This is a genomic window from Actinorectispora metalli (genome assembly GCF_056323685.1).
Map to the genome: position 1 here is coordinate 2,894,564 of NZ_JBREYE010000001.1, position 57,671 is coordinate 2,952,234.

Annotated in this window: 50 protein-coding genes, 2 tRNA genes and 1 pseudogene (2 of these 53 running past the window's edge); 25 read left to right on the top strand and 28 right to left on the bottom strand. The window is 69.6% G+C overall.

What is annotated here, in order from left to right:
* Positions 1–393: the 3' end of a copper resistance CopC/CopD family protein gene (locus ACU6XJ_RS13615; protein WP_476310622.1), read on the top strand. It extends 1,338 nt beyond the left edge of the window; 393 of the gene's 1,731 nt are visible here — the last part of the coding sequence; its start codon lies beyond the left edge, outside the window; it ends in the stop codon at positions 391–393.
* Between the two features lie 17 nt (positions 394–410).
* Positions 411–1,259, top strand: a complete 849-nt coding sequence (locus tag ACU6XJ_RS13620) for a helix-turn-helix domain-containing protein (protein ID WP_476310625.1) — start codon at positions 411–413, stop codon at positions 1,257–1,259.
* A 7-nt stretch (positions 1,260–1,266) separates the two neighbouring features.
* Here ACU6XJ_RS13620 and ACU6XJ_RS13625 read toward each other — a convergent pair.
* Both ACU6XJ_RS13625 and ACU6XJ_RS13630 read right to left on the bottom strand, forming a co-directional pair.
* Positions 1,267–1,339 (bottom strand) — tRNA-Arg (locus ACU6XJ_RS13625).
* A 61-nt stretch (positions 1,340–1,400) separates the two neighbouring features.
* Positions 1,401–1,474, bottom strand: a tRNA-Arg gene (locus ACU6XJ_RS13630).
* Positions 1,475–1,898: 424 nt separating this feature from the next.
* Here ACU6XJ_RS13630 and tsaB point away from each other — a divergent pair.
* From tsaB to ACU6XJ_RS13650, 4 genes are all read left to right on the top strand, one after another.
* Positions 1,899–2,612: a tRNA (adenosine(37)-N6)-threonylcarbamoyltransferase complex dimerization subunit type 1 TsaB gene (tsaB, locus tag ACU6XJ_RS13635; protein ID WP_476310628.1), complete on the top strand. Its 714-nt coding sequence runs from the start codon at positions 1,899–1,901 to the stop codon at positions 2,610–2,612.
* Positions 2,609–3,094, top strand: a complete 486-nt coding sequence (gene rimI, locus ACU6XJ_RS13640) for a ribosomal protein S18-alanine N-acetyltransferase (protein WP_476310631.1) — start codon at positions 2,609–2,611, stop codon at positions 3,092–3,094. Before tsaB ends, rimI begins: the two co-directional genes overlap by 4 nt.
* On the top strand, positions 3,091–4,155 hold the full coding sequence (gene tsaD / locus ACU6XJ_RS13645; RefSeq protein WP_476310633.1) for a tRNA (adenosine(37)-N6)-threonylcarbamoyltransferase complex transferase subunit TsaD: 1,065 nt from the start codon (positions 3,091–3,093) through the stop codon (positions 4,153–4,155). The genes rimI and tsaD overlap by 4 nt, the downstream gene beginning before the upstream one ends.
* 62 nt (positions 4,156–4,217) lie before the next feature.
* Positions 4,218–4,706 carry an SRPBCC family protein gene (locus tag ACU6XJ_RS13650; RefSeq protein ID WP_476310636.1) on the top strand — a complete coding sequence of 163 codons (489 nt, stop codon included), beginning with the start codon at positions 4,218–4,220 and terminating at the stop codon, positions 4,704–4,706.
* Between the two features lie 53 nt (positions 4,707–4,759).
* Here the strand turns inward: ACU6XJ_RS13650 and ACU6XJ_RS13655 are convergent, their stop codons facing one another.
* Both ACU6XJ_RS13655 and ACU6XJ_RS13660 read right to left on the bottom strand, forming a co-directional pair.
* The gene (locus tag ACU6XJ_RS13655) at positions 4,760–5,197 is read right to left on the bottom strand and encodes a DoxX family protein (protein WP_476310639.1); all 438 of its coding nucleotides are present in this window, start codon (positions 5,195–5,197) and stop codon (positions 4,760–4,762) included.
* Between the two features lie 104 nt (positions 5,198–5,301).
* Positions 5,302–6,873: an alkaline phosphatase D family protein gene (locus tag ACU6XJ_RS13660; RefSeq protein WP_476310642.1), complete on the bottom strand. Its 1,572-nt coding sequence runs from the start codon at positions 6,871–6,873 to the stop codon at positions 5,302–5,304.
* Positions 6,874–7,135: 262 nt separating this feature from the next.
* On the opposite strand from ACU6XJ_RS13660, the gene groES reads away from it, so the two are divergent.
* The gene (groES, locus tag ACU6XJ_RS13665) at positions 7,136–7,432 is read left to right on the top strand and encodes a co-chaperone GroES (RefSeq protein WP_476310645.1); all 297 of its coding nucleotides are present in this window, start codon (positions 7,136–7,138) and stop codon (positions 7,430–7,432) included.
* Between the two features lie 134 nt (positions 7,433–7,566).
* A complete protein-coding gene (groL, locus tag ACU6XJ_RS13670) occupies positions 7,567–9,207 on the top strand; it encodes a chaperonin GroEL (RefSeq protein WP_476310647.1) in 1,641 nt (546 codons plus the stop codon).
* 230 nt (positions 9,208–9,437) lie between these two features.
* Here groL and ACU6XJ_RS13675 read toward each other — a convergent pair.
* A pseudogene (locus tag ACU6XJ_RS13675) lies at positions 9,438–9,731 on the bottom strand (WhiB family transcriptional regulator); the annotation flags it as partial.
* A 111-nt stretch (positions 9,732–9,842) separates the two neighbouring features.
* Between ACU6XJ_RS13675 and ACU6XJ_RS13680 the strand changes: the two are divergent.
* The 4 genes from ACU6XJ_RS13680 (at position 9,843) to ACU6XJ_RS13695 (ending at position 13,609) form a co-directional block, all read left to right on the top strand.
* On the top strand, positions 9,843–10,907 hold the full coding sequence (locus ACU6XJ_RS13680) for a MerR family transcriptional regulator (RefSeq protein WP_476310650.1): 1,065 nt from the start codon (positions 9,843–9,845) through the stop codon (positions 10,905–10,907).
* Positions 10,908–11,263: 356 nt separating this feature from the next.
* Complete coding sequence (locus ACU6XJ_RS13685) at positions 11,264–11,860, top strand: response regulator transcription factor (protein WP_015805222.1); 597 nt, start codon at positions 11,264–11,266, stop codon at positions 11,858–11,860.
* 260 nt (positions 11,861–12,120) lie between these two features.
* On the top strand, positions 12,121–12,693 hold the full coding sequence (locus ACU6XJ_RS13690) for a sigma-70 family RNA polymerase sigma factor (protein ID WP_476310653.1): 573 nt from the start codon (positions 12,121–12,123) through the stop codon (positions 12,691–12,693).
* 1 nt (position 12,694) lies between these two features.
* Positions 12,695–13,609 carry an anti-sigma-D factor RsdA gene (locus tag ACU6XJ_RS13695; protein ID WP_476310656.1) on the top strand — a complete coding sequence of 305 codons (915 nt, stop codon included), beginning with the start codon at positions 12,695–12,697 and terminating at the stop codon, positions 13,607–13,609.
* A 57-nt stretch (positions 13,610–13,666) separates the two neighbouring features.
* Here the strand turns inward: ACU6XJ_RS13695 and ACU6XJ_RS13700 are convergent, their stop codons facing one another.
* On the bottom strand, positions 13,667–14,050 hold the full coding sequence (locus tag ACU6XJ_RS13700; protein ID WP_476310659.1) for a DUF5319 domain-containing protein: 384 nt from the start codon (positions 14,048–14,050) through the stop codon (positions 13,667–13,669).
* 238 nt (positions 14,051–14,288) lie between these two features.
* On the opposite strand from ACU6XJ_RS13700, the gene guaB reads away from it, so the two are divergent.
* On the top strand, positions 14,289–15,800 hold the full coding sequence (gene guaB / locus ACU6XJ_RS13705; RefSeq protein ID WP_476310662.1) for an IMP dehydrogenase: 1,512 nt from the start codon (positions 14,289–14,291) through the stop codon (positions 15,798–15,800).
* Between the two features lie 519 nt (positions 15,801–16,319).
* Positions 16,320–17,447, top strand: a complete 1,128-nt coding sequence (locus ACU6XJ_RS13710) for a GuaB3 family IMP dehydrogenase-related protein (RefSeq protein ID WP_476310665.1) — start codon at positions 16,320–16,322, stop codon at positions 17,445–17,447.
* 429 nt (positions 17,448–17,876) lie between these two features.
* Here the strand turns inward: ACU6XJ_RS13710 and ACU6XJ_RS13715 are convergent, their stop codons facing one another.
* Positions 17,877–19,367, bottom strand: coding sequence for an FAD-binding oxidoreductase (locus tag ACU6XJ_RS13715; protein WP_476310667.1), 1,491 nt, complete (start codon positions 19,365–19,367; stop codon positions 17,877–17,879).
* 174 nt (positions 19,368–19,541) lie between these two features.
* On the bottom strand, positions 19,542–19,940 hold the full coding sequence (locus ACU6XJ_RS13720) for a hypothetical protein (protein ID WP_476310670.1): 399 nt from the start codon (positions 19,938–19,940) through the stop codon (positions 19,542–19,544).
* Positions 19,941–20,357: 417 nt separating this feature from the next.
* Between ACU6XJ_RS13720 and ACU6XJ_RS13725 the strand changes: the two genes are divergently transcribed.
* The 3 genes from ACU6XJ_RS13725 to ACU6XJ_RS13735 are packed head-to-tail and all read left to right on the top strand — an operon-like array spanning position 20,358 to position 22,836.
* Entirely contained in the window at positions 20,358–20,639 is a 282-nt protein-coding gene (locus ACU6XJ_RS13725) for a hypothetical protein (protein WP_476310673.1), read from the top strand.
* Positions 20,640–20,680: 41 nt separating this feature from the next.
* Positions 20,681–21,820 (top strand): alcohol dehydrogenase catalytic domain-containing protein, encoded by a 1,140-nt coding sequence (locus tag ACU6XJ_RS13730; RefSeq protein WP_476310676.1) that lies wholly within the window; start codon positions 20,681–20,683, stop codon positions 21,818–21,820.
* Complete coding sequence (locus tag ACU6XJ_RS13735; RefSeq protein WP_476310679.1) at positions 21,817–22,836, top strand: NAD-dependent epimerase/dehydratase family protein; 1,020 nt, start codon at positions 21,817–21,819, stop codon at positions 22,834–22,836. Before ACU6XJ_RS13730 ends, ACU6XJ_RS13735 begins: the two co-directional genes overlap by 4 nt.
* A gap of 14 nt (positions 22,837–22,850) precedes the next feature.
* Here the strand turns inward: ACU6XJ_RS13735 and ACU6XJ_RS13740 are convergent, their stop codons facing one another.
* Together ACU6XJ_RS13740 and ACU6XJ_RS13745 are read right to left on the bottom strand one after the other, a co-directional pair.
* Positions 22,851–24,392, bottom strand: a complete 1,542-nt coding sequence (locus tag ACU6XJ_RS13740; protein ID WP_476310682.1) for an FAD-dependent monooxygenase — start codon at positions 24,390–24,392, stop codon at positions 22,851–22,853.
* Complete coding sequence (locus ACU6XJ_RS13745; RefSeq protein ID WP_476310684.1) at positions 24,389–25,354, bottom strand: MBL fold metallo-hydrolase; 966 nt, start codon at positions 25,352–25,354, stop codon at positions 24,389–24,391. Before ACU6XJ_RS13745 ends, ACU6XJ_RS13740 begins: the two co-directional genes overlap by 4 nt.
* A 149-nt stretch (positions 25,355–25,503) precedes the next feature.
* Here ACU6XJ_RS13745 and ACU6XJ_RS13750 point away from each other — a divergent pair, with 149 nt between their 5' ends.
* Positions 25,504–25,875: a ribbon-helix-helix domain-containing protein gene (locus ACU6XJ_RS13750; protein WP_476310687.1), complete on the top strand. Its 372-nt coding sequence runs from the start codon at positions 25,504–25,506 to the stop codon at positions 25,873–25,875.
* Positions 25,857–26,288: a type II toxin-antitoxin system VapC family toxin gene (locus ACU6XJ_RS13755; protein WP_476310690.1), complete on the top strand. Its 432-nt coding sequence runs from the start codon at positions 25,857–25,859 to the stop codon at positions 26,286–26,288. The genes ACU6XJ_RS13750 and ACU6XJ_RS13755 overlap by 19 nt, the downstream gene beginning before the upstream one ends.
* Here ACU6XJ_RS13755 and ACU6XJ_RS13760 read toward each other — a convergent pair whose 3' ends face one another.
* Positions 26,289–28,022 (bottom strand): FAD-dependent oxidoreductase, encoded by a 1,734-nt coding sequence (locus ACU6XJ_RS13760; RefSeq protein ID WP_476310691.1) that lies wholly within the window; start codon positions 28,020–28,022, stop codon positions 26,289–26,291.
* A 64-nt stretch (positions 28,023–28,086) separates the two neighbouring features.
* On the bottom strand, positions 28,087–29,547 hold the full coding sequence (locus ACU6XJ_RS13765; RefSeq protein WP_476310693.1) for an aldehyde dehydrogenase family protein: 1,461 nt from the start codon (positions 29,545–29,547) through the stop codon (positions 28,087–28,089).
* A 311-nt stretch (positions 29,548–29,858) separates the two neighbouring features.
* On the opposite strand from ACU6XJ_RS13765, the gene guaA reads away from it, so the two are divergent.
* Positions 29,859–31,424, top strand: a complete 1,566-nt coding sequence (gene guaA, locus ACU6XJ_RS13770; RefSeq protein ID WP_476310694.1) for a glutamine-hydrolyzing GMP synthase — start codon at positions 29,859–29,861, stop codon at positions 31,422–31,424.
* Positions 31,425–31,759: 335 nt separating this feature from the next.
* Here the strand turns inward: guaA and ACU6XJ_RS13775 are convergent, their stop codons facing one another.
* On the bottom strand, positions 31,760–32,374 hold the full coding sequence (locus ACU6XJ_RS13775) for a hypothetical protein (protein ID WP_476310696.1): 615 nt from the start codon (positions 32,372–32,374) through the stop codon (positions 31,760–31,762).
* Positions 32,367–33,683 carry a PspC domain-containing protein gene (locus ACU6XJ_RS13780; RefSeq protein ID WP_476314002.1) on the bottom strand — a complete coding sequence of 439 codons (1,317 nt, stop codon included), beginning with the start codon at positions 33,681–33,683 and terminating at the stop codon, positions 32,367–32,369. The genes ACU6XJ_RS13775 and ACU6XJ_RS13780 overlap by 8 nt, the downstream gene beginning before the upstream one ends.
* A gap of 139 nt (positions 33,684–33,822) precedes the next feature.
* Here ACU6XJ_RS13780 and ACU6XJ_RS13785 point away from each other — a divergent pair, with 139 nt between their 5' ends.
* The gene (locus tag ACU6XJ_RS13785) at positions 33,823–35,076 is read left to right on the top strand and encodes an ATP-binding protein (protein WP_476310699.1); all 1,254 of its coding nucleotides are present in this window, start codon (positions 33,823–33,825) and stop codon (positions 35,074–35,076) included.
* Positions 35,073–35,756: a response regulator gene (locus tag ACU6XJ_RS13790; RefSeq protein ID WP_476310701.1), complete on the top strand. Its 684-nt coding sequence runs from the start codon at positions 35,073–35,075 to the stop codon at positions 35,754–35,756. Before ACU6XJ_RS13785 ends, ACU6XJ_RS13790 begins: the two co-directional genes overlap by 4 nt.
* Here the strand turns inward: ACU6XJ_RS13790 and ACU6XJ_RS13795 are convergent.
* From ACU6XJ_RS13795 to ACU6XJ_RS13815, 5 genes are all read right to left on the bottom strand, one after another.
* Positions 35,753–36,625 (bottom strand): DMT family transporter, encoded by an 873-nt coding sequence (locus ACU6XJ_RS13795; protein WP_476314004.1) that lies wholly within the window; start codon positions 36,623–36,625, stop codon positions 35,753–35,755. The two genes, ACU6XJ_RS13790 and ACU6XJ_RS13795, sit on opposite strands and share 4 nt — an antisense overlap.
* 127 nt (positions 36,626–36,752) lie before the next feature.
* Positions 36,753–38,402 carry a serine/threonine-protein kinase gene (locus ACU6XJ_RS13800; protein ID WP_476310703.1) on the bottom strand — a complete coding sequence of 550 codons (1,650 nt, stop codon included), beginning with the start codon at positions 38,400–38,402 and terminating at the stop codon, positions 36,753–36,755.
* A gap of 166 nt (positions 38,403–38,568) precedes the next feature.
* The gene (locus tag ACU6XJ_RS13805; RefSeq protein ID WP_476310705.1) at positions 38,569–39,387 is read right to left on the bottom strand and encodes a hypothetical protein; all 819 of its coding nucleotides are present in this window, start codon (positions 39,385–39,387) and stop codon (positions 38,569–38,571) included.
* 244 nt (positions 39,388–39,631) lie between these two features.
* Positions 39,632–40,474: a hypothetical protein gene (locus ACU6XJ_RS13810; RefSeq protein ID WP_476310708.1), complete on the bottom strand. Its 843-nt coding sequence runs from the start codon at positions 40,472–40,474 to the stop codon at positions 39,632–39,634.
* 40 nt (positions 40,475–40,514) lie between these two features.
* Positions 40,515–41,249, bottom strand: coding sequence for a PIG-L deacetylase family protein (locus ACU6XJ_RS13815; RefSeq protein WP_476310711.1), 735 nt, complete (start codon positions 41,247–41,249; stop codon positions 40,515–40,517).
* Positions 41,250–41,393: 144 nt separating this feature from the next.
* On the opposite strand from ACU6XJ_RS13815, the gene ACU6XJ_RS13820 reads away from it, so the two are divergent.
* Positions 41,394–42,527 (top strand): arginase family protein, encoded by a 1,134-nt coding sequence (locus tag ACU6XJ_RS13820; protein ID WP_476310712.1) that lies wholly within the window; start codon positions 41,394–41,396, stop codon positions 42,525–42,527.
* Between the two features lie 30 nt (positions 42,528–42,557).
* Here ACU6XJ_RS13820 and ACU6XJ_RS13825 read toward each other — a convergent pair whose 3' ends face one another.
* The 3 genes from ACU6XJ_RS13825 to ACU6XJ_RS13835 form a co-directional block, all read right to left on the bottom strand.
* Positions 42,558–42,830 carry a chorismate mutase gene (locus ACU6XJ_RS13825; RefSeq protein ID WP_476310715.1) on the bottom strand — a complete coding sequence of 91 codons (273 nt, stop codon included), beginning with the start codon at positions 42,828–42,830 and terminating at the stop codon, positions 42,558–42,560.
* A 150-nt stretch (positions 42,831–42,980) separates the two neighbouring features.
* Complete coding sequence (locus tag ACU6XJ_RS13830; protein ID WP_476310717.1) at positions 42,981–43,652, bottom strand: DedA family protein; 672 nt, start codon at positions 43,650–43,652, stop codon at positions 42,981–42,983.
* 5 nt (positions 43,653–43,657) lie between these two features.
* Complete coding sequence (locus tag ACU6XJ_RS13835; protein WP_476310720.1) at positions 43,658–44,317, bottom strand: DedA family protein; 660 nt, start codon at positions 44,315–44,317, stop codon at positions 43,658–43,660.
* A gap of 252 nt (positions 44,318–44,569) precedes the next feature.
* Here ACU6XJ_RS13835 and pcrA point away from each other — a divergent pair, with 252 nt between their 5' ends.
* Positions 44,570–46,990, top strand: a complete 2,421-nt coding sequence (pcrA, locus tag ACU6XJ_RS13840; RefSeq protein ID WP_476310723.1) for a DNA helicase PcrA — start codon at positions 44,570–44,572, stop codon at positions 46,988–46,990.
* A 17-nt stretch (positions 46,991–47,007) separates the two neighbouring features.
* Here pcrA and ACU6XJ_RS13845 read toward each other — a convergent pair whose 3' ends face one another.
* The 4 genes from ACU6XJ_RS13845 to ACU6XJ_RS13860 form a co-directional block, all read right to left on the bottom strand.
* Positions 47,008–47,814, bottom strand: coding sequence for an ABC transporter substrate-binding protein (locus ACU6XJ_RS13845; RefSeq protein ID WP_476310725.1), 807 nt, complete (start codon positions 47,812–47,814; stop codon positions 47,008–47,010).
* A 141-nt stretch (positions 47,815–47,955) separates the two neighbouring features.
* On the bottom strand, positions 47,956–52,704 hold the full coding sequence (locus tag ACU6XJ_RS13850; protein WP_476310728.1) for an ATP-binding protein: 4,749 nt from the start codon (positions 52,702–52,704) through the stop codon (positions 47,956–47,958).
* The gene (locus tag ACU6XJ_RS13855; RefSeq protein ID WP_476310731.1) at positions 52,701–54,794 is read right to left on the bottom strand and encodes a CHAT domain-containing protein; all 2,094 of its coding nucleotides are present in this window, start codon (positions 54,792–54,794) and stop codon (positions 52,701–52,703) included. Before ACU6XJ_RS13855 ends, ACU6XJ_RS13850 begins: the two co-directional genes overlap by 4 nt.
* Positions 54,791–56,107 (bottom strand): hypothetical protein, encoded by a 1,317-nt coding sequence (locus ACU6XJ_RS13860; RefSeq protein ID WP_476310733.1) that lies wholly within the window; start codon positions 56,105–56,107, stop codon positions 54,791–54,793. The genes ACU6XJ_RS13855 and ACU6XJ_RS13860 overlap by 4 nt, the downstream gene beginning before the upstream one ends.
* 292 nt (positions 56,108–56,399) lie before the next feature.
* On the opposite strand from ACU6XJ_RS13860, the gene ACU6XJ_RS13865 reads away from it, so the two are divergent.
* Complete coding sequence (locus ACU6XJ_RS13865; protein WP_476310736.1) at positions 56,400–56,678, top strand: hypothetical protein; 279 nt, start codon at positions 56,400–56,402, stop codon at positions 56,676–56,678.
* Positions 56,679–56,680: 2 nt separating this feature from the next.
* On the opposite strand, the gene ACU6XJ_RS13870 is transcribed toward ACU6XJ_RS13865, so the two are convergent.
* Positions 56,681–57,445: a M23 family metallopeptidase gene (locus tag ACU6XJ_RS13870; RefSeq protein ID WP_476310739.1), complete on the bottom strand. Its 765-nt coding sequence runs from the start codon at positions 57,443–57,445 to the stop codon at positions 56,681–56,683.
* A 30-nt stretch (positions 57,446–57,475) separates the two neighbouring features.
* Positions 57,476–57,671, bottom strand: the 3' portion of a protein-coding gene (locus tag ACU6XJ_RS13875) for a M23 family metallopeptidase (protein ID WP_476310742.1). The gene runs 587 nt beyond the window's last position; only the last 196 of its 783 coding nucleotides appear in the window; the start codon falls outside the window, past its right edge; the stop codon is at positions 57,476–57,478.

Below are 57,671 nucleotides of genomic sequence, written 5' to 3' on the forward strand. Positions count from 1 at the left end.
GCCGCGCAGGCCAGGGCCGATGGCCCGCAGGCCCAGCCGGTGGCAGCGGGCCCGGCCATGATGGCGCTGCCCTTCGACACCGGCACCGGCCCCGTGGGCAAGGGCATGGTGACCATCGTGGTCGACCCCGCGCAGGTCGGCCTGAACGGCGTGCACATCCAGGTGCTCGACCCTGGCGGCAGGCCCAAGGACGTCCCGGAACTGACGCTGCGGCTACACCTGCCCGAACGCTCGGTCGGCCCGATGCAGGTGCAGGTCGCCAATGCGGGCCCCGGCCACTTCCTCACCAGCACGGCGCTGCCGCTGCCCGGCCGGTGGCGGCTCGCGGTCACCGTGCGCACCTCGGAAATCGACCAGGCCACCGTCACCACCGCGGTGGACGTCCGCCCATGACGGTATTGGAGCGTGCCGTGAGAACGATTTCGCACATCCCCAGGTATTCCGCGACCCAGCAGGTGAAGGTTCCCGTGGTGACCAGGCGCGACGCGAGGAAGCTGTCCCCCGAGGCGCTGGAGGACCTGCGCCGCCGCGCCGTGCACGCGGTCGTCTCCGGGGCCACCCAGGCCGAGGTGGCCAGAATCTTCGGTGTGTCCCGCCAGACCGTGTGCGGCTGGGTCCGCGACTACCGCACCGCGGGCCACAGCGCCCTGGCCCCACGCAAACGCGGCCGCCGCCGCGGCGAGCAGCAACTGCTCACCACCGAGATGCAGAACGAGATCATCACACCCCTGCTCACCGGCACCCCCGACCGCTTCGGCCTGCCGTACCTGCTGTGGACCAGACAAGCCGTTGCCGACCTGATCGACACCCGGCTGGGCGTCCGCCTCAGCATCACCTCGGTCGGCAACTACCTGCGCCTGTGGGGCTTCCAGCCCGCCCGTCCCCTGGAAGACGCCCTGCGCAGGCGTCCCACCGCCGTCACCCGCTGGCGCGACCGCGACTATCCGATCCTCATGCGCGCCGCCCGCGCCGACGGCGCCCAAATCCTGTGGGCAGGCAGCCGCACCATGCGCTCGGCCCTCCACCAGGACACGCCCCTGCTGTCCGCGGTGTCCAACCGGGGCTCGGTCACCTTCGCGACCTACCCCGACAGCACGGGCAGTCCGGTGCTCGTCGACTTCCTCGCCAGGCTGTCCACCCAGGCCAACCGCCGGATCGCGGTGATCACCGACTGCCGCTTACCGCGTCCCCCCGACGCCGTCAGCCAATGGCTGCACGACAACCGCCACCGTGTCGTCGTGCACTTCCTGCCGACGTAGAACCCGGTGCCCCCGACAGGAATCGAACCTGTATCCCCGGGTTCGAAGCCCGGTGTCGTCGTCCGTTGGACCACGAGGGCGTGCGCTCCGGGAACGGCGCAACCCGTTCCCGGAGCTGTACAACCATCCTTGGGCGGTACGTACTCCTGCCAGGACTCGAACCTGGGACCTCGGCATTCGTAATGCCGTGCTCTGTCCTGCTGAGCTACAGAAGCGTGGGGAAGGCGAGACGCGTCCACACCGCGATGCGGTCGGTGGAGCGCGGGCTTGGGCACACCGTGCTCCGGCGCTGCGGATTTCGGGCTCGGCACTCCCCGGTGCCGGTTCGCGCGCCGGGACGCGTCTCACCAGGTCGGGGAAAGAAAAACCGCCCTGGTCGCCGAGGCGAGCGAAGGGCGGCTTCCGAGTGCGGCCGGTACCTACCGGGTCGGAAAGCCTGGGTGTCGGTCACGCCTGTCGGGGCGGGCGTGAGCGCGGAAGCACCGTTCCATTCGCTCAGTACTGAGGTGTCGCATGCTCATCGCTCTCGCCTCCTTTCACGTGCTCGACGGGCACAACTATCCCGTGCCGGACGATCAGCGGCAACGCATTTTCTACCTGCGGAAACGCCTCCGAAGACGCCGTGTAGGTTTGATTGCCGTGCTTGTGCTTGCCGTGGACACCGCGACGCCGGCGGTCACCGCCGGGCTGGTCGAGGCCTTCAGCCCCGAGTCGGATCACCCCGTGCCGCTGGTGCCCGACCGCAGGGTGATCGACCCCCGTGCTCATGCCGAGCAGCTGATGGTGCAGGTCAACGCCGTGCTGTCCGATGCGGGCAAGACGCTGGGCGATGTGGACGCCGTGGTGTGCGGGTCCGGGCCGGGGCCGTTCACCGGGCTGCGGGTCGGCATGGTCACCGCCGCGGCGCTGTCCGACGCGTTGGAGGTGCCGGTCTACGCGGTCTCCTCGCTGCGGGCCATCGCCGCTGAGATGCGCATCAAGGAGCGGAGGGAGTGCTACTCGGGTTTCGCGGTGGTCACCGACGCCCGCCGCAAAGAGGTGTACTGGCTGATCGTCCTGCGGGACGGCATCGCCATGGGCCCCAGCGTGTGCAAGCCCGCCGCCCTGCGGCTCAAGCTCGACCAGCTGGGCATCGGCGCTGTGGTCGGACACGGCGGGCAGCTGTACGCCGAGGCGTTCGACCGGGCGGAGCCCCGACTGGAACAGCTGGATTACCCCTCGGCGTTCGGGCTGGTCACCGAAGCGCTGCCGCTGCTGGAGAAGCGGGCGCCGTCCTCGGACCTGACGCCGCTGTACCTGCGCAAGCCCGATGCGGTGGAGCCCAACGGGATCAAGCCGGTGAGCACGGGGTGATCATCGACCGGCTGCGGCCCGAGGACCTGACGCGGTGCGCGGAGCTGGAGAGCGCGTTGTTCCCCGGCGAGGACCCGTGGACCGTGCGCATGTTCGCCACCGAACTCGAGGCCGGACACCCCTACCTCGCGGCGCGTATCGACGACCGCCTGGTCGGCTATGCGGGAATCGCGTTGATCGCATCGCCGCCCCATCCCGAGGCCGAGGTGCACACCATCGGCGTGGACCCCGGGTGGCAGGGCAAGGGGATCGGAAAGGCGCTGCTGCGCGGACTGCTGTCCATCGTGGACGAGGTCGGCGCCACCACCTTCCTCGAGGTGCGCACCGACAACCAGACCGCGATCGGGCTGTACCAGGCGCACGGGTTCGAGGTGGTGGGGCTGCGCAAGCGGTACTACCAGCCATCGGGTGCCGATGCCTTCACCATGCGTAGGCTCGCCGTTCCGGCATCCACAGTGGACGACAACAGGAGGATCGGATGAGCCGCGCGCTCGGTGGCGGAATCGTGCTCGGCATCGAGACGTCCTGCGACGAGACCGGGGTCGGCGTCGTCCGGCTGCACGCCGACGGGCGGGTCGAACTGCTCGCCGACGAGGTCGCGTCCAGTGTGGACCAGCACGCCCGCTTCGGCGGGGTGGTGCCGGAGGTGGCCAGCCGCGCCCACGTCGAGGCGATGGTCCCCACCGTGCAGCGCGCCATGCTGACCGCGGGCATCTACGGGTCCGATGTGGACGCTGTCGCGGTGACCTCAGGGCCGGGGCTGACCGGCGCGCTGGTCGTCGGCGTCGCCGCGGCGAAGGCCTACGCCACGGCCTGGGACGTGCCGCTCTACGGCGTGAACCACCTCTCCGCGCACGTCGCGGTGGACACCCTGGAACACGGGCCGCTGCCCGGTCCCGCGCTCGCGCTGCTGGTCTCCGGCGGCCACTCCAGCCTGCTGGAGGTGCCCGACCTCGCTGGGCCGATCACCCAACTCGGCGCGACCATCGACGACGCGGCGGGCGAGGCCTTCGACAAGGTGGCCCGGCTGCTCGGACTGCCGTTCCCCGGCGGTCCGCACATCGACCGCGCCGCCCGCAAGGGTGACCCGGCGGCCATCGCCTTCCCGCGCGGCCTGACCGGGCCCCGCGACGCGGCCTACGACTTCTCCTTCTCCGGCCTCAAAACCGCGGTGGCCCGCTGGATCGAGCAGGCCCGCCGGGAGGGCCGCGATGTGCCGGTCTCCGATGTCGCCGCGTCCTTCCAGGAAGCCGTGGTGGACGTCCTCACCGCGAAGGCGATCCGCGCCGCCCGCGAGAAGGACATCGACCACCTGCTCATCGGCGGCGGCGTCGCGGCCAACTCGCGGCTGCGGGCGCTGGCCGAGGAGCGCTGCGCGGCTGCGGGCGTCCGACTTCGGGTGCCGCGTCCGAAGCTGTGCACCGACAACGGCGCTATGGTCGCCGCGCTCGGCGCGCACCTGCTCGCGGCCGGTGCACCGGCCTCCCCGCTGACCATCCCGGCGGACTCCTCGATGCCCGTCACCGACGTCCTGATGCTCTGATCGCGAGTTTGCGTGTCACCTTGTCGGGTAGGCCTCCAAGCGAGACGAACAGGAGGCTTGACGTGAGTGTCATCGAGGAACACATCGAAGTCGCGGTTCCCGTACGCACCGCCTACAACCAGTGGACCCAGTTCGAGTCGTTCCCGGAGTTCATGGACGGTGTCGAGCGAGTGGACCAGCGCACCCCGACCATGACCCACTGGGTCGTGGCGATCGGCGGGCAGCGCAGGGAGTTCGACGCCAAGATCGAGCACCAGGTGCCCGACCAGCGCGTGTCCTGGCGAGTGGTGGAAGGCCCCAAGCAGGACGGCACGGTGTCCTTCACCGAGGTCACCCCGGACAAGACCAGGGTGAACCTGCGCATGGAGTACGAGCCCGAGGGCTTGGTCGAGAAGACCGGCGACCTCGTGGGCGCCGTCAAGGGCAAGGTGCGCGGCGATCTGGAGCGCTTCAAGGGCTTCATCGAGCGTCGCGGTCAGGAGACCGGCGGCTGGCGCGGAGAGGTCAAGCCGGGCCAGGGCCAGGTGAAGCCGGACCACGGTCAGGTCTGACCGCAGGGATCCAGCAGATGGCGGCCGCCAGCGGGCGGCCGCCATCGCTGTGTCTAGACCGCCGCCCCCACGGCCGCGGCGAGGAACACCACCTGAATCACGCTGCGCAGGCCCAACGGGGTCACCGGACGCCCTCCCATGCTGCCCTTCCGCCGCGCCGCGTGCACGTTCGCCGGGAACATCGCCACCAGCAGCAGCGCCAGACCGATCGCCGCGTACGGCGCGGTCGCTGGCACGAGCAGCCCGAACGCCCCCACGACCTCCAGCACCCCGGTGACGGTTACCAGCAACTCCGGCCGCGGCAGCCGCGGCGGCACCATCGCCACCAGGTCGGCCCGCCGCGAACCCCAGTGCGCCGACGCGGTCAGCAAGAACATGATCGCCAGCGCCCCACGCAACGCGGGCTGCCACCCGTCGAGAACCTCGACGCCGATCAGGCCCACACCCCGCAGCACCACCCAGGAGCCGACCAGCACCAAAAATGGAAGCACACCAATCCCCATCGTGATCGGGGTGAGCACGGCACAGGTACCGCGCTCACCCCGGAACAACTGTGAAAACAGTGTTACATAACAGAGTTATGGCGACAAGGGATTCAGGCGCGGTGCAGGGTGTGGTCACCGTCCTCGACCACGAACTTCGCCCCGGTGGTCACCGGTGCGCCCGCAGTCTTGACGTGCGAGAGCACCTTGAACTCGGCGGTGAGCTTGTCCGCCTCGAAACGGGTGCTCACGTAGCCGCGGCGGTTGCTGAAGTACTTGATGTGCGGGTTGGCCTTCAACGTGGTGTCGCCGCCCGCGGTGGTGTCGCTGCCGTCGCCGCCCGAGGTGATCGAGGTGGCCACCAACTCGACGCCGACGCTCGTCGACGACGGGTCGTCGAAGTCCGACTTCAGCTCGCTCGCCCAGTGCGAGTGCACGTCGCCGGTGAGCACCACGCCGTTTCGGGTGCGGCCCAGCGTCGGCAGGATCCGGTTGCGGGAGGCCACATAGCCGTCCCAGCCGTCCATGCTGAACTTCTGCGCGGGACCCGCGTCGGAGTCGCGCTGCGAGAAGAACACCTGTTGGCCAAGCACATCCCAGCGCGCCCGCGATGAGGCGAGCCCGGACAGCAGCCAGCGCTCCTGCTCCGCACCGGTGATCGTGCGGTCCTCCCGCAGGCGCTCGTCGCAGCCGACGTGAGAACCGTCGCCGCAGGCCTGGTCGCTGCGGTACTGCCGGGTGTCCAGCATGTGGAAGGTGGCCAGACTGCCCCACCGGACGCGCCGGTACAGCTGCATGTCGATGCCATTGGGCACCGAGGTGCGGCGCAGCGGCATGTTCTCCCAGTACGCCTGGAACGCGGCGGCGCGGCGCTTGAGGAAGTTCGGCTGCGGGATCTCCGGCTTCTCCGGCACCTCGTCGGCCCAGTTGTTGTCCAGTTCGTGGTCGTCCCACACCACCGCCCACGGTGCGATGGCATGCGCGGCCTGCAAATCCGGATCGGTCTTGTACTGCGCGTGCCGCTGCCGGTAGTTCGCCAGCGTCTCGGTCTCCGGGCCCTCGTGGTCGCGCACGTTGCCGCCCGGCGCGACGTAGCTCTTGGCCTTGTACTCGTACTGGTAGTCGCCAAGGTGCAGCACCAGGTCCGGGTGCTCCTCCGCCAGCCGCCGGTAGGCGGTGAAGTAGCCGTGCTCGTACTGCGCGCAGGAGGCGAAGCACATGGTCAGCGGCCGCAGCGCGTTGACGGCCGGTGCTGTGCGGGTACGGCCGGTCGGCGACAGGTGACCTTCGGCGCGGAAGCGGTAGAAGTAGAACCGGTCGGGCTCCAGCCCGCTCAGTTCCACGTGCACGCTGTGCGCCGACTCCGGCCGCGCGGTCGCCACGCCGCGCCGGACGACGGTGCGGAACTTCTCGTCCCTGGCAAGCTCCCATTGCACGGCGATCTTGCGGTTGGGCACGCCGCCCATGCCGTCCTCGGCCAGCGGCTTCGGTGCCAGACGGGTCCACAGCACGACGCCGTCGGAGGTGGGGTCGCCGGAGGCGACACCTAGGGTGAACGGGTCCGCCAGTCGGCCTGCGGGTGCGGCCGCGGCCAGCGGCGTGGTAGTGATCACAGTGAGGCCCGCGGCGGTGCCGCCGCCGATGAGCAGGGATCGGCGAGACAGGTTTGTGGTGGGATCGGGCACGTCAACCTCCCAGTATTGGAGTGCCGGTCCCATTGCAGGCCAGGATGGTTGCCGGGCGGAAGACGCGATGTGAACGCAGACGGAAGCCGGGAGAGGCTTCCTTTCACCCACCAGTCGGACCCGGTTGAGAGGCTGGCACTCGCATGGGTAGAGTGCTAGCTGCACGGCACCGGAGGAGCCCCGGCACCCGCGACGGCGGGGAGCCACCGAGCCGTCGGTACCTGCCAACGCTTCGAAGACCCCAGAAGGTGGAGGTCACACCGTGGCGAGCGTGAACATCAAGCCGCTCGAGGACAAGATCCTCGTCCAGGCTAGCGAGGCCGAGACGACGACTGCGTCGGGCCTCGTTATCCCGGACACCGCCAAGGAGAAGCCCCAGGAGGGCAAGGTCCTGGCTGTCGGCCCGGGCCGCATCGACGACAAGGGCAACCGCGTTCCGCTGGATGTCAATGAAGGCGATGTCGTCATCTACTCCAAGTACGGCGGCACCGAAATCCGCTACAACGGCGAGGACTACTTGATCCTCTCCGCCCGCGACGTGCTGGCTGTCATCAACTGACAACAGGCACATCATGCGCATAACCGCCCCGGCAACACCGGCATGACCGCCGGTGCCGGGGCGGTTTCGCATAGCCCTAAACCCGCTGCCGGTGCTGAGGCGGCGCCTGAGAAACATATAGAGGGGCACATCACATGCCTAAGCAGATTCGCTTCGACGAGGATGCTCGCCGGGCGCTTGAGCGCGGCGTCGACCAGCTTGCCAACGCCGTCAAGGTGACGCTCGGCCCGCGTGGCCGCCACGTCGTGCTGGACAAGAAGTTCGGCGGGCCCGCCGTCACCAACGACGGTGTGACCATCGCCCGCGAGATCGACCTGCCGGACCCGTTCGAGAACCTCGGCGCGCAGCTGGCCAAGACCGTGGCCACCAAGACCAACGACGTCGCGGGCGACGGCACCACCACCGCCACCGTGCTGGCCCAGGCGATGGTCCGCGAGGGCCTGCGCAACGTCGCCGCGGGCGCCAACCCCACCTCGCTGGGCAAGGGCATCGAGGCCGCCGCGAACGCCGTCGTCGACTTGCTCAAGGCCAAGGCCACCCCGGTCAAGGGCCGCGACAACATCGCGCAGGTCGGCACCGTCGCCTCTCGGGACATCACCATCGGCGCGCTGCTCGGCGAGGCCATCGAGAAGGTCGGCGAGGACGGCGTGATCACCGTCGAGGAGTCCTCGACGCTGGCCACCGAGCTGGAGATCACCGAGGGCGTCCAGTTCGACAAGGGCTTCATCTCCCAGCACTTCGTCACCGACTCCGAGTCGCAGGAAGCCGTCCTCGAAGACGCCTTCGTGCTGCTCAACCGCGAGAAGATCGGCTCGCTGGCCGACCTGCTGCCGCTGCTGGAGAAGGTCGCCGAGACGGGCAAGCCGCTGCTGATCGTGGCCGAGGACGTCGAGGGCGAGGCGCTGTCCACGCTGGTGGTCAACGCCATCCGCAAGACGCTGCGCGTCGTCGCGGTGAAGGCGCCCTACTTCGGTGACCGCCGCAAGGCGTTCCTGGACGACCTGGCCATCGTCACCAACGCCGAGGTCATCTCGGCCGAGGTCGGCCGCAAGCTGTCCGAGTCCGGCATCGAGGTGCTGGGCAAGGCCCGCCGCATCGTGGTCACCAAGGACGAGACCACGCTGGTCGACGGCGCAGGCGACCGCTCGGCGCTGGACGGTCGCGCGGAGCAGCTTCGTCGGGAGATCGAGTCTACCGACTCCGACTGGGACCGCGAGAAGCTCCAGGAGCGGCTGGCCAAGCTGTCCGGCGGCGTCGCCGTGATCAAGGTCGGCGCGGCCACCGAGGTCGAGCTCAAGGAGCGCAAGCACCGCATCGAGGACGCCGTCGCGGCCACCCGCGCCGCCGTCGAGGAGGGCATCGTGCCCGGCGGTGGCTCCAGCCTGGTGCACGCCGCCAAGGAACTCGAGGGCGGATTGGGCAGGACGGGCGACGAGGCGACCGGCGTCGCCATCGTGGCCAAGGCCCTGACCTCCCCGCTGTTCTGGATCGCCGCCAACTCCGGACTCGAGGGCGCCGTCGTGGTGTCCAAGGTCAAGGGCCTGGAGTGGGGTCATGGATTCAACGCGGCGGACCTGACGTACGGTGACCTGGTGGACGCTGGCATCGTTGACCCGGTGAAGGTGACGAGGTCCGCGGTTTCCAATGCGGCGTCCATCGCACGTATGGTGCTCACAACCGAGAGCGCAGTGGTGGAGAAGAAGGAAGAGGAGCCCGCCGGGCATGGACATGGCCACGGCCATGGACACGGCCACCGGCAGGGCCCCGGCTTCTGACCCACCCGGCGCAACAGGCATCGCCACCTACGGGACGTGGCGGTGGTAGTTCGGGTGCACGGGGCTGGCGCGTTCGGGCGTGCCAGCCCCCTTTAAAGGCTTTAGTACGCAGAAGGCCCCGGTGGGACGCCCATCGGGGCCTTCTGCGGTCTAGAGGCCGTTCAGACCACCGAGGGATGCTTGCTCGGGGCCGGCGCGCCGCGCTGGGCAGGAACCACCGGTACTACCGGGGTGATACCAAGCTGGCGCTTGCGTGATTTGACGATGGCGTCGCGTTCGGATTCCGACATCCCACCCCAGATGCCGTAGGGCTCCTGAACGGCGAGCGCGTGCTTTCTGCAGGGTGCCAACACCGGGCAGCGCTCACAGATCGCCTTGGCGCGGGCCTCCCGCCGCGCTCTCGCCGGGCCACGCTCACCGTCGGGATGGAAGAAGAACGCGCTGTCCATCCCGCGGCACAGCCCCTTGAGCTGCCAATCCCACAGATCGGCGTTGGGGCCGGGGAGACGTCGGGTGTCCGCCATAACAACGACCTCCCGTTCAAGTAACGGTAGTTGAGCTGAGAACGACAGTAGAAGCGCGCCAAAACTTGTTCAAGAGCATTCGTGTTGCCGAAGGGGTGACGTAACCGGAATATGGGCGACGTGACCACACAGCCGGAATCCGTCGAGGACAGCGGCCGTGTCCCCGACGAAGCAGACGGTCACGACGAGCCCCGCCTCACGGTCGCGGCGGTGGCCCGGCGGCTCGGCATCGCGCCCGCCACGCTGCGCACCTGGGACCGCCGTTACGGGCTCGGACCCAGCGGTCACACCAGCGGGCGACACCGCCGCTACGGATCGGGCGACATCGCCCGCCTGGAACTGATGCAACGGGCACTGCTGCGTGGTGCCTCCCCGAGCGAGGCCGCCCGCTACGCCCTCAACGCCCCGCGACACCAGCAGGTACCCACTCAAGGGCCGGTGGCCCACGGGGTGCTGGGCGGCCAGGAGACCCGGCGAGAGCCCGTGTTGATCTCCGGCGTGCGCGAGGACGACGAGCCAACGGGCGTGGTCAGGGTCGGCGGCCGGGTGCTCAGGCTGCCCGGCGCGAGCCGCCGCGCCAGGGGCCTGGGCCGTGCGGTACTCGCCATGGACGCCGCCGCCGTCCAGCGGCTGCTGCTGGAGAGCGTCGCCGAGGACGGCATCGAGCCGACCTGGGACGCGGTGATCCGGCCGGTGATGAACGCGGTCGCGCAGCGCTGGGAGCACTCCGGCGAGGGCGTGGAGATCGAGCACCTGCTCACCCACTGCGTGGTGGCGTCCCTCGCCATGGTGTGCGCGGGCACGCCCGCCCCGCTCAACCCGCGGCCGGTGCTGCTGGCCTGTGTGCCCGAGGAGCAGCACAGCCTGCCGCTGCACGCGCTGGCCGCCGCGCTGGCCCGGCGGCGGATCGCGGCCAGGGTGCTGGGGGCCGCCCTACCGCTCGAGGCGCTGGTGTCCTCGATCCGTCGGACCACACCCTCCGCGGTGTTCCTCTGGGCCCAGTTGCCGCGCTACGCCGACGCCAGGCTGCTGGCCGCGCTGCCGAGGACGCGCCCGCGGGTGCGGGTGTTCGTCGGCGGCCCCGGATGGCGGAATGTCACATTGCCGTCACGGGTCGAACTGCTGCCCGGTCTGGACGCGGCGGTCGAACAACTTGGCCGGACGGTGTTGAGCTGATCGGGTTACCAGTTGGTAACCGAGTGCTAATCGAGAGTAATTCGCATTCTGCTCCAGCCGTGTTACGCGGATTCACCCGCAATCTGGATCGAATCGACCTGCGAGCTGGCACGCAGGGCAGCGATATGCCTCACTCGGACGTGGACGTCCCAACCGGACGAGTGACGCCGATCGGACGTGATCCACATTTTCCTCCCAGCGGGGTTACTCTCAGCGCTACTCCGTTGGCGTGAACGAACCCTCCTAGGGGCGTGGCTGAAATTCTTGACGGATTAAGCACCGGATCGTGTCAAGGTTTGGCTCTCAGCGTCCGATAGGGGAAAAGGAACGTCACTCGGCTGCAGGAAGGAGTCCCCGTGACGACGGTCTTGATCTGCGACGACCGGCGCAGTGTGCGGGAAGGTCTCACCCGTGTGATGTCGGCTGTCCCAGGGGTCAGCCGCATCGACTGTGTAGCGCACGGTGACGAGCTGCTGGCGCGGTTTTCGCGGCAGCCGGTCGACGTCGTCCTGGTTGGAACCCAGCGCGCCGTGCCGACCGGTGTCGAAGCGACCAGGCGGCTCGTATCGGCAAACCCCCAGGCAAATGTGATCGTGTTCGGCGCGCCTGACGACGCCGGCAGCATCGCGGCAGCGATCGCAGGTGGCGCCCGTGGCTACCTGCGGTGGGACGCATCCCGTCCCGAGCTTGTCGCGGCGCTCGCGCACACGCTTGCCAGCACCTCGGTACCGGCACCACGACAGCCCTCAGACCCAGGCGTGCAGCTCACTGAACGGGAGCTTCAGGTGCTGCGCGGCATGAGTCAGGGCAAGAGCAACGGCCAGATCGGCCGTGAGCTCTATCTCTCGGAGGACACGGTCAAGACGCACGCTCGGCGGTTGTTCCGCAAGCTCGGCGTCCGCGACCGCGCCCAGGCGGTGGCCCACGGCTTCCGCCGGGGGTTGGTGTCGTAAACCTTGAGTACTCATACGAGTACGCAGGGTGAACGACCCGTATATTTCACATACCCCGTTCAGCCCGGAGCGACCCGCTCCGGGCTGGGTGTGGATGTTCACCGTGTATCCGCCTGCCGCCGGTGGGCGCGTATCCGCGCCCACCGGTACGGCCGGGCGGCATGGCCCGGTACGGTTAACCCGACCGATGGGTCGGGGGTCACCCAGAGGATCGGTCAATGACGGTCCGCCTAGAAGTAACACCGGGACATGTGTCTGCGATGAGCAAGGTGGGGGACGAGCTGGACGCCATTGTGGGCGCCGCCGTCGATGGCGACCGCCAGGCGACGGAGCGCTTGCTGGCGTCGATTCGTCCCCTGGTGGTGCGGTACTGCCGTGCCCGAGTTGGCAGGCAGGAACGGTCGTACGCGTCGGCTGATGACGTCGCACAGGAGGTGTGCCTCGCCGTGTTGACGGCACTCCCCAGCTATCGGGATCAGGGGCGTCCGTTCCTGGCCTTCGTCTACGGCATCGCCTCCCACAAGGTGGCGGATGCCCACCGCTCGGCCGCGCGAAACCGCTCCGACCCCGTCGCCGAGGTCCCCGACGCACCAGAGTTGGGAGCCGGTCCGGAGCAGCGGGCCATGGGCAGCGAGCTGACCGCCAGGATGGCGCAGTTGCTGCGGATTCTCCCGGCCAAGCAACGCGAGATCGTCGTGATGCGCGTCGTCATGGGGATGTCCGCGGAGGAGACCGCCGAGGCGATCAACTCCACGCCGGGTGCCGTACGGGTCGCTCAGCACCGGGCGTTGACACGACTGAGGAAGGCTATGAGCCAGGAGGAGGTGGTCTGACATGGGTGAGCGACACACAGGTGACTTCAACGCCTCACGCCGCGAACGGCGCGCCGCGAAGACGGCGTTCGCGCACGAAGACCCCTTGCTGCTGGCGGACAACGAGTTCGACGGCACCATCGACTTGTCCGCGGTGCAGGCCGACGACGCGCTGCTCGATGTGCTCGGCGGGGCCGACCCGCTGCTCAGCGGCGCTCTTGACGACCAAGAGCTCGGCGCATTACTCGTCGCCTGGCGGCGGGATGTCGACAACGAGCCGGTGCGCGAGATCGTCGACACCGACACCGCCGTCAACGCGATCCTGAACGCCAAGGCCAAATCCCGTCGCAGGCACCACCGATTTCTCGTGCCGCTGGCGTCCGCGGCAGCGGTGCTCGCCATCGCCTTCACCGGAGTGAGCTTCGCCGCGATGGACGCCCAGCCTGGCGACCCGCTGTGGCCGGTGGCCGAGGTGCTCTACTCCGACCACACGCGTTCGGTCGAGGCGGCCGCCTCGGTGCAGTACGAGCTCAACAGCGCCAACAACCTGTGGCGGCAGGGCAAGGTCTCCGACGCCAGGGCCGCGCTGGAGCGGGCCTCCGAGCAGCTCAGCGCGGTGTCCGCAGAGGACGGCCGCTCCGAGCTCGCGGCCAAGCACGACTCGCTCAAGTCGCAGCTGGACACCACCCCGCCCGGCCCGACCAACGGCCAGCCGTCGCCGCCCGCGAGCAGCGTGTCGCAGACCACGGTCGAGCCGACCAAGCCGGAGAAGCCGTCGACCTCGCCGTCGACCTCGCCTTCGCCGCCGAGCACCACCGAGCCGACGCCGACGTCGACCACGCCGGGCAGCCCGCCTCCGGGCTCCAGCGAGGGCGGTACCTCCGGCACCACCGGGCGCGCCAACGAGTTCGTCCCGACGGATCCGTCCGCGGGCTGACCAGCCAACGTGAAAGGCCCCCGATCCAGGTGATCGGGGGCCTTCGCCGTATTCGGGCTAGCGGCTGCTCTCGATGGTCGCTACGCCGTCAGCGAAACCGCGGCAGTACTCCCAGCTCACGTAGGCGCCGGGGTCGGGCTGGTAGGCGGGCTCGTGCGGCCGGACCTGGCCGTCGGCCAGCAGCTGCTGGAGACTGGCCCGCAGCAGCTCCCAGTCGTGGTAGTGCGGCTCGTTGCAGTCGGCGCAGTCAACCACGATGCCGCGCACACCGCGCGGCTCCAGCAGCACCTGGTAGACGGCGAGATCGGACAGATCGGCCATCAGCTCGGCGCGCTCGTCCTCACTGAGCGGTTCCACCTGCTCGGTGTCGGAGTCCAAGACCTTGGCCGGATCGTTCGGATCATCGGCGAACGGGTCCGGAGGCAGCGCGTTGTGCGGCACGAAGCAGCACGGTACCCCGCCGGTACCGCGGTTGTCCGCAGGCCCCCGGCAACTCCGGCGGCGTGTTCGCCGACTCGTGATCTTCATCGGGGTGCGTGGGAGCTGGCTCACGAGCGCATTTCACGACGTGAATGGCCGTTAGCATAGGCAGGTGACGTCCGCGTCTCGTCCGACCAGAAGTCGGGTGGCGGGCGGCGGAGGAGCTCACCCGGCGCGTCAGGAAGGTTCGCCCACCACAATGTCCAGCGAATTGATCGCTCATGGTGTCCCGTCGAAGTTCGCGACGCTCGGGCTGACCTTCGACGATGTGCTGCTGCAGCCCGCCGAGTCCGACGTGATCCCCAGCGGCGTCGACACCGGCACGCGGTTTTCGCGCAACGTCCTGCTGCGGGTGCCGCTGGTCTCCTCCGCGATGGACACCGTCACCGAGGCGCGGATGGCGATCGCCATGGCCCGCCAGGGCGGCATGGGCGTGCTGCACCGCAACCTCTCCGCCGACGACCAGGCCGCGCAGGTCGAGGTGGTCAAGCGCTCCGAGGCGGGCATGGTCACCGACCCGGTCACCTGTTCGCCGGAGGACAGCCTGGCCGAGGTCGACTCGCTCTGTGCCAAGTACCGCATCTCCGGTGTGCCGGTCACCGATGCCGCGGGCACCCTGGTGGGCATCATCACCAACCGCGATATGCGCTTCGAGGTGGACCACACCAAGAGGGTCCGCGAGGTGATGACCAAGATGCCGCTGGTCGTCGCGCAGGTCGGGGTGACCGCCGATGCGGCGCTGGGCCTGTTGCGCAGGCACAAGGTGGAGAAGCTGCCGATCGTGGACGGCGCGGGCAAGCTGCGCGGGCTGATCACCGTCAAGGACTTCGTCAAGACCGAGCAGTACCCCAACGCCACCAAGGACACCGACGGCAGGCTGCTCTGCGGCGCCGCGATCGGCGTCGGCGCGGACTCCTACCAGCGCGCGATGGCGCTGGCCGAGGCGGGCGTGGACGCGATCGTGGTGGACACCGCGCACGGCCATTCGCGCGGTGTCGTGGAGATGGTCGCCAAGCTGAAGCGGGAACTCGGCGAGACCGTCGACGTGGTCGGCGGCAACGTGGCCACCAGGGCGGGCGCCCAGGCACTGGTCGAAGCCGGGGCCGACGGCGTGAAGGTGGGTGTCGGGCCCGGCTCGATCTGCACCACGCGGGTGGTCGCCGGTGTCGGCGTCCCGCAGATCACCGCCATCTACGAGGCCGCGCAGGCCTGCCGCTCGGCAGGCGTGCCGGTCATCGGCGACGGCGGCATCCAGTACTCCGGCGACATCGCCAAGGCCATCGCCGCCGGTGCCAGCAGCGTCATGCTGGGCAGCCTGCTGGCGGGCACCGCGGAGGCGCCGGGCGAGCTGATCCTGCACAACGGCAAGCAGTACAAGACCTACCGCGGCATGGGCTCGCTGGCCGCGATGCGCGGCCGCGGCGGCGAGAAGTCCTACTCCAAGGACCGCTACTTCCAGGACGACGTGCTGTCCGAGGACAAGCTGGTGCCGGAGGGCATCGAGGGCCGCACCCCGTTCCGCGGCCCGCTGGCCCAGGTGGTGCACCAGCTGGTCGGAGGCCTCCGCTCGGGTATGGGCTACACCGGCTCCACCACCATCGCCGACCTCCAGGACGCCACCCTCGTCCGAATCACCGCCGCGGGCCTCAAGGAGTCGCACCCCCACGACATCACGATGACGGTGGAAGCCCCGAATTATTCCGCCCGCTGATTGCCGGGGCCCAGTCGCCGACTCGCGGCGTTGTCGGTCGCTCACGTGCCCGCTCCGCTCCCTCGGCCTTGCGAGACGACGACTGGTTTCCCGGCAATCAGCAGGCGGGCGCCCGGTTTGGGTGGCAGGCAGCATGTGGGTTGCCGCGAGGGTTTGCTTGGCTCCGCCGGGCTTGCGAACCACCGACCGGTTCCCCGGCAATCAGCAGGCGGGGGCTAGGCCAGGGTGCAGGCGGATGTGTCGAGTGTCCGGGTGGTCGTGTGAGCACGCTTGGCTCCGTCGGCCTTGCGAGACGACGGCTCGCTCCCCGGCAAGCAGCAGACGGATGCAGGGGACGGCGGGTGTTGGCTTCCGGTGGCGGTTGATGATGAAACGCGCGCGGCTCTCTCGGCCTGGCGTGCCGCCGACCGGATCCCGGCGATCCGCAGACGGGTGAGTCGGAGTGGATGGCGGGCGTGTGGGGTTTCCGGGGGCGGTTGATAATGGCTTCGCTTTCGGCGGGTCGAGGAAGGACTACCAGTGCGGGATCAGATCGAGATCGGCATGGGCCGTACCGCCATGCGCGGATACGACCTCAGCGATATCGAGATCGTGCCGACGCGGCGGACGCGCTCGTCCAAGGACGTGTCCACCACCTGGCAGATCGACGCCTACCGGTTCGAGATCCCGCTGATCACGCATCCCACCGACGCCGTCGTCTCGCCCGACACCGCGATCCGCGTAGGTGAGCTGGGTGGGCTGGGCGTGGTCAACGCCGAAGGCCTGTGGGCCCGGCACGCCGACGCCGGCCGCGTCATCGAGGAGCTCATCGGCGTCGCCGAGGACGACGACCCCGACGCCATGATCCGCAAGCTCCAGGAGCTGCACGCCGCGCCGTTGCGGATCGACCTGCTCACCGAGGCCATCGGCCGTGTCAGGGACGCCGGGGTCACCGTGGCCGCCAGGGTGAGCCCCCAGCACGCCGAGGAACTCACCCCGCACCTGCTCGCCGCGGGCGTGGAAATCCTCATCGTCCAGGGCACCATCATCTCCGCCGAGCACGTCTCCCGGGACGGCGAGCCCCTGAACCTCAAGCGCTTCATCGCCGACCTCGACGTGCCGGTGATCGCGGGCGGCGTCGGCGACTACCGCACCGCCATGCACCTCATGCGCACCGGAGCCGCGGGCGTCATCGTCGGCTTCGGCCAGTCCCGCTCCACCACGACCACCCAGGTCCTGGGCATCGGGGTCCCGATGGCCACCGCCATCGCCGACGCCGCCGCGGCCCGCCGCGACTACCTCGACGAGACCGGCGGCCGCTACGTCCACGTGATCGCCGACGGCGGCGTCACCTTCTCCGGCGACATCGCCAAGGCCATCGCCTGCGGCGCCGACGCCGTCATGCTCGGCGAACCCCTGGCCGAGGCCGTAGACGCCCCCGGCCAAGGCTTCTACTGGACGGCCTCGGCCGCCCACCCCTCCCTCCCCCGAAGCGAGATCGTCCAGGCCGCCACCTCCACCTACGACCTCCAAACCCTCCTCTTCGGCCCGGCGGCCAGCCCCCACGGCATCGTCAACCTCTTCGGCGCCCTCCGCCGAGCCATGGCCAAGACCGGCTACTCCGACCTCAAGGAGTTCCAACGCGTCGGCATGGTCGTCCGCAGTTGACCCACCCCCGGGTCGTAGCTGAACGCGGTCCCGCAGCCGAGCCCAACCCCACACCCGCGCCGTACGGCGACCCGGCGGTCGCCGTGCGGTCCTGCTGCGGTTTGCCGTCCGGTCAGGTCGGCCACTCGACCACAACCCGACCCGACCGACTACAACCCGACCTGACCCGCCTCGGGGAACAGCCGACCCGACTACAACCTGACCCGGCCGAAACCCGACCCGAACACGACCTGATCCGGCCGAAACCCGACCCGGCCGAAACCCGACCCGCCTCGACAACAGCCCGACCACCTCCCCGGCGAATCGCCGCTCTTCCCCTAGGCTCGATTCGGGGGGAGCCCAGCCCGACACCTCCCTGGGGCGTCATGATGTCGCCCTCGGAGAGCATGGTGACGACCTGCGGCGTCATGGTGCGTTTTGGGGAGGGCATCAGGTTGAGAGGCCCTGTGCGAATGTGAAGAGTTTCTTCGGGTCGTAGCGGTGGGCTATCTCGCGGAGTCGGCCGAGGTTCGGGCCGTAGTAGGCCTGCGCCCAGTCCCGTTGATTCGGGTCGATGTAGTTCGCGTACGCGCCGCCGCCGGTCAGGCGGGCGAGGCGGCGCTCGACATCGGCGACCACGTCGGCGATGCCGCCGATCTGGCGGTCCGCCGCCCCGTAGACCTGCACCGTGGCCAGCGCGTCCCGGTGGGGGAACGCGGTCTCGTCGGCCTTCACCCGGTTGATCGCGCCACCCATGCTGTCGAAGATCAGCTCGACTCCCGCCCTCCCCGTCACCAGGTTCACCGCGGCCGCGGGGTCGGGCAGCGCCTCGGGCAGGATGCGTGAGCTCGCGGCGAAGGCTCGGCGCGGCGCCCGGCTCAGCGGCAGTTCGGTCTGGCACAGGGCCGCGTTGGCCGCACAGCCCGCGAAGTGCCGCATGGTGTCCAGATAGGAGCTGTCCTGCACGGTCCGGCTCACCGGCGCCGTGCCGATCTCGCGCATCAGCCCGTCCAGCAGCGGGTTGAGGGCGGTGGCCGGACCCACCAGGCAGCCGCTCATCCTGGCCGTTGGCGTCGCGCCGGAACCGACCACGCAGGCAGACCACAGCTCGTCGGGCGCGGCGGCCACCCAGCGCTGCCAGCCGCCGAGGACCGCGGCCGCGGTGCCGGGCGCGAAGTGCAGGATGAACCAGCTCAGCGCCGGGGCGGGCACGGTGCGGAACTCCAGGCTGGTCACGATGCCGAAGTTGCCACCGCCCCCGCCGCGCAGCGCCCAGAAGAGATCCTGGTTCTCGGTCGGCGACGCCGTCAGCAGCCGCGCGTCCGCGGTGACCACGGTGGCGGAGGTGAGCTGGTCGCTGGTGAGGCCGTACTTGCGGCCCAGCACACCGACCCCGCCGCCCAGCGTCAGACCGGCGATCCCCACCGTCGGACAGGTGCCCGCGGGCAGCGCCCGGCCCGCCGCGGCCAAGGCGGTGTACACCTCCATCAGGACCGCGCCCGCGCCGATCACGGCCGTTCCGTCGGCCCGCACCTCGATCCGGTTCATCCGCCGCAGGTCCGCCACCAGCGCCTCGTCCGGTGTGGAGTAACCCGCATAGCTGTGCCCGCCGCCGCGGGCGGCGGGGGGCAGCTCGTGGCGGACCGCGAAGTCCAGCACCTGCTGTACGTCCTCGGGGCGGGTGCAGCGGGCGATCGCGGCCGGACGCTGTCCGTCGAAGCGGACGTTGGCCGACAGCTTGGCCGTGTCGTACTCGCCGTCGCCCGGCAGCACGAGCCCGCCGGGCAGCACCGAGCGCAGCTTCTCCCAGTCCTGCGGGCCTGCCGGCCCGCGGTCGGCGACCGTGGCGACCGGCGCCGCGGCCCTGCCTCCGCAGGCGGCCGCCAACCCGCCCAGCGCGCCCGCGAACAGGAGTTGCCGCCGACCGATCCGTCCTGTCACCTGTCATCTCCCGTGTTGGTCGTTGGGAAATTTGTACGGCGGATATCGTCGCAGCGCACTACGACGAATAATCACACTCTGCTTTCAGTTCAACAATCGTCACTCGATAGTGGACGCTCAGACGGCGTTCGCCGGGGGCGAACGCCGTCGCGAGGGCACAGCGAAATCGAAAGGTCACTCCACGGTGCGTTCGACGAGCACCTTGTCTTCGCTGTAGTCGTCGGGGTTCACCGAAAGGATGGCGGCGGACTTGACCTTGTCACGGAACTGGGCGACGGTCACGGCGGCGCCGCGGAACCAGATCGGGCCGACCCGCTTGACGTCGCCGCTCTCCGACTTGGCCAGCAGGATGAACAGGCCGCCGTCGCCGCCGCAGCCGCCGAACGCCCGCTTACCGCTCAGCGAGACCAGGCAGATCTGACCACCGGAGTGCGGAAGTTCCGCGGCCAGTGCCGCGCCCTCGTCCACCGCCACAGGCGCCTGGGCCGAGGCCGAGGTGACGCCGAACAGGGTGGCCGATGCGGCGACGATTCCGAGGGTGAAAGCGAGGATTCTCCGTTTCAGGGAAGGCATTGATTTCTCCTTCAGGGATAGGAGTGATCGGTGTGACAACCGTGGCACCGATAAATTGTGCAGGATAGCCGCTGAATGGCGCAGCTCTATTGTCCGTTCTGCGCGGGAAAATCAAATAATCGTATTTCCGCGTAATGGCCGCACGTATGTTTTAGGAGTGCGCCACCTAGCAAAAGTCCCAGCGTGAAGCTGAAATCCACATCATCAAGACCTGGCCTGATTTGTTGCCGGGTGCGCCCACGTCACCTCGTGCCCGTGACGGACGTGAGGGTTGCTTTACGCTCGTTCACGACGAATTCATCGTACTGCCAACGGTTTTCATCCGCTGGTCGGAAGATCAACCTTGCGCGTTGTTGATCGAGCTGGCGTGATATGGCCATCCTTCTGTCGGCCGGATTTTGGGAGCTCGGAGGCAGTATGAGCGCGACGCTCTACGTGACGTCGATCCTGTCCGTCCTTGATCAACGCACCCACCAGATCAGCGACGAGGCTCGGGCCGCCGCGGGTACCACCGGCCTGTACGAGGCGGTGTGCGGTGCCGAGGTGCCCGCCGCGCCGCTGAGCCTGCCCGACGGACCGGACTGCCCTGAATGCGTCATCTACGTCCGCTCGCGACTGGCGCTGCGTGAGGCCGACGGCGAGGTCGCGCGCCCGACCGTGCTGGGCCGCATGCTGCGGGTGGTCTTCGGCACGCACTGACGCGCAGGTGTGCCCGCCCGGCTGCCGGGTAACCGCAACCCATGCGCGCACTCACCTGGCATGGCCCGCACCGGGTCGCCGTCGACGAGGTGCCGGACCCCCGAATCGAGGAACCGACCGACGCCGTCATCAAGGTGACGGCGAGCGGCGTCTGCGGTTCCGATATGCACCTCTACGCCCACGGGCTGACCATGGCGGTCAAACCCGGCGACATCCTCGGCCACGAGCCGATGGGCATCGTGGAGGAGGTGGGTGCCGAGGTCACCCACATCAAACCCGGCGACAAGGTCGTGGTGCCGTTCAACATCTCCTGCGGACGCTGCTTCATGTGCGACCGGAAGCTGTTCGCGCAGTGTGAGACCACGCAGAACCTCAAGGGGCGCAAGGGCGCGGCGTTGTTCGGCTACACCCACCTCTACGGCGGGGTGCCCGGTGCGCAGGCGGAGTATCTGCGCGTGCCGCAGGCCCACTTCGGTCCGATCAAGGTCGACGGCGAGGCGCCGGACTCGGCGCTGGTGCTGCTCTCCGATGTGCTGCCCACCTCCTGGCAGGCCGTGCGGTACGCCGATGTGCCGAAGGACGGCACGCTCGCCGTGTTCGGCCTCGGCCCGATCGGGCAGATGTGCGCCCGCATCGCGCTCTACCAGGGTGCGGGCCGCGTGATCGGCATCGACCCCTGCCCGGACCGGCGCGAGTTCGCCGCCCAGGCGGGCGTGGAGACCCCGGAGGTCGACGTCGGCGATGCGGCGGAGGCGATCCGCGATGCCACCGAGGGCCGCGGCGCCGACTCGGTGATCGACGCCGTGGGGATGGACGCCGACGGGCCGACGCTGGACCACGTCTTGCAGCTGGCCAAGCTGAAGCTGGACCGCACCCACGCGTTCCATCAGTCCATGGCCGCCGTCCGGCGCGGCGGCACACTGTCGGTGGTGGGCGTCTACGTCGGCTGGATTCCCAAATTCCCGCTGGGTGACCTGTTCGACCGCAACGTGACGCTGCGCTGGGGACAGGCCCACGTCCGGCAGTGGACCGACGAACTCCACGAGGTGCTGGCGAACGGGGACCGGATCGGCGCGGGTGACCTGGTGTCGCACGAGGTGCCACTGCAGGACGCGCCCGATTGGTACAAGGCCTTCGCCGACCGCCGTCCCGGCGTCCGGAAGGTGTTGATCAGGCCGTGAAGATCGTCGTCATCGGAGCCACCGGCAACATCGGCACCGCGGTGCTGCGCAGACTCGCCGCCGAACGGCCGGACGTCGAGGTCGTCGGCGTCTGCCGTCGCCCGCCACCCGCGCAACCCCCGTACGACAAGGCCCGTTGGGTGTCGCTGGACGTGGCCGACGCGGGCAACGACGAGTTGCTCGCACAGACCATGAACGGCGCGGACGCGCTGGTGCAGCTGTCCTGGCTGATCCAGCCCAGCCATGACGAGGCGGTCATGCACCGCACCAACGTCTTCGGCACCCGCCGGGCGGTCGATGCGGCGGCCAGGGCGGGCGTCGGACACGTGGTCTACCTGTCCTCGGTCGGCGCCTACTCGCCGCGCCAGGACGACCGGCCCGTCGACGAAAGCTGGCCGACCGGCGGCGTCGCGCCGTCGTCCTACAGCCGGGACAAGGCCGCGGTGGAACGACTGCTGGACCGTGTCGAGACCGAGCGCCCGTCGATGACGCTCACCAGGATCCGCCCGGGGCTGGTGATGCAGCGGGCCGCGGCAAGCGAGATCGCCCGGTACTTCATCGGCCCCTTGGTGCCCTCGGCCGCCTACGACCTGATGCTGCGTCGCAAACTGCCGGTCCTACCGCTGCCCAGGGAGATCGTGCTCCAGTTCGTGCACGCCGACGACGTGGCGCAAGCCGTGCTGCGCGTCATCGACCAACGGGCAGGCGGCGCGTTTAACCTGGCCGCCGAGCCCGCGTTGTCCACGGCGGACCTCGCGGACCTGTTCGGCGCGCGACTGATCCCCACACCCCGGCAGGTGCTGCGACCCATGGTCGGTTTGAGCTGGCTGGCCAGGTTGCAGCCCACCTCACCGGGTTGGCTGGACCTCGGCATCCAGGCGCCGCTGCTGGACTCGACCAAGGCGCGGGACGAACTCGGCTGGCTGCCAGAGCACTCCGCCGACCAGGCACTCCTGGAGCTGGTCAAGGGCTTGTCCGACAAGGCGGGCGCCCCCAGCCCCGCACTCCACCCATGATCAAGCCCGTTTGATCACCAGCCACAGGCGCGGCGGATCGCGGGCACCAGCGCTGACGGATTGATCGTCAGCGCCGCGAGGTGGCCGTCCGGCCGGATGACCGCCGCTGCCCCGATCGGCAGGTTCAGCGCGTTGGCGATGGCCCCCGACTCGTCGGCTTGGTCCAGCGCGATCACGCGGATTTCGGGCAGGCCCTCGTCGTCGACCCGCGGGGACAGGCCGTTGGTCAGCACGGTGAAACCGGGGCCGAACAGACTGCGCAGCCGCATGCCCCTGTCCAGCCTGCCGTCCGGGCAGAGCACCCCGGGCCACGGTGGACGCGCCGCACCCGCTTCCCGTGGGAACCGTGCCGAGTCCGCGCCGGGCATGGGCGTGGTCAGCGGGGAATCGAGGTAGTAGAACGGCTCGGACAGCTTTCCCGAGTCGATCTCCGCGCGGGCCGCGGCATCCCGCACGCTGCGTTCCAGCACCTCTACCCGGCGGGCTCGCTCGGCGTCGGTGCGCGGCACCAGGAACCGCATGGTGTCGCCGGTGACGCGCAGGTTCTCCCCGGCGGCGGCGCGGCGTTCGCGGTCATAGGAGCCCAGCAGCGCGGGCCCCGCCAACTCCGCGCGGTCGTAGGCGATCTTCCACGCCGCGTTCTCCGCATCGGCGATGCCCGAGTTCAGGCCGCGGGCGCCGAACACGCTCATCACATGGGCCGCGTCGCCCGCCAACAGCACCCGGCCCACCAGCATGGTCGGCACACAGCGTTGGTGGAAGCGGTAGGACGAGGCCCACAACACCTCATACGGCAGGTCGCCGGTGATCGCGCGAATCCGCTCGTCGAGCGCCCCGCTCGCCCGCTCCGCGGCCAGGTCGAAGGCTTCGGGTACCTGCCAGTCGATGCGCCACACGCCGCCGGGCTGCGGATGCAGCAGCACCTGGCGGCCGGGGTTCCACGGCGGGTCGAAGTAGAACCGTCGCTCGGGGACCCCGAAGCCCAGGTCGGTGCGAACGTCGGCGATCAGGAACTTGTCGGGGAAGGACTCGCCGTCGAACGGCAGCCCCAGCAGGTCCCGGACCGTGGAGTGAGGGCCGTCGGCGGCGACGCAGTGGCTGCCGTGCATTGCCAGCCGACCGTCCGGTGTCGACACCTCCACGGTGACGCCCGTCGAGTCCTGGCGCAGGCCGGTCACCCGGTGGCCCCGACGCAGGTCGATCAGCGGCTCCGCGGCCACCCGCTCGTCCAACAGAAGCTCAACGACGGCCTGCGGGGTGTTCACGAACGGCGGGTAGCCGCTGTCGCCGACCTCCGGGAAGGTGATCTCGGCGAGTTCGCCGTCCCGGTAGAAGATGCGGCCGCGGTACCAGGTCACACCCGCCTCGGCGACCGCGGTGCCGAGGCCGACCCGTTCGAGGATGTCCAGCACGTCCCGCTGCATGCAGATCGACCGGCTGCCCAGGCTGTCGCGCGTCGGGGCGGCCTCGCAGACGATGCTGGGCACGCCCGCCCTGGCCAGGTGCAGCGCCGCGGTGAGGCCGACCGGGCCGCCACCGACAACCAGCACCGTCACGTGCGGTCCTGGAGTTGGGCCCACACCTCGCGATCCCGCTCCGCGGTCCAGATCCTCGGCCAGTCGATGCCGTCCAGTTCGTCCCAGTACCGCTGCACGTTGAACGGCAGGCAGTGCTCGAAGATCGGCCAGCCGCCGTAGTCCTCCACCAGCGCCGCGTGCGCGGCGTCGAAGGCGTCGGCCACCTTGCCGCCCCTGCGGTGCACGTCGAATACGGTCCGGCTGATTTCGTTCAGGAAGTGCCTGCTCTGGGCGATGGCCGCGTTGACGGCTTTGGTGCCGCGCACCACGTCGCCGCGGCCGCCGACCAACGTCTCGGCCTCGAAGGCGCCGACGTTGTCCAGGGTGGCGGTGGACCAGTCGTCGTGGAAGGCGTCGCCGGTGTAGAGCGCGGCCTGGGCCTCCACCAGGTCGCCCGCGAAGAGGATCTTGTGGCGGGGCAGCCAAGCCACGATGTCGCCCGCGGTGTGGCCGCGGCCGCAGTGCGCCAGCACGAGTTCGCCGCGCTCGCCGCCGAGGGGGATGGTCAGCTTCTCGGAGAAGGTCAAGGTGGGCAGCGTCAGCCCCGGGATGCCGTCCGGTTCCTTGAACAGCCGCGGCATCCGGCCGAGTTCGCTCTCCCAGTCCTCTTTGCCGCGTTCCTCGATCAGCCGCCGGGTCTGGGTGTGCGCGATGATCTCTGCTGCCTCGAACGCGCTCGCGCCCAGCACCCGGACCGCGTGGTAGTGGCTGAGCACCAGGTAGCGCACGGGTTTGTCGGTGTGCTGCCGGAGCACCGCCAGCCAGTCACGGGCGGCGGCGGGGGTGGCGCGGGCCTCGAAGCAGATCAGGAAGTCCTCGGCCTCGATCGCGCCCACATTGGGGTCGCCCTCGGCGGTGAACGCGTACACGCCCTCCGCGAGGACCTCGAACGTCTCGGTCTTGGGCGCCGTGTCGGCGCTGGAGGCGAACGGTTTGCCCATGATTCCAGCCTCGCAGTGCCATCGCCGCAGGGCAACGCCCCTTGATGACACACATAGGCGACCCACCGTGAAATCGAGTTGAACAACGATGCCACCCGGGGTAGCATGGCATCATGAGCGCATCATCATCGGACTCAACCTCTCCCCGGGTGAGCCTCTTGGAGGAGGCGCTTGCACGTGCTCTCCGTGAAACGCTGAAAGGAAGGGTGGAGGTGACTGCAACTCTCGTAGCGGACGTGTGTCAGCGAATGCAGGCGAGTTTCGATGCCGAGTACCGGAAGATCACCGACCCGGTGGCCAAGGTCCGCAAGGTCAGTATCTCGATGCCTGAAGACCTGATCGAGGACGTCCAAGAGCGTGTTGGCAAGGGCGGCGTGAGCCGCTATGTCACGGAGGCAGTAGCCAGGAAGTTGAGGTTGCACAAGCTCGACGAGCTCATCGAGCTGTTGGAAGCCGAAAGCGGTCCGGTCCCTGACGCACTCGTGAAGAAGGCAGCTGCCGCATGGCCCGACGCCGAGTGACCCAGGAGGGCTCTCTGGTCTTGGACAGCGAAGGATTGTCCAAGCTGGCTGCCAATGACAAGGAGACGCTCGCCTACGTTCGGGCGGCCAGGGACCGTGATGCCGAGGTGTTCGTGAACGCTGTCACGCTCACCGAGGTGCTCCGCGGTGAGCAGCGGGACGCCGCTGTGCACCGGGTGTTGGCCAAGGTGAACATCGTCGAGTTGGACGAGGCCCTTGCCAGGCAGGCTGGTGAACTGCTCGGCGCGAAGGGGCTTTCCGCAGAAGACGCGGTCGATGCGGTCGTGGCGGCGACCGCACTGAAGTTGCCTCGGCCTGTGGTTCTGCTGACCAGTGACAGGAAGGATCTCTCCGCTCTGGTCGACGAGCCCGGACGACCGAAGGGTGACCGTGTGGTGGTCATGCACGTGTGACTACGGCACCGCCTGTCGTTTGACTTCGACGATGGGTAGGCGCAGGGCGCCGGGGGCGTGCCCGGGGACGGCCGGGCGGTTCGGCGATACCGGGGAGATACGCCGATACCCGGCGCCCTGCGCGGGTCGGTTGTCCGCCTCGCCCTTGTTGGGCCACATGGACAGGGCCCGCTCGGCTTGGGCGGTGATGGTCAGGGACGGGTTGACGCCGAGGTTCGCCGAGATCGCCGAACCGTCCACAACGGACAGCGTCGGGTAGTTGTGCACGCGGTGGTAAGCGTCGATGACGCCGTGTTCGGCGTCCTCGCCGATCGCGCAGCCACCGAGGAAGTGGGCGGTCATGGGGATGTTGAACAGCTCGCCCCAGGTGCTGCCCGGGATGCCGCCGATGTGCTTGGCCGCCGACAGGTCGGCCTCGTACCCGGCGGGGATGAAGGAGGGGTTGGCCACGCCGTGGCCCTGTTTGGAGCTCAGGGTGCGACCGCCGAAGAGGCCGCGCTTGGTGTAGGTCGTGATGGAGTTGTCCAGGCTCTGCATCACCAGCAGGATCATCGTCCGCTCGCTCCATCGGTACACCGAGAGCAGCCGCAGGGTCTGCAGCGGATGACGCAGCGCGAAGCCGAGGAACTGCCGCCAGCGGGGCACCTCGGAGCCGCCGTCGGTGGCCAGCGTCTGCAGCAGGCCCATCATGTTGCTGCCCTTGCCGTAGCGCACCGGCTCGATGTGGGTGTTCTCGTCCGGGTGGATCGAGGACGTGATGGCGATGCCGTGCGAGAAGTCCCGCTCCGGGTCCACCGCCAGCCGCCCGGCGCCCAGGATCGCCTCGGAGTTGGTCCTGGTCAGCTCGCCAAGCCGCGGTGAGAGCGCGGGCAGCGAGCCGTTGTCGCGCAGTGCGTGTAGGAGGTTCTGGGTGCCCCAGGTGCCCGCGGCCAGGATCACCTGGCCCGCGGTGAGGGTGCGGCGCCGCTTGCGCAGCTTGCCGCCGGTGCGCCGGGTGTGCACCTGCCAGGAGCCGTCCGCGCTTGGCGTCAGGCCGGTGACCGTGGTGAGCGGCAGTACTTCGGCGCCCGCCTTCTCCGCCAGGTACAGATAGTTCTTCATCAGCGTGTTCTTCGCGCCGACCCGACAGCCGGTCATACAGGAGCCGCATTCCACGCAGCCGGTGCGGGTCGGGCCAGCGCCACCGAAGTAGGGGTCCTCGGCATCCTCGCCGGGGGTGCCGAAGAAGACGCCGACCGGCGTCGGGTGGTAGCTGTCCGCCACGCCCATGTCCTCGGCGATCTTGCGCATCACCTCGTCGTGGACGGTGTTGGTGGGGTTGGTGACCACCCCGAGCATCCGGCTGGCCTGGTCGTAGTACGGCGCCAGCTCGGATTCCCAGTCGGTGATGTGCGCCCACTGGCGGTCCCGGTAGAACGGCTTGAGCGGGCGGTAAAGCGTGTTGGCATAGTTCAGCGAGCCACCGCCGACCCCGGCCCCGGCCAGCACGACCACATCGCGCAGCATGTGGATCCGCTGGATGCCGTAGAGGCCGAGCGCGGGTGCCCAGAGGAACTTACGCAGGTTCCAGGACGTCTTGACGAAATCGGCGTCGGTGAAGCGCCGACCTGCCTCGATGACGGCTACCCGGTAGCCCTTCTCGGTCAGACGGAGCGCGGACACGCTGCCGCCGAAACCGGACCCCACCACGATGACGTCATAGTCGAGCTCTGCGCTCTGGCCCTGGTTACCCACGGGTAGCACGATACGGCTTTTGTGCGCTGCCGCACAGACCCCTGTTACCAGTCGGTAACCCCGGTCAGAGGTCGACGTCGGAAAGGACCAGTACGCGGTCCTCGGTGAGGTCGTCCATCGCCGCTCGCACGCCCTCCCGACCGATGCCGGAGGCCTTGATGCCGCCGTAGGGCATCTGGTCGGCGCGGTAGGACGGCACATCGCCGATGATCACGCCGCCGACCTCAAGCTCCGCCGAAGCCCGGAACGCGAGACGTACGTCGTGGGTGAACACCCCGGCCTGCAACCCGTAGCGGGAGGCGTTGACCTGCTCGAACGCCTCGTCCACCCCATCGACAACGGACACCGCGAGCACCGGCCCGAACATCTCCTCGTCCCAGGCGTTGGCCTCCCTCGGCACATCGACGAGCACCGTCGGCTCCACGCTGGCACCGCTGCGGCCGCCGCCGGTCAGCACCTTGGCGCCGCCGTCGGTGGCCTCGGCGATCCACTGCTCGACCCGTTCGGCGGCGGCCTCGTCGACGAGCGGACCCACCTCGACATCGGGGTCGTGCGGGTTGCCGGTCCGCAGCGCCCGGACCGCGTCGACGAGCCTGGGCACGAAGTCCTCGGCGATGGAGCGGTCCACGATGACCCGCTGTACCGCGATGCAGGACTGCCCGGCCTGGTAGTTGGAGAACATCGCGATGCGCTGAGCCGCGTGGTCCAGGTCGGTCCAGTCCGGGCACACCACGACTGCGGCGTTGCCGCCCAGTTCGAGGACCACGTGCTTGCGGGGTACGGCGTCCGCGATCGACCAGCCGACCGGCCCTGAGCCGGTGAAGGAGACCACCGGCAGCCGCTCGTCGGTGACCAGCGCCATCGTCTGCTCGTTGCCCTGCGGGCCTGGGGCCAGCGGCACCACCGAGAACGCGCCAAAGGGCAAGTCGGTCTCGGCCAGCAGTTCACCCAGCAGCAACGCCGACAGCGGGGTGCGCGGCGCGGGCTTGACCACGATCGGCGCGCCGACGGCCAGTGCGGGCGCGACCTTGTGGGCGACCAGGTTCAGCGGGAAGTTGAACGGGGCGATGCCCAGCACAGGACCGCGCGGCGCCCGCCGGACGAACGCGAGCCGCCGCTCACCCGCCGCGTCGGTGTCCAGCCGCTGGACCTCGCCGGAGAAGCGCTTGGCCTCCTCTGCGGCGATCCGGAACACCGACGCCGCCCTGGCGACCTCGGCGTTGGCCCAGCGCAGCGGCTTGCCGTTCTCGGCGGTGATGATCTCGGCGAACTCCTCGGCGGAGGCGGCGATGCGGCGGGAGACGTGCTCCAGCGCGGTCGCCCGCCGGTGGGCGGGGCAGGACCGGAACTCGCTGGCCACCGCGGCGGCCGCGGCGACCGCGCGCTCGACCTGTTCCGGGGTGGGCACCGACACCGCGGCGACGTCGGTGCCGTCATACGGGTGGTGCACGGTGAACTGGCTGCCACCCTGCTCGGCCTGACCGGCGATCCAGCATGGCCGGGGCTTCGCCTCGATCGCGTCCATGGGCAACACCGTATGCCTTTGCGTTGCGAAGAACCTGCGGGTGGGTGATTTGCGGTCGAATCGTCTGCGGGCGGCGACATGGCGGACTCCGCCCGGCGATCGGCTGTTAGCATGAACGCGCTGACCGATGATGGTGGCTAGGGTTCCGCCGCGTCCCGCGGGCTGGTCCGAGCGCCACGGAAAGCCGGGTCATCCGGCAGGCATCTCCGGGACAAAAGCCCAGGGAGGGACCGGTCGGCACACAGTGATCGCTACCGTGTGCCGAGAGGGTCCAGCCGATCTTTCTCGCACTCCTTGACCCGAGGAGTCCCATGTCCCAGCGGCCAGTGCTCGTAGTCGACTTCGGCGCCCAGTACGCCCAGCTCATCGCTCGGCGCGTGCGCGAGGCGCAGGTGTTCTCCGAGGTGGTCTCGCACACCACCAGCACCGAGGACATCGCCCGCCGCGATCCCGCGGCCATCGTGCTCTCCGGCGGACCCGCCAGCGTCTACGAGGCGGGCGCCCCTCAACTGGATCCCGAGCTGCTGCGTCTCGGCGTGCCGGTGTTCGGCATCTGTTACGGCTTCCAGGCCATGGCGGGCGCGCTGGGCGGCGTCGTCGAGCACACCGGCACCCGCGAGTACGGCCGCACCGAGTTGACGGTGCAGGACGAGGGCGGGCGGCTGCATGGCGAGCTGCCGGGACACCACCCGGTGTGGATGAGCCACGGCGACTGCGTGACCAAGGCCCCCGAGGGCTATCGGGTCACCGCGTCCAGCGCGGGAGCGCCCATCGCGGGCTTTGAAAGCACCGAGCAGCGGATGGCCGGAGTGCAGTACCACCCCGAGGTGCTGCACAGCCCGCACGGCCAGGAGGTGCTGCGCCGGTTCCTGCACGAGATCGCGGGTATCCGTCCACAGTGGACCACGGCGTCGATCGTGACGGACGCCGTCGCCGCCGTCCGCGATCAGGTCGGCGACGGCAGGGCCATCTGCGGGCTGTCCGGCGGGGTGGACTCCGCGGTCGCGGCCGCCCTTGTGCACCGGGCCATCGGTGACCGGCTGACCTGCGTGTTCGTCGATCACGGCTTGCTGCGAGCGGGTGAGCGCGCACAGGTCGAGCGGGACTTCGTCGCCGCCACCGGCGTCAGGCTGGTCACCGTGGACGCGGCGGACCGCTTCCTGGACGCCTTGGCCGGGGTCACCGACCCCGAGCAGAAGCGCAAGATCATCGGTCGCGAGTTCATCCGGGTCTTCGAGCAGGCCGCCCGTGATCTGCAGACCGAGGCGGACAAGCACGGCGAGCACATCGACTTCCTCGTGCAGGGCACGCTGTACCCGGATGTGGTGGAGTCCGGCGGCGGCTCGGGCACCGCGAACATCAAGAGCCACCACAATGTCGGCGGGCTGCCGGAGGACCTGAAGTTCTCGCTGGTGGAGCCGCTGCGGCTGCTCTTCAAGGACGAGGTGCGCCGGGCCGGGCTGGAACTGGGCCTGCCCGAGACCATCGTGCACCGCCAGCCGTTCCCCGGGCCGGGCCTTGGCATCCGGATCATCGGCGAGGTCACCGGGCCACGGTTGGAGATCCTGCGCGCGGCGGACGCGATCGCCCGCGAGGAACTCAGCATGGCGGGCCTGGACCGCGACATCTGGCAGTGCCCGGTGGTGCTGCTGGCGGATGTGCGCAGTGTGGGCGTACAGGGTGACGGGCGCACCTACGGGCATCCGGTGGTGCTCCGCCCGGTATCCAGTGAGGACGCCATGACGGCCGACTGGAGTCGGCTGCCCTATGACGTTCTGGAGCGCATCTCCACCCGCATCACCAACGAGGTCGCCGAGGTCAACCGGGTCGTGCTCGATGTGACGAGCAAGCCGCCGGGCACCATCGAGTGGGAGTGAGTCCCGAGCACCGTCGTGCTCGGCCGGGTACCCGCCGAACGCCCGTCATCGGGGTTTACGTGGGGCTGAGGCTTCTTCCGGCCCGGTCACGGGTGCCGCCGCGCGGCGTGACCACGATGTCGGACGGGGTGCAGGCCGCTGAGGAAAGCGCCTGATGAGGGCCTCGGATGTGGCGCTCGTGGGTCAGAACGAAAAAGTTTCGGGCAGGCGCGTCATGAACCGGCGTCCCCAGCATTCTCCCTGATAGCGCGGACGGGGCCCAGCGAGGGCGGGCCCCGTCCGTGAGCCATTCGAGACGGTTGAGATCCCCCTTGATCTCAACCGTCTCTTGCTTTTCAGGAGTTGCGGCTGTTGCGCCGCAGCGAACCCGCCAACAGCCAGACCCCCAGCAGCGCCGCCACGCCCGCCACCAGCCAGCGGAAGTCGATCGCGGGCCACCAGTAGTTCTCCAGCAGACCGTAGGACGCGACGGCCAGCGTCAGGATGCCCGCCAACAAGGTCAGGGCGTCCAGCGACCGCGGCGGCTTGACGGGAGACGGCTCGTCGATGGTCTCGGTCGCCGCGACGGCCTCGGGATCGACCGTGTCGGTCTGCTCCCAGGCATTACCGGGAACGAGCCTCGGCGGCTCCGTCGCGTCACTCGGGCCGATCCGATCGGTCTGCGCGGGCGGGACCGCGGGGTCGCTCCTGTCGGTCTCCGCCAACGGAGCCGCTGTGTCGTTGCTGTCGGCTTGTGTCGATGCAACCGCAGGGTTGTTCCTGTCGGCTTGCGCGGGCGGAACCGCGCGGTCGATCTCCTCGGTGCGCTCCGACCCTTCACCGGGAACGTTCTTCCCGGTCTGCTCCGGTGCGACCGTGGCGTCGTTCTTCTCGGTCCGCGCGGGTGGGGCCGCGGGATCGATCCCGTCGGTCCGCTCCGGGGCGTCACCGGGCTTCTGCGGCTCAGACACGGAGCACCTCCACGGTTCCCAAATCCACACTCAGGTCGAGCACGAGCTTGCCGCCGCCCGGCCCGTCGTTGTCGTTGTCCATGGCGGTGACCCGGGCGGGCGCACCGGACTGGGTCTGGTTCAGGCAGTTGACCTCGCCACTGCCCGAGGCGCAGACCACTTCCACATCGGCGTTGCGCGGCAGGTACACCCGCAACTCGCCGAGCCCCACCTTGGCGCTGCTGCGCAGCGTCTGGTCGCCGGTCAGCCGCAACTCGCTCAGGTCGAGCACGGCATCACCCGCGGAAAGCTGGTAGCTCTGCATGAGCTCGCCGCTCTCCGCCACGATCCAGCGTCGTTCGCCCGCTCCCTGCCAGCTCAGGTCGTCCGGGGTGGCGCTCATACCCAGCACGATCAGCGCCAACGGCACCGCGGGCAGCATGAGCCACCTGCCGCCGCCGATGAAGGCGCCGACCACCATGCCCGCACCGAGTACCGCCAGCACAACCGCGGTCGCGGCCTGCGCGCTGAGGTCACTGCGGAAGGAGAAGTACACCAACAGCCCGGCGATGGTCAGCAGCGCCAACGCGAGCGTGACCGCGGTGACCTTGGTCCGCCTGCGCCGCGGTCGCGGCGGGGGAGGCGGTGCGGTCCAGACCGGCGGTTGGTACACCGGCGGTGGCGGCGGCATCGGCGGTGGCGGGGCCTGCGGCGGAGCGCCGTAGGGCGCCGCGGGCGAGGTGATGATCTGCGTGGTGTCCGCTTCCGGCGCCTGCGGGACAGTCGCACCGACACCGGTCGGCGGAACCGTCGCACTGACACCCGTCTGGGGCGCGCCGGTGGCGAAGGTCGCGTACGGCGGAGCGGGCGACGGCATCGCAGGCACAGGATGCGCACCGGTACCGGGGCCACCTCGGTACCGGTGCAACATCACCAACGCGAGCACGCTCAGCGCCACGCCGAACAGTGCGTCCGCGTTGCCGTCGAACACGACCGCGATCACGGGAATCAGCAGCAGCGCCAGCAGCACCGTCACCACCGCCGACTGCGAGCTGTGCCCGCGGCCGAGCACGCCCTCGGCGGGGGACACCTCGTCCTCCTCCGCGGGCAGCAGCAGCCAGCCCAGCAGGTACACGAACACTCCCGCCCCGCCGTAGAACGCGGTCACGATCAGGAAGACCCGCACCAGGATGGGGTCGATGCCGTAGCGTCGTCCCACCGCGGCGGCGACGCCTGCGATGCGGCGGCCGTCCTGTTTGGTCCGCGGACGGCGTGGGCGGTGTGCCCAGAAGTCACGGGCATCGGATGCGGGTGAGTTCCCGCCAGGCATGGCTGTCACGATTCCCAGCTTGGCGCGCCCCATCGGTGCGGACCATCCGGGATGACCCGGAGGACGCCCCGGAAAAGCAAGTCCGGGCGGGTACCTGATGCCGGTCGGACGGCGGGCATGTGACGATGGGGTTGTGGTCGTGTCTGGAGAGGGGCTGCGCCCGGGGCCGAACGCGGCCCGGTCGCCCGTACCGCTGAACCGCCGACGCTCCGGTCGGTTCGTCGCCGGTGTCGCGGGCGGTATCGCCGACCACCTCGGCATTCGGGTGCTCTGGGTACGGGCAGCCTTCACGCTCCTCACCGCGGTCAGCTTCATCGGTGTCTTCGCCTACGGCGCGCTCTGGATCGCCGTGCCGCAGCGCGGGGTGGACAGCGACGCCGAGGGCAAGACCACCGGTGCCGAACGCCAGCAGGCCGTCGGCCTGGTCGCGATGGGCATCGCACTCGGCATCGTGTCCTGGTCCGCGGGCAGTTCGTCGTCCTGGCTGACCGCACCGCTGGTGCTGGCCTTGATCGGCATCTCGCTGGTCTGGTGGCAGGCCGACGAGTCCGAACAGGCGCCGCTGAGCCGCAGGCTGTTCAGCCGCGAGGGCGGCAGGCCAGGCCTCTCCCTGATGCTGCGCGTGCTGGCCGGTGCCGCGCTGGTCATCGCGGGCATCGCGGTGTTCCTGGTGCAGAACGTGCCGCTCAGCCAGGTCCGCGATGTGCTGCTCGCGGTGGTGGTCACGCTGATCGGCGTCGGACTGCTCACCGTGCCGTGGTGGCTGCGCCTGATGCGCGACCTGTCCAAGGAGCGCAGGGCCCGCATCCGCACCGAGGAGCGCGCCGAGATCGCCGCCCACCTGCACGACTCGGTACTACAGACGCTCGCACTGATCCAGAAGCAGCCCGACGCCTCCCGCGAGATCCGGCGGCTGGCCAGGGGCCAGGAGCGGGAGTTGCGCAACTGGCTCTACGGCCCAACCGGATACGACGCCAAGCAGCAGTCCGCGACCGTGTCCGCGGCGCTGGGCGCGGCCTGCGCCGAAGTGGAGGACGCCTTCGCGGTGCAGGTACGGCCGGTGTTCGTCGGCGACGCCGCGCTCGCGGGCGGGCTGTTCGCGCTGGTCGCCGCAGCCAGGGAGGCGATGGTCAACGCGGCCAAGCACGCCGGGGTCGGCGAGGTCAGCGTCTACGCCGAGGTCGAGGACGAGCAGGTGCATGTGTTCGTGCGGGACCGCGGTCGCGGCTTCGACCCCGACGCGGTGCCCGCGGACCGGCACGGCCTCGCCGACTCGGTGCACGGCAGGATGGACCGGCATGGCGGTACCGTCCGGATACGGTCCGCGTTCGACGAAGGCACCGAGGTGGCGCTGTCCATGCCATACAACCCCGGACGGGAGGTACCGACATGACCGATGAGACGGGCGCATCGGCGAAGGGTGCGCCGGTGCGGGTCTACCTGGTCGACGATCACGCGTTGTTCCGCACCGGCGTCCGCGCCGAGTTGGAGGCTCACGCGGAGGTGGTCGAGGTGATCGGCGAGGCAGGCTCGGTCGCCGAAGCGGTGGCGGGCATCGCGCACTACAAACCCGACGTCGTGCTGCTGGATGTGCACATGCCCGACGGCGGCGGCGCCGAGGTCCTGCGGCAGGTGCGGGCCACCCAGCAGGAGGTCGTGTTCCTCGCGCTGTCGGTCTCCGACGCCGCCGAGGACGTGATCAGCGTGATCCGCGCGGGCGCCCGCGGCTACGTCACCAAGACCATCTCCGGTCCTGAACTGGCCTCCGCGGTCCGCCGGGTCGCCGACGGCGACGCCGTCTTCTCACCGCGGCTGGCGGGCTTCGTGCTGGACGCCTTCGCCAACCGTCCCGGCGCCGCTCCCATCAGCGACCCAGAGTTGGACCTGCTCACTCCCCGCGAGCGCGACGTGCTGCGCCTGCTCGCCCGCGGCTACGCCTACAAGGAGATCGCCGCCGAGCTGTTCATCTCGGTGAAGACCGTGGAGACGCATGTGTCCAGCGTGCTCCGCAAGACCCAGCTGTCCAACCGCTACGAGCTTTCCCGCTGGGCCTCGGACCGGCGTCTCGTCTAGACCTTCACGGGCTCTGGCGTCAGCGCGGCGGCCTCGGGCTTGCGCTTGGACAGGGCGACGCCGAGCAGCACGACGAGCATGCCGATCACGATGCGCGGGCCGATCTCCTCGTCGAGCACCAGCCAGCCCAGCAGCACCGACACGACCGGCAGCAGGTAGGTCACCAGGGACGTGGTGACCGGCCCCTCCTGCTCGATGAGGCGGTAGAAGAGGATGAAGGCGAAGCCGGTGCCGACCACGCCCAGCACGGCGATCGCGAGCAGGCCGCCAGCGTGCAGGTGCACCGGCTGGAGGCCGCCAAGCGGCAGCGCCAAGACCATCAGACCGGTCGCGGCGAGCAGTTGGGCGGCGACCATCGAGAACGACGCGACGCCGCGGTTGGTGAGCTTCGCGCTGATGTAGAGGCCCGCGACGGCATAGCTGGCGGCCGCCACCAGGATCGCCAGCGTCCCCCAGCTGAACAGGTTCGTGGCCGTCCATGGCGCGAAGATCACCAGCACCCCGGCGAAGCCGACCGCCAAACCGCCGAGTTGCGCGAGGCCCAGCTTGCGTCGCTGCCCGACGATGAGCCCGAGCAGCACCACCCACAGCGGGGTGGTGGAATTCAGCACGCCGGTCAGGCCGGAGTCCACGGTCTGCTCCCCGACGGCGAACAGGGTGAACGGCAACGCGTTGCCGAAGAAGGCCGCGACGGTGATGTGCAGCCACAGGCCGCGGTCCCTTGGCAGCGACTGCCTGGCCCACAGACAGACGCCCAGCAGGACCAGCGCGCCCAGTCCCACCCTGGCCAGCACAAGCTGGATCGGTGACAGGGAGGCGAGCGCGAGCTTGATCCACAGGAAGCTGGAGCCCCAGACCAAGGCGAGCACCAACAAGCGCAGCAAGCTGCCCGGAGCCTTCATCGATCCCCCAGCGGTAGAGCACGGTCACCGCCGACGGGCGGTGCTGGCTGCAACCATCAGGAGATTGCGTTCATTCCGAGGCGGGCACGCGGGCCTAGCCTTGGTCGCCGCCGATTTTGAACGTGCCCTTGTCGTCGACCACCTGGACGGCTCGCGAGATGTTCTTGGCTTCGCCCTCTTTGGGCTTCACCTTCAGCGACACGATCGCGTTCTGACCGGTCACCTGGATCTTCTCGACCTGCACCGAGTCGTACTGCGACCATTCGCTGTCGAAGGCGCTCTTGCCGCCGTAGATGGCCCTGCCTTCCGGCGTGAGCATCGCCCACGCCGCGTCAGGGTTGCCGGGCAGGTAGCCGAAGTAGGTCTCGATGGTGTTGCGCACCTCGCCCTTGCTCGGCGGCTTGGGCTTGTCGTCCTCGGACGGCGTGGTGGTCGTAGCCGAGGGCGAACTGCTGGTGGGCGCGCTGCTGGGGGGCTTGGTGCTCTTCGTCGGGTTGACGACGGGCGGGTTGCCCGCGGGCTGCGTCGTGGTGAGGTCGTCACCTGGCGTGCCCGCGTTGCCCTTGTCGTTTCCGCTGAACGCCTGCGCGAGCGCGATCCCGATCAGCGCCGCGGCGACCACCGCCAACACGGTCAGCGCGACGGTGCGCTTGCGGCCCCGGCGCGGCGGCTCGGGCGGGTAGGGCGCCTGCTGCAGGTGCTGCGGCGGCATGTGGGGTGGCTCCATGGCGGGGTTGCTGCGCACCCCTGCCATGCCAGGGTTCGACATGCCCGCATGGGCCATCCCCGGGTTGGACATCGGCCCGCCGTGCATCGGCCGGGGGTCCAGCCGGGTCAGGCTCGGGTTGGACTGCTGCGCGATCTGCGTCGGCGCCTGGTGCGGCGCGTTGGGCACCACCTGGGTGATGCCGCCCAGCGGGGACGGCCGACCGGCGGCGACGGCCGCCAGCGCCTCCCGGGTCTGCGCCATGGTGGGCCGGTTCAGCGGGTCCGTCTGCAGAAGCTGGGTGAGCGTCGTGGTGAGCTGTCCCGCCTGCCGGGGTGGCGGGTAGTGGCCCGCGGCCACGGCGTGCAGCAAGGCGAGGGTGTTCTCGCTGAGCCCGAACGGTGGCTCGCCCTCCACCATCGCGTAGAGCATCGAGCCGAGGGAGAAGACGTCGGAGGCGGGGCCGGGGTCGTAGCCCTTGGCCACCTCGGGCGCCAGGTAGGCGGGTGTGCCCGCGAGCATGCCGGTCTTGGTGACGGTCACGTCGCCGGTGGCCCTGGAGATGCCGAAGTCGGTGATCTTGACGACGCCGTTGTCGCCGAGCAGCACGTTGCCCGGCTTGATGTCGCGGTGCACGATGCCCGCCGCATGCGCCGCGGTCAGCGCGGTGGCCACATGGGAGCCGATGCGGGCCGCCTCGGCGGGGGAGAGCGTGCCGCGCTCGTTCAGCACCGCGGCCAGGCTCCGCGACGGCAGGTACTCCATGATCAGGCAGGGCTGGCCGTCGTGTTCGATGACGTCGAAGACCGCGATGGCGTTCGGGTGCTGTAGACGCGCGGCGATCCGGCCCTCGCGCATGGCACGCTGACGGGCCTCCTCGGCCTCGTCGTCCTCCAAGCCGGGCTGGAGCAGGAGCTGCTTGATCGCGACGATGCGGTGCAGGCGCTCATCGCGCGCCTGCCACACGACGCCCATCGCGCCGCTGCCGATCCGCCGTTCGAGACGGTAGCGCCCGGCAACCAGCTCCTGGTCGCTCACCGGTGGCTCCCCGTGCTGTTCACACCCCAAAGACTAGGGGTTGGGCTTCACCGGATGTATGTCAGCCCGTATCTTCGCCAGATCACGATCGTCAAACGGCGGGGGTGGAGCTCCCCCGAAATGCCGCTTTCCTGCGCAAACGGCCCAACTACCGGCTAAGAGGCTCTCAATTGCGTTGGGCGGAAATCAGTTGGACATCAGTGATCTTGGTCTTGCTCACCGACATCAGCTGTTCCATGTACATCTTGTCGCCGCCCGCCTGCTCCAGGACGACGGCCGCGAGCACCTTGCCGTCCGGGCGCTGCTCGGTCTTCTGCACCGACACCGACTTCACCGAACGCCAGGAGTTGATGAAGCCCAGCAGGTCGCCGCGCAGCAGATTCGGGTCGAGCAGCTTGAAGGCGTTGTCGGGCTGCGAGTCCAGCAGGGTGAAGAACTGCCGGACCAGTGCGACGGCCTCGGCGTCCTTGGCCGCGGTCGTCGGCGCCGAGAGCGGTTGCGTCGGCGGCGCGGTTCGGCCGCTGCCCGAGGTGGACGGCACCGCCGTGTCACCGGTCGGGTCCGTCGAATCGCCGCGTGCGCCCAGTGCTGACGGTGCGCTGCCGCCTGAGGTCGGGGGCGCGAGCATCGAGGTGCCCAGCCTGCGGCCGAGCAGGTCGGGCCGCAGACCGGCCGCGCTGTCGATGGCGTCGTGCCCGGCCGCGCTCTGGCCGGTGGGTGCGGGCTTGCCGCCGGTGAGCACCGCTGCCGCGGTCACCGCGCCGCACAGGGCGAGCACGCTCGCCGTCATGGCCATCGCGCGCAGAGCGACATGCGATTTGGCCTGGTCAACGCCGTCTTCTGGAGTCGGTTCCGCCTCAAGGCGCTCGACGCCGAGCTCCTCGAGTGCTGCTTGAACCGAGGACGGCTGTCGACTGACGAGCTCGGCCACCGTGATCGAACCGCGGCGTTCGCCACGGTGACCACCATGGGTCGAATGCTCCACGTCGAGGTCCTCCGTTGGTTCGCGAGTCAGGAGTACAGGTACCCCGCGGGCAGCGGGACGCGCCACCCCTGATCGGCCGTTCGCCGTGCCTTGGCGGCAGGCGGTCGGTTCGGAGCGGTTGAACGGTCGGCCGCTATCGCTCGAATGGAGCACGCTGCGAGAGACTGACCTAGTCATCGGCACCGGACCGGCGTTGCTTGAGGCACCGTAGCCGGTCGTGTCCGATTCGGCCGAATCGGCCCGCTCAGGTGGGTGAGTCGGACTCCAGCGTCTCACCGACGATCAGGGGATGCTGCTCGGTGCTGAAGGCCAGCTTGCGGGTCTGGAGGCTGGTGGTGTTGTCCGCGTGCCGGACCTCCATCACCACGTCCGCGGTCGCACTGGTCCGGTCGATGCGGATCTCCGTCACCTGCACGTCCGCCAGGTCGCCGAACCGGTGGGCGAAGGCGTCGAAGCCCTGGTCCCGCAGCGCGCCGCCGACCAGTTCGTAGGCTGCGGGAAGGTCCCCGCCGAGGCGGTGTAGGAAGTCTCGCGCCGTCTTGGCCACCTTTTTGGCGTCCACCACGGCGCTGCCGCGGTTGGGCAGCACGATGATGTTCGGGTCGCGCGGCCGGACTCGGACCGGCGTGGCCCCGGCGGCGGGCGCGTGGGCCGGGCTGCTTGCCGAACCGTTCGTGGTGGGCACGCTGCTCGCCGAACCCCGCGGGTCGGTGAGGTTGGTCTGAACGGCCACGTCGCTCGTCTGCTGCTTCTGGGTGGGCGGCGAGCCCGCCGGATAGGGCTGCGCGTTGGGCGAGTGGGTGCGCACGGGCTCCATGAAGGCCGATGCGGTGAACAGCACCGCGGCCAGCGCACCAGCCGAGGAGATGATCGTGAACCAGGCGGCGCGTCGCCAGGTCGCGGGTGGGGTGATGGAGGCGGGCACGGTGCCCAGGTTGAACTTCAACAGCCCGACACCGGTGTCGGCGTAGGAGTCGATCGGAGCGGGCACCTCGGGAGTCCAGGTCTCCCCGGCGGCGTCCTCGAGGCGGTGCCGCCCGGATCTGTGCTGATGACCGGGATTGCGACCCGGTATATCGGACTTCATGGCGTGTTGCCCTTTCCTGCCCCTCTTCTCCCGACGCCCATTACCCCGCTGCCACGACGTGGAAGTCCTCGGCGAGCCGCCCCGCCGGTAGGCCATGGCGTGCGGCGATCTCCGACAGATAGGTCCGGATCTGCGTTTCCAGGTCCGTCAGCCGTCCCGTCTGAGACCCGTGCGCACGCAGTGCCTTGAGCTTCGCCGAAACGGTATCCGTTACATCCACCGCGCGGTTCCGCCGCTCGGGTGGGCCGTCGTTGAGCCACAGCTCCGCGACCACCCACGGCCGCAGGCCTTCCTCGGCCAGCAGTTCGGGATGGGCGTGCGGGTTGCGGGCGTCCGGGTAGACAGCGGCGAGTGCCGCCGCGCCGCAGGCCCGATGGTCCGGATGGGCCGTGACCAGCATGTCCCAGTTGATTTCCGGGGACTGGGTGAGCACCCGGTGCGGTCGGAAGGTGCGGATCACCCGGGTCAGGTCCCTGCGCAGTTCCAGGGACGGGGTGAGCCTGCCGTCGGGGTAGCCCAGGAAGGTGACATTCGTTACGCCGATCGCCGCAGCGGCATCGCACTGTTCGCGCCTGCGCAGTTCGGCCACCTCGGCCCTGGTGAGTTCGTCCGGTCCGCCGGTTTCGCCCGAGGTGCAGATGCAGTACGCCACCTCGATGCCCGCGGCCGTCCACTGGGCCACCGTGCCCGCGGAGCCGTAGTCCACATCATCGGGATGAGCGGTGATCACCAGCACCCGCTCCGCATCCTCGGTGGGCTCGCTTGGCAGTGACACTCGACTCAGGGTAGGGCCGAGAAGCCGGTACAGCGCGGCAAATTGCGGCAGAAGCCATCGCTGACACGCTTTCGAGCGGTTGTCTCGCTATACCTCTTGCGGCGCAGCGCGACAGGTGCATCGAGCGGCGGTTAGGGTGCGCCGGTGGAGGTGTTCTGGCACGAAGCCTGCCTTGGCCATGACGCGGGATCCGGCCTCTGGGAGAACGGTGAGCAGCCGGTATGGCTGCCGGACCCGGAGCCGCACCCCGAGCGAGCCGACCGCCTGCTGACGTTGCGCAGCGTGTTGGAGAAGGGTCCGCTGGCCAACCGGATCGGGTGGCACTCCGGGCGAACCGCCACCGCCGCGGAACTCGAGTTGGTCCACGACCGGGACTACCTGGCCAAGCTCGCGGAGATCTGCGCCCGCGATGACCGCACCGAGTTGGAGCCCAACACTTCGGTCGCGCCGGGCAGTTGGCCCGCCATCCTGGCCGCGGCGGGCACCGCGGCGGCCGCCGTCGAGCACGTCTGCGCAGGCGCGGCCCCGATGGCCTACGCCATGGTCCGCCCGCCGGGACACCACGCCCAGCGGGCCAAGGCCGACGGCTACTGCATGGTCAACAACCCGGCGCTGGCCGCGGCCAAGGCGCGCTCGCTCGGCGTCGGCAGGGTCGCGGTGCTGGACTGGGATGTCCACCACGGCAACGGCACCCAGGACATCTTCTACACCGATCCCGACGTGCTGACCGTGTCCGTCCACATGCGACACCGCAGCTGGGGTCCGAGCCATCCGCAGGAGGGCATCCCGCAGGAGACGGGCGCCGGGGCGGGTGCGGGACGCAACGTCAACATCGAACTGTCCCTCGGCGCGGGTGACGAGGCCTACCGCAGGGCGCTGACCGAGATCGTGGCGCCGGTCCTCGCCGAGTTCCGCCCCGACCTGCTGGTCTGCGCCTCGGGCTTCGACGCCTCCGCTTTCGACCCCAACGGCAGGCTCAACGTCACCGCCGCCGGTTACCGGGCGATCGGCCGCTGGGTCGGCAGCACCGCCGCCGAGCTGACCGGCGGGCGGGCGGTGTTCACGCAGGAAGGCGGCTACCTGCGGGGTTACTCGGCGCTGTGCCTGCACGCTCTGCTGGAGGGCGTGCTCGGCGAGCCCGTCCCGCTGCTGGACGATCCGCTGGCCTACGTCCCCGACGATTCGGCGCTGCACCCGGAGCGGGTAGACGCCGACCTGGCCTCCGTCCGCGCCGCCCACGCCCCGCACTGGAGCGTCTTCGCCGGTGGGAACCCGTGAGTTCGCGCTCACGGGTTCCCACCCGGGGCATCAGCGGCCGAGGTGGCCGCGGCCGAGGTTGAGCAGCAGCATCGCGAGTTGGGTGCCCTCGGGTCCGAGGGCGTCGCGGTAGCGGCCCAGCACCGCCATCTCGCGGTTGTGCACGATCTTGGTGCCGCCCGCCGCGATCCGGGCCGCGCCGATGATGCGGGATACCTCGGTGCGCCGCTGAATCAGCCGCAGGATGTCGGCGTCCAGGTGGTCGATTTCCTCGCGCAGCTCCGAGATGTCGGTTTCCTGCGTTCCGCTGTCCGTGGCGTTCATGCTGCTCTCCGCTGTCGTGAGTTCGGAGCCTGGCCCGGAAGCAACAGCGCCCCGGGTCCGTTGGACTCCGAGGCGCCGTGGTGGTCTCTAGGTGCTACGCAACCACGGGAACCGGAGTCCGGTACCCGTAAAAAAAGTAGAAGCGCCGCGTCAGCACGTCGAGGAGTCTGCCATATCTCGCGACGTGGCGTCGAGCACCTGCCCGGTGCCCGCGGACCGGCGCTGCTTGCGGACCGCCCGGATGAGCAGCAGCCCGGCCACCGTGAGCCCGATCAGGCCGAAGATCACCGCGCCCCAGGTGTGCCCCAGTGCGCGGCCCGCCTGGCCGAGCAGGAGGCCGAACGCGGTGTAGACCAGCGCCCACAGCACCGCGCCCGCCGCCGCCAGCTTGAGGAACCGGGTGTAGGGCAGCCGCAGCGTCCCGACGATCACCGGCACCACCGAGTGCAGCACCGCGACGAACCGGGTGGTGACCATGGACCGCGCACCGCTGCCGTGCACGATCCGCTCGGCGGCCAGCCAACGCGGCTCGCCGATCCGCCTGCCCACCCAGCCGTGACGGACCCGGGTGCCCATGGCACGGCCCAGCCAGTAACCGCCGGACTGACCGATCAGCGTGCCGACCACACCCAACAGCGCCACCACCGGCGCGTAGGACACATCCAGGGTGGCCGCGGCGACCAGCAGCACCACATCGCCCGGCACCACCAGACCTACCAGCAGCGAGGTCTCCAGCACGAGGAACAGCAGCACCGCCAGCAGCAGGTAGACCGGGTCCAGCGCGCTCAGGCCGCTGACGAAGGACTCCACGAAGTCGAACACGGCGGTCAGCCCGCGATCAGTTCGGCGGGGCGAAACCGCTGGTCACCGTCGTCAACGGCGGTCCGCCGAGCCGAAGCCCTCCGCACCATCCTGGTCACCAGGAAGCTCGCCACCAGGATTCCGCCGACCACCAGCACGCCCGCGACCAGACCGGGGTCGACCGCCTGTCCCGCCGCCACGATGAGCGAGCCGACCACCGTCCACACCGCGGCCCAGACCGCCGAGGCCAGCGCGGCGAAGCGCACGAACCGGCCGAACGGCATCCGCAGCGTGCCCGCCAGCACAGGCGCCAGCGTGTGCACCACCGAGACGAACCGGGCCGTGATCAGCAGGCCGCCGCCCGAATCGGCGGCCAGCTGCTCGGCCTGGTCCATCCGCGCCCGTCCCGCCTTGCGGCCGATCCAGCCGTCCCGCACGGCCGGACCGAGGCGTTTGCCCAGCGCGTAGCCCGCGAGCTGGCCCACCAGGCAGCCCGCCGCCGCGGCCAGCGCGATCAGCGGGGTCCAGCCGAAACCGAGAATGCCGATGCCCGCCACCAGGATGATCTCCCCCGGGATCACCACGCCGATGACGAGGGTGGTCTCCAGAATCGCCACCGTGAACAGCGCGAGCAGCACCGCCGTCGGCGGCAGCGAACTCAGCGATGGCACCAGATCTTCGAACACGTCTCGTCCCCCCATTGGCTCAGCGGTCCCACCCAGCCTCGCCGTCCCGGTCCCCGAATGGATCAGGGATGTGCCCCCTGCGACCCCGGAGTCATCCCCTACTCGAGTCGTGGAATGACCTGGGGGTTGTCCTACCCCGGTCGTACATTCGTCCCGCTGCCACCGGTCGACACTGTGGTCAACGCAGGTGACATCCGGACTACTCCCGGCCGAACGATTTCCGTCGGTGGCCGGGGGTACGGTGATTGGGCGATGAATGCCTTGTTCGATCTCACCCCCGAATCCGCTGCGCCCCCGCCGTCCACCCGGCGCCGCGCGCAGGTCGATCCCGACGCCCTCCTGGAGGGGTTGAACCCGGCGCAGCGCGACGCTGTCGTGCACGCGGGCAGCCCGCTGCTGGTCGTGGCGGGAGCGGGATCGGGCAAGACCAGGGTGCTCACCCACCGCATCGCCTACCTGCTCGGCAAGCGCAAGGTGCATCCCGGCCAGGTCATGGCGATCACCTTCACCAACAAGGCCGCCGCGGAGATGAAGGAGCGGGTCTCCGCACTCATCGGGCCGCGCGCCAACGTGATGTGGGTATCGACGTTCCACTCGATGTGCGTGCGCATCCTGCGCCGCGAGGCCAAGACCCTCGGCCTGAACTCCAACTTCTCCATCTACGACGCCGACGACTCACGCAGGCTGATCACCATCGTGGCCCGCGAGTTGGACCTCGACCCGAAGCGCTATCCGGCGCGGACGCTGTCGGTGCACATCTCCAACGCCAAGAACGAACTGCTGGACGCCGACGAACTCGCCTCGCGGGCGGGCAACGACCTGGAACGCAGGGTCGCCGAGGTGTACAAGGTCTACCAGGACCGGCTGCGGCAGGCCCAGGCCATGGACTTCGACGACCTGATCATGCGCACGGTGGAGCTGTTGCAGGTCTTCCCCGCGGTCGCCGAGTTCTACCGCAGGCGGTTCCGGCATGTGCTGGTCGACGAGTACCAGGACACCAACCACGCCCAGTACGTGTTGATCCGCGAGCTGGTCGGCACCGCGGGCCAGCCGGTCTCCGACGGTCCTCCGCTGGAGCCCGCGGAGCTGTGCGTGGTGGGTGATGCCGATCAGTCGATCTACGCCTTCCGCGGCGCGACCATCCGCAACATCGTGGAGTTCGAGCGGGACTACCCCAACGCGCGCACAATCCTGCTCGAGCAGAACTACCGCTCGACGCAGACGATCCTGTCGGCGGCGAACGCGGTGATCTCCCGCAACCCCAACCGCAGGGACAAGCGGCTGTGGACCGACTCCGGTGACGGCGAGAAGATCGTCGGCTACGTCGGCGACAACGAGCACGACGAGGCCGCCTTCGTCGCGGGCGAGATCGACCGGCTGGTGGACTCCGGTGACGCCCGCAACGGCGAGATCGCGGTGTTCTACCGCACCAACAACCAGTCCCGCGTCTTCGAGGAGATCTTCATCCGGCTCGGCCTGCCCTACCGGGTGGTCGGCGGTGTCCGCTTCTACGAGCGGCGCGAGGTGCGCGATGCCCTCGCCTACCTGCGGGTGCTGGAGAACCCCGAGGACACCGTGAGCCTGCGGCGCATCCTCAACGTGCCCAAACGCGGTATCGGCGACCGCGCCGAGGCCTGCGTCGCCGCGCACGCCGAACGGGAGCGGATCTCCTTCTCCGCCGCACTGCGCGAAGCGGCCCAGGGCAGGGTGAACCTGCTGGCCAGCAGGTCGCAGAACGCCATCGCCGGGTTCGTGGAGATGTTCGACGAGCTGCGCGAACTGGTCGACCGCGGGGACGAGGTCGCGGAGATCCTGGACGCGGTGCTGGACCGCACCGGCTACCGGGGCGAGTTGGAGGCCAGCGACGACCCGCAGGACCACACCCGGCTGGAGAACCTCACCGAGCTTGTCACCGTGGCGCGGGAGTTCGCCGAGGACCAGGTGGCCGCGGCCTCGGCCGCACCGCCGCCGCCCGAGGACGCGCCGCTGGTGGAGGTGCCCGAGCTGAGCTCGCTCGCGGCGTTCCTGGAGCGGGTCTCGCTGGTCGCCGACGCCGACTCGGTGCCGGACTCCGGGGACGGGGTGGTCACCCTGATGACCCTGCACACCGCGAAGGGCCTGGAGTTCCCTGTGGTGTTCTCCACCGGCTGGGAGGACGGGATCTTCCCGCACATGCGTGCGCTGAGCGAGCCCGCCGAGCTTGCCGAGGAACGCAGGCTGGCCTACGTGGGCATCACCAGGGCACGGGAGCGGCTGTACCTGTCCAGGGCGCTGATCCGCTCGGCCTGGGGCCAGCCGATGGCGAACCCGGCGTCCCGCTTCCTGGCCGAGATCCCGGAGGAGCTGCTGGATTGGCGGCGGGTGGAGCCGGAGCGGGCCGCGCCGACGCAGCGCACCACCTGGCAGGGCCGGAGCAGCTACGGCTTCGGCGGGGACTCGGCGCAGGCCAAGGTCGCCGCGGGCGGCATGCGCACCACGGGGTTCAAGGGCTGGGAGCAGACCCCGGCGCTGAGCCTGGAGGTGGGTGACCGGGTCAACCACGACAAGTACGGCCTCGGCACCGTGGTCGCCACCGACGGCTCGGGACCGCGGGCCACCGCCACCATCGACTTCGGCACCGCGGGCACCGTGCGCCTGATGCTGCTGGGCAGCGTCCCGATGCAGAAGCTCTAGGGGCCTGAGTCAGGCCACTAGTTCACCGGCAGCAGGTCACCGAGCCACTTGCGCTGGAGCTTGGCGTAGGTGCCATCGCTCTTGGCCTTGCGCATGACTTCGTTGACCTTCTGCAGCAGGTCGTCGTTGCCCTTGCGGATGGCGATGGAGAAGTGCTCGTTGGTGACGATCTCCTGCGCGATCCGCACCGTCTCGGTGTTCTTGCTGGCGAACACCACCACCAGCGGATACGCGGTGATCGCAGCGTCGACCTTGCCGGTCATCAGCGCGCCGATCTCCTGGCCGGGCTGCTCGAACTTCAGGATCTGCACCCCGGTGCCGACCTCGGCGGCGTAGGTGTCGATCACGGTCGCGCTCTGCACGGCCACCCGCTTGCCGCGAAGCTGCCCGACACCGGTGATCGGGGAGTCCTTCTTGACCAGCAGGCCGTGGTTGGCCGGGAAGTAGGGCTCGGCGAAGTCCATCAGCGGTTCGCGGATGTCGTTGTGGCTCATCGGCGAGGAGACGATGTCGCAGGTCTCGGAGTTGAGCGCCTCACCGGTGTCGGCCAGCTCGAACGGGATCTGGACGATTTTCTGCTCCACCCCGAGCGCGTCGGCCACCATGCCGCCGAGTTCGACGTTGAAGCCCGTGGTCCTGCCCTCGCCGTCCTTGAACTGGAACGGCGGCAGCTGCTCCAGGTACGAACACGACGTCAGCTTCCCGCTCTCCACCAGAGCGACCTGGTTCTGCACCTCGGCGGTGGGTGCCTCGGCGCAGCCGGTCAGCCCAGCCAGCAGAACGGGCAGAAACACGAGGATCGAATACCGCCTCGTACCGATCACAGATGCTCCTCCTCCGAACACCGGCGGCCGACCTGGTCGAGGACGCGCGGTCCAGAGCCCGGATATTACTCATCGGTAATAAAAATGCTATACCGATCTCATATGCGTTCCCACGATATGGGAACAACTACCGAGCGTTCACTAGACGGTGTTACGCACGAAGAGCCGGATCTGTTCAGCCACCGCCTGCGCGGCGGCTCTCTCCTTGCCCTCCAGGTCTCGGCGGAGTGCCGCTGTGATTCTCCAGACCGCGGCGATCCTCTCGGCCTGCGTGATCGGACCCGGCAGATCCACCAACTGGGCCAGCTCACGCACGACACCTGCGACGCGGAAGATGGGCATCGACGGAAGAACCAGTACGGCGTTCGCGCCTGCGGTCATCGCGGCGATGGCGAAGTCCAGCATGCCCTGGGTGTCTTGCTCGTCCACAGCCCACGGACCATCATGAGGGGTGTTCTGAACGACAGCCAGTTCGGCGACCGGGCTGCCGAGTTGCTCCGGGCCGAACATGTCGGCACTCCGCGAAACATCCGGCTCATCGATACGCAGCATCGTGCCGGATGAGGTGGTAACCGGTCGGCCGATGAAATGTTCGATCTTGCGCCTGACGAACCGGCGCGGCGGATAGGCGGTCAGCCGGTCGCCGTAGGCTGCGCGGAGGACATCGTCGAACAGTCCGTCAGGGGCGTGCACAGTCAGACCGATCGGTTTGTCGCCGTCCGTGGAGGCCCGTTCGACCGCAGGCCACTCCCGATAGCAAACGACCACCGACCGGACAGGTACCGGGAAGCAGCGCACAACGCGTTCTTCCCACGTGTGCTCCGCGTCTTTCGCCGAACTCGTGATGATCTTGCACGGCAGTGGGCTTGTCGATGGCCTCAGGTGTGCCAGGAAGTTCGCGGACAGCTGTTCGTCTCCCCGCTCCAGCGACAGGCTCTGCTTGAGCTGATCCGGGAAAGCCGTGATGGTGACGTGGTCGACCCAGGCGGGCCTGCCTGCTGAACCAGCCCTCTTTCTCCGGTCGATCCTGGCTTCCAGGTGCGTCGCCGGGTTCGAGGCCACGTCGATCTTGGCTGGCTCGTTGAGCACCATCGCGGCCAGGACCAGCAGTACCGGGAAAAGCGGCAATCCCAATGTGGCGGCAAATGACTCCAGCACGAAATGCCCCACTGCCGCTGCTCCGCCCATCGACAGCAACAGCAGCAGGACCCCCCGCCATGGCAGCGGTGCCGTTGTCGTTGCCGGTTTGGGCAGCTTCCGCTGTTCGATGGGTGTCGGAGACGGTCCCTGCATGCCGTAGCCGGAGACGGGTGGAGGTGGTGGAGCCGGGGTAGGCAGAGCGGTCGCACCGAACAGAGCGCTTCTCATCTCGAGCCACGGAGCCCAGCGCGGGTCGCGCCTTCCCCGGTCGAAATGCAACCCGAACTCCTCGGTGTGCCTGGCCACCAGCGGAGCCAGTTCCGGCAGCTGATCCTTCGCCTTCGATGCGGCGATGCACACCACAGCCTGGAACGCGGTGACCGGATCCCGGCCCGCCGCGAAATCCACCGCTCGGCGGAGCCTGGCCTCGCCGTCGGCCTCACGGGTGGGACTCAGCACGAGGAGTTCACCGCGTTCGAGGAGGCTTCGAGCGATGTCCAGGGGCGGCGACGACTGAAGAGAACCCGGGAACCGCCATGGATGCGGTTCGACCAGGTCGACCGGGGTGGGCGTGGCGTTCTCGTGGGCGGCGAGCAACAGTTGCAGCGTCGGATGAGCCATATCCCGTTCATCCACCAGTAGTCGCGCGGCGCGAGCTTGGGCCAGCCGTTCGATGTCGGCCGAGTCCGAACCGGGATCGATCTCCAGGTGGCGCTGCGCGGTGCCCGGCTCCAGCGATGGGTCGCGCAGTCTGCGCCGCAGCTTCACCAGCGCGCTGTCCGCCGCGTGGATGGTCGAGTCCTCGGCTTGGGCGTTGCGCGCGCTCTGCCTGCGTTGCCGCAGCAGGTCGATCGCCTCCGACGGCTGTCCCGCCGTGTAGAAGCCCTCGGCCAGCGTGACGAACAGCGGCGGGATCGCATGGTGGATGGCATGGGTGGGCAGCCGGGCGGGCAGGTAGTCGTCCCGCACGTTGAGCTGTTCCGGCACGAGCGACTCGAAACCCATCCGCCAGCGCAGGCACTGGGACAGCAGCCGTTCACCGTCGATGGTGTCCAGCGCGCCTTGGGCCAGGTCCTCCAGCGCACCAATCCGCTGTGCGGGCGGATTGCCGCGGAGGTACTCCAGTTGAGTCCGGTGCAGCAGCAGCCAGATGAGCGGATTGTCGTGTCCGACAAAACCGATCTGGCGTTGGTCGTCGTCGAGAGTCGCGTCCTGCTCACCCGCGATGAGCTGTTCTTGGGCGAGATCGCGATCCACCGGCCAGTACAGCCGGGCAAGGACCACGCGAAGCGCGGTCCGTACCTGGCGTGATCGGGTGCGTTCCAGGAAGTCCTCGATCGGCCCGGCGAGGATGTGCAGTGACGCGGCAGGTGTCCGTTCCAGGATGCCTTCGGCGGCTTGGGCCACCGCACCTGACAGGTTCCCGCTTGCATTGCTGATAGCGGCGCCGAGTTCCAAGATCTCATCCGCGGTCGCGGGTCGGGTTCGGGAGGCGGCGATGCCGAGCGTGGCTTGAAGCGCGAGTTCTTCGACAGCCCCGGAGCCGCCTGGCCGGCCACCCCCCATGCCGCCTGGCCGGCCACCCCCCCTGCCGCCTGGCTGGACGTTGCCGATGCGGTCGGACACCGATCCCCAGGCGTCGGCGTAATCCTGTTGTGGGGCTTCGCGTTGGGTCAGTTGGATCGCGGTGGAGTGCAGGGCGGCGTCAAGCTCCGGGGGGACGTCGGTGTCGTCGGAGAGCGCGCCGCGCACCCGGGCGACCACGTTTCGCGCCCAGTCCCAGCGTTGTTCGGCCGCCACCCGCCGGATCAGGTCCATCCACAGGCCGACCTTGTTCGCGGGCGGTGCGAGGCGAAGCGCGGCGAGGATGTGGTCCGACGTGAGGTGCTCGAGTGGACGAGAGCGCAGCTGTTCGGCCAGTGGGTCGGCCAGGCGGGCGCGGGCGCGGTCCAGGAGATTCGCGCGTTCGGGCTTGGCGGCCCAGGCGAGCAGCCGGGGCCGAAGCAGTTCGTCCACCAGCAGGATTCGGTTGCCGGTCGCCGGGTCGTAGGTGCCCTCCACCCATTCCTGGTCGGCGAGGCGCTCCATCACGGTGCGCACCGCATCGGCCGGTTCGATCAGTGGCGCCAGCATGGCGGCGTCGAAGCGGCCCAGCAACGCCACTGCTGGCAGCAGGCGTTCCAGCGCCGGGTCGTGCAGACGCTCCACGATGCGTGCCTGGAGGTAGGCGTCATCGCCCGCTTCGGCCAGCCGTTCGGCGGTGAGGTCCGGCTCGGACTCCCACCACGAGCGGTACAGGGCCAGGTCGAACGGGTTGTACCGCAGGTCGGTCGAGGCATCGCCGAGGACGCGCCCGGCCTCGGGTGAACGGTCCAACACCGCTTCCCGGAGATCGCGCGGCATCCCCGTCGGCTCCAGGTAGAGCGTGGCCTCCATGGGGGAGAAGCCGCGCAGCTCCAACCTGGCCAGGTAGGGGCGGATACGCCGGCTCGTGCGAGCGGCCGACGGGTCGAGCGTCCAGCCGTGGCCCCCGGCGGCGAGGTGGCGCCTGCCCGCGAGCAGCACCCTGGTCTGCGGCGCCGCCTCGTGTACCTGTTCCAGCAATTGGAAGGTCCGTTCGACGGCAGGGATGTCCACTGTGGCCGGATGGAGCTTGGCGAGCTCCTCACAGGTGTCCAAGATCAGCAGCACCGGCTGCGGCAACAGCCGCAGGAAAGTCCCGAATCTGTCGATGGCCTCCCGCAGCAGCGGATCGTCCTGCGCCAACTCGGCGCCTGCCCGCGCGTCGGCCGCAGCGGAATGGACGCTCTGCGCGATGGACAGGAAGCCGTCCAGAGCACGGTTCGCGGAGCTGGTGGTCGCGTACGGCGCCAGTTCGTCGGCGAGTTCGACCAGCAGCTGCACCGGCCTGCGCACCGGGTAGTCCGGGCTGAGGTGGTCGAAGTCGACCCTGGCCAGCGACAGCGACTTCACGCCGAGTCGTTTCGCGAATTGGCCGGAGCAGAGATAGCGCACCAGCATGGTCTTGCCGACACCGCCGACCCCGATCAGGTGCAGCGCCCACGGCTCCGAGTCCACGTCCACCAGTTCGGCGATCGCCTCGTACTGCGCGCTGCGGAGCACGAACCGGTCCAGGAACCTGGCGTCCTGCCTGCGGCGGTAGCCGAGGTGGACCAGTCGGCGGGCCCTGGCGATCCCGCGGGTCAGATACTGGCCCGCCAGCGGCGCGAGGGTTTCCGCGGAGTCGAGCAGCTCCATCGCCCTGGTGAGGTTGTCCTCGGCGACCAGGTCGCGGACCGTGTCGATCAGCTGTTGCGCGTCCGGCTGGGCGTCGTTGTCCAGCACGAAGTTCGCCCAGTCGGTCACCGACCTGGCGACCTGCTCGGTGCTCAGCTTGAGCAGCCTGCCCGCGATCACGGTGGCCGTGGTCCGCACCGACAGATGGCCACGGCGCTGGATACAGGAGGCCAGCAGTTCGCTCCGGAGGTGTGCCGGGGACCAGAACACCGTGGTGTTGCCGCGGCTGCGGCGCTTCTCCGCCATTCCGGCGTAGACCGCGCGGTCGATGAGCTCCGGCAGCGGCCCCGGCGCGGGGAAGCCGACCGCCTTCGCCGAGCGATCGGTCCACGATGGCGGCAGGGCAAGCCAGAGCGCGGCTTCCTCACCGACGCTGTCGATCCAGTCCGGACGGAGGCCGGGACGGGCTGCGCGCGCAGTGGCGATCACCTCGGCGAGGTTGTCGGAGTTCACCGCATCCCCCCGTAAGCCTGCATGATCGCGAGATCATCGGTGGCGGTCAGCCATTGCTCCGCCACCGCGGCCTCTTCCAGCGCGCGGAGGGCGGAGGGGTCGTACAGCGATGGCGAGATGCGCATGATGGCCCGCGCGACCCGGCCCCACGGGTTGCCCGCGATCCTGGTGGGCGCCAGGACCCGCTGGGGGCCGTTGAGTTCGGGTTCGGGGTGCAGTAGCCAGTACTGGTAGGCCAGCAGGTCTTCCTCGGTGCCGTTGCGGTCGGCCAGGTCACGGAAGTGCTCGATGGGCAGGAAGGAGCACCAGCCGTTGCCGTGCATCCGCTCCTTCGCGGTGCGCAGTAGCATTCCGTTCGCTTCGGCGGCCTTCCCGAACAGCACCACCGGGATTTTGGGGCTGCGCTTGCCGATGCCCAGCGGCCCCAGCAGCGAGGTGAACAGCTCGGGCAGCCCCTCGTCGTAGAGGTGCACATCGTCGAGCAGCAGCAGCGGCATCGGAGTCGGCGCGAACGTCTCCGGGTGGACGGTCTTCGCGTCCGCCGCGAGGCCCAGCAGCCGAGATCGCAGTTCCCACGGTGAATCGATGTCCTCGGTCGGACCCGCGGGCAGGCCGAGTACCTCCCGGACGTCCTCGATCCGGTAGTTGACCTCCGAGGCCAACGCACGCAGCGTTTTCGGCGCACCGCCGCCGAGCGGGTCGTCGCTTGGCTTGAACGAGCCGCTGTAACACGGCACGTGCCCGGCGCGCAGGGCCGCGGCGCCGAGTTCCCGCAGCAGCCTGCTGCCGCCGAGGTGGGTGTCGGCCTGCTCGGCGTAGGCCACCACCACCGACAGCGTGTCCTCCGGGTCAAGCAGCCGCTCCAACCGGTGGAAGAACTCCAGCCGCCCGCAGAACACCGGAGGACGGTAGAGGTCCAGCAGCTTGACGTTGTTGCGGATGCCCGCCGCGGCGGCGCCGTTCACCAGAGTCACCGCCGGGTCGACCCGGACCCCCGTGAACAATGCGGGCAGCGCCCAGTCGATGGTGTCGCAGGACTGACCTCCCGCGAGAAACGCCGCGCGCCTGCCCACGGCCACCGCGCTGGTCAGCGGCCGACCGCCGCCGATGGCGTCCGCGACCGCCCTGGTGAACACCCGGCAGGCGGTATCGCTGACGTCTCCCGCCATCGCGACGACGATCGGGACTCCGCCGGCGACCAGTTGCGTGGCCAGCGGAGCGGCTGCCTGGCTGTGTCCATGGCCGCCCGCGTAACCGGTCTCGCAGGCGCTGAGCACCACCATCCCGGGTAGCGAATCGCTTGGGCCCAGGGCGTCGAGAAGCCGCTCGGCGGTGATCTCCTCGGTGGCTTGCGCACCAGCCTCGGAACGCATTTCCACCACGCCTTGGCGTTGGTGGTCATCCCACCGGCCGTGCGCGATGACCGTGACGATGTCGGGCCGGAACTCCCGGCAGGCGACGCCGAGTTGCTCGATGCTGGCGAACGGCAGCACCTTGGGCCGGATCGAGCCGCCGTCGCGCTCCAAGCCGCGAAGAACACCCATGAACTCCATGCCCGCGCGGATTCGCGGATCTGTCGGCTCGGCGCCGACCGCGAACAGCACCTTCGGCACGCCCTGGATGGTGGCCGGCTGCAATGCGTTGCCGTACACCACGCGGGTGAACACGACCGGCAGGTCCCGGCGCAACGCGAGGAACTCCTCACCGTCGTGCAGCAGCTCCCAGACGATGCGGTGCAGGTCGAGGTCCCCCGTCGAATGGTGCAGCCGCAGTTCCACCAGCGGCGCTTCCGCGCTCGTGGCCGCGTCCAGCATCTTCTCCCAGATGTCCTTGCCCAGGAAGGCATCGAACAGCGCCCGACCGTACGCCGAAGCGTCCTCCAGCGTCGCGCTGCGCGCGGTGATTCTCGCCGCGAGGCGGTACAGGTCGTCGGCGGTGATCGCCTCACTCGAGGGCCAGCGCCTGCCGGCCTGGTCGGTGACCATCTCGACCGGCCCCCGGTCCCAGCGCTGTTCCGTACCGGAGCTCACGCTCACCCGCCAATGCCGCGTCGGCGCCTCCCGAGGGCTCAACCACATCGTGAAGATCATCCGAGCTCCGCGGAAAACAACGCCTCGACCACGGTGTGCGCGGCCGACTCGACCGTCACGGGCGTGGGTCGGGTCGCGCGGACACCGTCGACGCGGCAGTGCGGGAGCACCGCCAGCAGCCGCTCCGCCAGCCGGTCGCCGTCGGCCCGGCCCGCCGCCACATCCAGGTGGGCCGCCACACCGCCCGCGACGCAGAGCCGCGCGGCATCCGGCGCGGGCACCGGTTTCGGCTCCGGGGCGCCGAGCAGGTCGTTGCGCCAGCGGTAGGCCGACTGCTGCCACCGCAGGGTCTGCGCCCCGATCGCGGACAGCAGCGAGTCGCCCAGCCTGCACGACAGCAGCGTCGCCGCGATGACGGGCGCCCTGTCCACCAGGCCGCGCCCCCGGTCCGGCGCGGTCGGCCGATCTGCCACCGCGATCCCCAACTGCGCCAACACCTCAGAGAGCACCGCGACCCGCACCGCAGGCGGCGGATAGGTCGGCGCCCGGGACTCCCACCGCCCGTCGCCCTCGGTGTGCTCCAGTTCGTCCACCGCCCACAGCGCTGCCGCGCCGACGGTCACCGCGGAGAAGGCATCGGCGAACAGCTCCTGGTTCCACGCCGCCCAGGACATGCACTCCCGCCGGTCGGCGCCCGCCCGCATCGCGTTGTTGTGCAACAGCGAGCGAAGCTGCTCCACCAGCCCGGAATCAAGGTCGTACTGGAGGTGGTGGCCGGTCTCGTGAGCCAGCAGCACCAGCCACCAGGGCCGCAGCACCACCCCGGCGGGCAGGCCGATCACCGGAATGGGCAGGGCCGCCACCGCCTTGGCGAGCACCTCGTCACCGGGCGCCCGCAGGTCCATCGGCGGGTCCACCCTGGCCGTCGCGGTCGCGGTGAAGCGACTGTCCACGTAGGGCAGCGGAGCGGGTGTCGGGGTGCCCGCGGCGGCGGCCCGCCACATCGGCGCCCAGCAACTCCACACCACCTCGTCCGCCGCGGCCAACACCGGCCGCAGCGCGGCGTCCCGGCGCTGGTCGAACCGGTCGGCGTACCAGCGCCACAGCCTGCGCAGCAGCGCGATGCGGCGGTCGGCGAGCCTGCACTCGTCGTAGACCCGACCGCTGGAGGTCTCCGCGGGCAGGGCGGTGAGCACACCGCGGACCTCGTGCAAGGCGGGCATGATCACCTCCCGGAGGGTGGCCAACGAGGTGTGGTGCTGCCCGAGTGCTCCGGTGGCCGCCGCCGTGGAAAGCCACTCGGTGACGTCGCGGCCCAACCGGTCGGCATCCGCCAGCGACTCGGTGATCCGCAGCTGTCCCCTCGTCCCCACGCGGCAGACCATATTGCCCTTTCGTCACGAATAGGCACGCAGGGTCATCTCACTGGCACGTTTCGTACTGCCCGTTCGGGTGAACGACCGCCGACGCACCTGATCAAGGCGTGACGATTGTCCGATTGGCGCGCGGCGACTCGACACTGCGCTGTCACCGGTTTGGGGAGGCCTGATGACACCGTGAGGATGGCGCTGTTCGCCTTCCCCGTCCTGGACTTCATCCGAAGGGCCAAGTAGCGGCCGTTTTGTCGGTGCCTTCCGTTTCAATGGCGAACGAGGGGGTATCGACGTGGAAGAACTGCTGCTGCGGAAGCTCCGGGAGCACCTCACCGGCTATCTGGACTCCGTCGAGGCACTGGTGCGAGCCGCCACGGAAGGGAGAGCCGCTTGGGGCACGGTCGGCGCGGAGACACTGCGGCTGGCCGCCGCGTGGCGGGCCGTGCTGCGGCTGCGCCACCCTGGCAGCCGTCGATGCTGCGCCGCGGGCGGCCATCCGCCCTCGCTGTGCGGGGTGTGGCGGACGGCCGTGGCCTACTTCGTCGCGAGCGACCCCGGCGCGGCGCGGTGACCCTACAGCCGCACGCCGCGGGCGGACAGCCAGGCCAGCGGGTTGAGCTTGTTGCCGCCGTCGGTCCAGATCTCGAAGTGCAGGTGCGGTCCGGTGGACTGGCCGCGGTTGCCCATGGTGGCGATCTGCTGGCCCGCCTTCACCTTCTGGCCCTCGCGGACCAGGCTGCGGTCGATGTGCCCGTAGACGCTGATGCTGCCGTCCTCGTGCTGGACCCGCACCCACAGGCCGAAGCCGCTGGCCGGTCCGGACTCGATGACGGTGCCGTCGGTGACCGAGTAGATCGGGGTGCCGATCCGGTTGGCGATGTCGATGCCGTAGTGCAGCACTCCCCAGCGGAAGCCGAAGCCGGAGGTGAAGGTGCCCGCCGCGGGGCGGACGAACTTGGGCCGCTTGGCCTCTTCCTCGCGCTCCGTCCGGTCCTTGGCCAGCTTGGCTGCCATCGCCAGCTTCTTGGCCTCGGCGGCCGGGTCGCTGCTGCGGGTCAGCGGCAGCACCTCGGGTGCGGCATCGGTGCCGCCGACCCCCATCGCGGCCAACGCGTCGGTGTCGGAGGCGAGTCGGTTGACGTCGGTCGACTCGGTGAACGGTTCCATCGTCTGGCCTGCGGCCACGAAGGCGCCCGCCGCCACGGCGGCGACGACGACCCGACCGCGCAAGGCGGGCGGTGGCGGCGGAAGCCGATGCGCGCCGCCGGTCCGCTCGCGCATCGCGGCGGTGACGTAACCGGTGTCGCTCTCCCGGCTTGGGGAACGGTGCGGAGCCAAGGACTGCCCTTTCGTTACCACGGGGGACCGCTAGAGGCGGATCCCGCGAGCCGACAGCCAGGCCAGCGGGTTGATCTTCTGCCCACCTTCGGTCCAGATCTCGAAGTGCAGGTGCGGCCCGGTGGAGAAACCGCGGTTGCCCATCGTGGCGATCTGGTCGCCCGCCTTCACCTTCTGGCCCTCGCGGACCAGGATGCGATCGACGTGGCCGTAGACGCTGATGCTG

Coding starts and splice junctions, on each gene's coding strand:
- pcrA (WP_476310723.1), top strand. CDS start 44,570: ATGAATGCCTTGTTCGATCTCACCCCCGAATCCGCTGCGCCCCCGCCG.
- ACU6XJ_RS13745 (WP_476310684.1), bottom strand. CDS start 25,354: ATGGGCAAACCGTTCGCCTCCAGCGCCGACACGGCGCCCAAGACCGAG.
- guaA (WP_476310694.1), top strand. CDS start 29,859: ATGTCCCAGCGGCCAGTGCTCGTAGTCGACTTCGGCGCCCAGTACGCC.
- ACU6XJ_RS13690 (WP_476310653.1), top strand. CDS start 12,121: ATGAGCAAGGTGGGGGACGAGCTGGACGCCATTGTGGGCGCCGCCGTC.
- ACU6XJ_RS13855 (WP_476310731.1), bottom strand. CDS start 54,794: ATGATCTTCACGATGTGGTTGAGCCCTCGGGAGGCGCCGACGCGGCAT.
- groL (WP_476310647.1), top strand. CDS start 7,567: ATGCCTAAGCAGATTCGCTTCGACGAGGATGCTCGCCGGGCGCTTGAG.
- ACU6XJ_RS13825 (WP_476310715.1), bottom strand. CDS start 42,830: ATGAACGCCACGGACAGCGGAACGCAGGAAACCGACATCTCGGAGCTG.
- ACU6XJ_RS13695 (WP_476310656.1), top strand. CDS start 12,695: ATGGGTGAGCGACACACAGGTGACTTCAACGCCTCACGCCGCGAACGG.
- ACU6XJ_RS13755 (WP_476310690.1), top strand. CDS start 25,857: ATGGCCCGACGCCGAGTGACCCAGGAGGGCTCTCTGGTCTTGGACAGC.
- ACU6XJ_RS13730 (WP_476310676.1), top strand. CDS start 20,681: ATGCGCGCACTCACCTGGCATGGCCCGCACCGGGTCGCCGTCGACGAG.
- tsaD (WP_476310633.1), top strand. CDS start 3,091: ATGAGCCGCGCGCTCGGTGGCGGAATCGTGCTCGGCATCGAGACGTCC.
- ACU6XJ_RS13810 (WP_476310708.1), bottom strand. CDS start 40,474: ATGAAGTCCGATATACCGGGTCGCAATCCCGGTCATCAGCACAGATCC.
- ACU6XJ_RS13765 (WP_476310693.1), bottom strand. CDS start 29,547: ATGGACGCGATCGAGGCGAAGCCCCGGCCATGCTGGATCGCCGGTCAG.
- ACU6XJ_RS13720 (WP_476310670.1), bottom strand. CDS start 19,940: ATGCCTTCCCTGAAACGGAGAATCCTCGCTTTCACCCTCGGAATCGTC.
- ACU6XJ_RS13780 (WP_476314002.1), bottom strand. CDS start 33,683: ATGCCTGGCGGGAACTCACCCGCATCCGATGCCCGTGACTTCTGGGCA.
- ACU6XJ_RS13725 (WP_476310673.1), top strand. CDS start 20,358: ATGAGCGCGACGCTCTACGTGACGTCGATCCTGTCCGTCCTTGATCAA.
- guaB (WP_476310662.1), top strand. CDS start 14,289: ATGTCCAGCGAATTGATCGCTCATGGTGTCCCGTCGAAGTTCGCGACG.
- ACU6XJ_RS13790 (WP_476310701.1), top strand. CDS start 35,073: ATGACCGATGAGACGGGCGCATCGGCGAAGGGTGCGCCGGTGCGGGTC.
- ACU6XJ_RS13680 (WP_476310650.1), top strand. CDS start 9,843: ATGGGCGACGTGACCACACAGCCGGAATCCGTCGAGGACAGCGGCCGT.